Consider the following 55,075-nt stretch of genomic DNA (forward strand, 5'->3'; position numbering starts at 1 on the left):
GCGTCGAGATCTCGACCGGCGCGCAGCGCGAGCACCGCGTCGAGGTGCTCGAGGCGCAGGCCCGCGAGAAGGGGCTCGAGCCCGAGGAGCTCTCGTTCTACCTCGACTTCTTCCGCTACGGCGTGCCGCCGCACGGCGGCTTCGGCATGGGCCTCGCGCGCGTGCTGATGCTGATGCTGGGCGAGTCGTCGATCCGCGAGACCACGTACCTGTTCCGCGGCCCCACCCGCCTGCTCCCCTGAGCGCACCCGCACACTCCTGGCAAGCGGTCAGTATTCGCGGGTCCCGATCGCTGCGCACCCGCAGATACTGACCGCTTGCCGGTCGGGGGTGCCTGGGGCGGGGCGGATGGCCCGCGCCGGCCGTAGGCTCGGAGCATGACCGTCGCGACCACGCCCATGCTCCGGATCGAGGGCGGCACGTTCCGCATGGGTTCGAACGAGTTCTACGCCGACGAGTCGCCCGTGCACGAGCGCACCGTCGCCGGCTTCGAGCTCGACCTGCACCCGGTCACGACCGAGCAGTTCGCCGCCTTCGTCGAGGACACGGGCTACGTGACGGTCGCCGAGCGCCCCCTCGACCCGGCCGACTTCCCGGGCGCCGACCCGGCCGAGCTCGTGCCGGGCGGCCTCGTCTTCACGCCCACGCCCGGCCCGGTCGATCTCCGCGACTGGCGGCAGTGGTGGCGCTGGGGCCCCGGCGCGAGTTGGCGGCATCCCTTCGGCGCGGCCCCCGAGGGCGAGCCGGGCTTCGACGCCCTCGCCGAGCGGCCGACGCACCCGGTCGTGCAGGTGTCCTTCGAGGATGCCTCGGCCTACGCGGCCTGGGCCGGCAAGCGCCTGCCGACCGAGGCGGAGTTCGAGTACGCCGCGCGCGGCGGCCTCGACGGCGCCCGCTTCGCGTGGGGCGACGAGGAGTTCCCGCGCGATGCGGAGCACCCCGACGGCCGGCTGATGGTGAACCGCTGGCAGGGCTCCTTCCCCTACCGCAACACCGGCGCGGCCGGCTGGGTGGGCACGAGCCCGGTGATGACGTTCCCGGCGAACGGCTACGGCCTCTTCGACGTGACCGGCAACGTCTGGGAGTGGACGAGCGACTACTACACCGAGCGGCATGTCGTGCCCGGCGCGGCCGATGCCGCCGTCGACGCGGGCGCCCGGCCGAACCTGCTCGCCGCGGCGTCAGCCGAGCCCGGCTCGCGCATCCCGCGGCGCGTGCTCAAGGGCGGCTCGCACCTCTGCTCGCCGGACTACTGCCTGCGCTACCGCCCCTCGGCCCGCTCGCCGCAGGCCGACGACTCCGCGACGACGCACATCGGCTTCCGCTGCGCGCGCTGAACGCCGGAAGCCGCTGAGCGGCCGGCGCGCGCCCTGCGGCGGCTACCCCGCCGTCGCGGCCTCGAGCGTCGGATAGACCCGGCCCGCGCGTTCCATGCCCGCGAACCACGCACCGCGCCGGGCCATCGCCGCGCCGGACTCGGGCACCGCGGCGAGCCGCAGCTCGACGCCCATGCCGCCGAGTTCGCGGTCGAGGTCGGCCAGCATGTCGAGCACGGTGATCGAGGTCGTCTCGAGCCGCGTGAGCTCGAGCGCCACCGCGCGGATCGGCTGCTCCCCCGACACCGCCTCGCCCGCCCGGGCGAGCACCGCCTGCTCGTACGCGAGCGCGTTGGCGGTGAACATGCCGCCGAGCAGCCGCACCGGCAGCACCCCGCCGCGCGGCTCCCCCGCCTCGATGCGCACCCGGCTGAGCTCCCGCAGGATCACCACGAACGTCGCCACGAGGCCGACGAGCACGGCGTACAGCAGCCCGGTGGTGAGCCCGACGACCGCGGTGAGCGTCGCGATCCAGAAGTCGTTCCGGCTCGTGCGCCAGAGCTCGACGATCGCGCCGATCTCGATGAGCCCGATCACGGCGACGAAGACGAGTGAGGCGAGCGTCGCCTGCGGCAGGAGGCTCAGCACCGGCCCGAGGAACAGGGCCACGAGCACTGCGAGCACGACCGTGGTGAGCGAGGCGAGCTGCGAGCGCGCGCCCGCCCCCTGGTTCACGGCGCTCTGCGAGAAGCCGCCCGCGGCCGGCAGCGTCTGGAAGAACGACCCGAGGGTGTTCGCCGCGCCGGTCGCGAACAGCTCCCGGTTGCTGTCGATCTGCGGCTCGCCGGGCTTGCGGATGCCGCGCGCCACCGCCGCGGACTCGAGGAACGCCATGACGGCGATCGCGAGCGCACCCGGCAGCATGCCGCCGAGGTGCGCGAACGAGGGCAGTTCGAACGGCGGGAAGCCCTGCGGCACCGCCGCGATGAGCTCGACCCCGAGCCCGTCGATGCCGGCCAGCCAGACGAGCAGGATGCCGGCCACCACGACCACGAGCGGCCCGGGCACCCGCTTCGCGAAGCGCTTGAGCAGGAACAGCACGACGATCGAGCCCGCCGACAGCAGCACGGTCGGCAGATTCGCGCCCGGCAGCGCCTCGACGGCGGCGACGATCGAGCGGAGGAAGCCGTGCCCGCTGAACTCGGCGTCCTCGCCGAGCAGCTTCGGCAGCTGGCCGACGGCGACCGTCGCGCCGACGCCGACCTGCACGCCGATGATGGTCGCCTTCGAGATGTACTCGACGGCGGACCCCGCCTTCAGCAGCCGGGCGAGCAGCAGGAGCACGCCGACCAGCAGCGTCAGCGCCATGAGATCGGGCACCGGGTCGTCGGAACCGGCGGCGACGCCCGCGCTCACGAGGGTCGTCGCCGTGAGCGTCGCGATCGTCGACGTCGTCGACACGCTCATCGCCCGGGAGCCGCCGAGCATGGCGTAGACGAACATCGGCACCATGCAGGTGTAGAGCCCGAGCTGCACGGGCAGGTTCACGATGGTCGCGTACGCCATCGCCTGCGGCACGACGACCGCGCCGGCGGTCAGGCCGGCCAGCAGGTCGCGCGGGATCGAGGCGAGCCGGTACCCCTCCAGGGTGGGCAGCAGCAGGCGCCCGCGGCGGGCGACGGCGGCACGGGCCATCCGCTCAGCCCTCCGGGAAGATGCGCGACCAGTCGCGCTTCACGCTCACCACGGTGATCCCGCGATCGGATGCCTCGGCGAGTGCCCGCTCCGCCCCCGCGTCGTACGGGGCGTCGCCCCGGCCGGTGTCGTCGTCGTGATGCACGAGCAGGGCGAGGCCGCCGCCGGCGCGCGCGTAGCCGAGCATCGACAGGTCGCCGTTGGAGTTGCCGCCGGCCAGCAGCGGGCGACGGCCGATGCGGCTCCAGATGCGCACCGGCTTCTCGGGCCCGTCGTCGAAGAAGTCGAGGCCGGCGGTGTAGCGCACCTCCCCCGAGTCGTCGTCGAAGCGCAGGCCGAGCGCCGAGCCGATGACGCGCTCCGGCGGGATGCCGTAGTACTGCTCCGTCATCGGCCGCATGAAGTCGCGCTCGCCGCCCGACACGAGGTACACGGTGAAGCCGTTCGCCTCGAGCTCGCGGAGCAGCTCGATCATCGGCGCGTAGACGGCGTCGGCGTACGGCGTGCCGAGCGTGAGGTGCTTTGCCTCCTCGTAGAAGCGCGACACCGAGGCGGCGTAGTCCTCGACGCTCATGCCGTCGGTGACCCCGACCACGGCGCCGATCAGGAGCTTCAGATCGGCGTCGTCGCCCTGGTAGTGCCGGTCGAGGGCGCCGCCGAGCCAGGCGTAGTCTCCGCTGACGGCCGCCCGGTAGGGCTGCTTCTCGGCGAGCGAGGGGTCGGCGGCGGCCTGCCGCTTCCACTGCTCCACGATGTAGTGCAGCTGCGTCGGCATGGGCTTCTCGGTCCACAGCGTGCCGTCGTTGTCGAAGACCGCGACGCGCTCGGCCTCGGGCACGGCGTCGGGGCCGTGCGCGACGCGGTCGATGAACGAGAGGATGGCCTCCCGGGTCGGGGTGTCGGCCCAGGAGGCCAGCCGCTCCGTCATCCGCTCAGTCCCGCGCGTACGCCGCGGCGAGGTGCGCCTCCAGATCCACGTACGTGTCGTCCGCGATGTCGAAGACGACGCGGGAGATCTCGCCGCCCGTGAAGTCGAAGCCGTAGCCGTACAGCGACGACACCGGGTCGGCGCTGTCGCGCCCGATCGTGAGCCCCTCGCCGCAGAGCGAGAAGTGACCGAGCACGGTGCGGATCTGCTGCTCGCCCACCTGCTGCTCGTCGATGTAGAGCTTCACCGGCCCCTTCGGTTCGCGGTAGTCGCCGACGCCCTCCTTCACGAACTCGACGCCGATGATGTGCTTGCCCGAGCTCGGCACGGGTGCGGAGACGCGGTCCTCCGGCGGGATGCCGAGGAAGTTGTACACGTAGTGCACCTGGCCGTCCTTCACGACGAGGGCGTGACCGCCGAAGCGGGAGCCGTGCGCGAAGATGACGCCCTCCGTCTCGGGGGTGAACTCGATCTCGGCGGCGATCTTGTAGGAGCCGCCGTGCACGTTCGCCGCGCTGCGCTCGGGCACCTCGCTCGTGCCCGGGTAGTAGACGAAGCGCCCGGACGGCGGCGCCGGCTGGTGGAACTCCATCGCGACGAAGGTCTCGAAGTCCTTCGGGTTGCCGATGACCTGCAGGTCGTTCAGCGGCAGCACGTTGTTCTTCTTCGCCTCCTCGAGCCAGAGCGCCTTCAGCTCCTCGAGCTTCTCGGGGTGCTCCGCCGAGAGATCGTTCGACTCCGAGCGGTCGACCTCGGTGTGGTACAGCTCCCACACGTCGTCGTCGAAGTTGCCCTTGCCGCTGACCGGCCCGTGCACGGTCACGGCCTTCCAGCCCTCGTGCCAGATGCCGCGCTGCCCGAACATCTCGTAGTACTGCGTCTGCTTGTTCGAGGGGGTGTCGGGCGCCGCCTCGAAGGAGGGCACCATCGAGACCCCCGACAGCGGCGTCTGCTCGATGCCGTGGTACGTGTCGGGGAAGGCGACGCCGCAGGCCTCCAGGATGGTCGGCACGATGTCGGTCGAGTGGTGGTATTGGTGGCGCACCTCGCCGCGCGCGGCAATGCCCTTCGGCCACGAGATCACCAGCGGGTCGGCGACGCCGCCCTGGTACGTGTAGCGCTTGAACATCTTGTACGGCGTGGAGAATGCCGCCGCCCACCCGGTCGGGTAGTGGTTGTACGTCTCGGGCGAGCCGAGCTTGTCGACCATGCGGAGGTTCTCGGCCTCGTCGTCGGGGTAGCCGCCGAAGATCTTGCCCTCGTTCACCGAACCGTTCGGGCTGCCCTCGCCCGACGCGCCGTTGTCGGCGCAGTAGATGACGATGGTGTTGTCGAGCTGGCCCGACTCCTCGAGGTAGTCGATGATGCGGCCGACCTGCGCGTCGGTGTACTCGCTGAAGCCGGCGTAGACCTCGGCCATGCGCGAGAACATGGCCTTTTCCTCGTCGTTCAGCGACGCCCAGGGGCGCACCTCGTCGGTCTGCGAGAAGGTGCCGTCGGGCATGGGGTTGAGCTCGGTGAGGGCGGTGCCCTCCGGCAGGATGCCGCGCTCGATCATGCGCGGCAGGACCCACTCGCGGTACGCCTCGTAGCCGTCGTCGAACTTGCCCTGGTACTTGGCGATGTACTCCTCGGGCGCGTGGTGCGGGGCGTGGTTCGCGCCGGGGCAGAACCAGAGGTACCAGGGCTTGTCCGGCTCCGTCTGCTTGACGTCGCGGATCATCTTCAGCGCCTGGTCGGCGAGGTCCTTCGAGAGGTGGTAGCCGTCCTCGGGGAGGTAGGGCTGGTCGATGTAGCGGTTGTCCTCGGCGAGCGAGGGGTACCAGTTGTTCGTCTCACCGCCGATGAAGCCGTAGAAGCGGTCGTAGCCCTGGGCGAGCGGCCAGTTCTTCTTCGAGGCGCCCGCGGTCCACTCGTCGATCGGCACGTTGTGGTTCTTGCCGACCCAGAACGTCGACCAGCCGGCATCCCGCAGCACGTTCGCCATCGTCGCGTTCGACGGCGGAATGTGCGAGTTGTAGCCCGGGAACCCGGTCGAGGACTCGGAGATCGTCGCGAAGCCGTTGAGGTGGTGGTTACGGCCGGTGAGGAACGTCGAGCGCGTCGGCGAGCAGAGCGCCGTCGTATGCCACTGCGAGTACGTCAGGCCGTTCTTCGCGAGTCGTTCCATCGTCGGCATCTGGATCCGCCCGCCGTACGGCGACCATGCCGCCATGCCGGTGTCGTCGTACAGGACGACGAGCACGTTCGGCGAGCCCTCCGGTGCGCGGTTCGGCAGGAAGGCGTCCCAATCCGCCTGCGAGTCCCGAACGTCCAGCTCGATGCGTCCACGGAATTCTCGTGCCACGATGCTCCCCCCAGACCACCCTGGGCGGACGCTGTCGGCCGCCCTCTTTGGGTCAACCTAGCCAGCCGGACCGGCGTTTGGCTAGAGGGGGAACGCTCGGTCAGCCGAGCAGAGCGGCCTTCAACCGCACCGGATCGACCCGCCAGTAGGTGTGCACCTCGCCGTCGATCAGCACGACCGGGATCTCCTCGGCGAAGCGCTGCGCGAGCGCCTCGTCGTCGAGGATGGACTGCTCGTCGTAGGCGATCGTCGGCCCCTCGGGGAGGGCGGCGAGTTCCTCGCGCACGGCCCGAACGACCTCGCGCGCGTCGTCGCAGAGGTGGCAGCCGGGCTTGCCGACGAGGGTGAGGCGGAGGTCGCGGGCCATCCCCTCAGCCTACGCGCCTGGTCCCCCGAGCCCGTCGAGGGGCGCCCTGGTTCCCCGAGCTCGTCGAGGGGCGAGGGGCGCTTCGACACGCTCAGCGAACCATCCGGAGACAGCGAAAAGCGCCAGGTCCGCAGACCTGACGCTCAGCCGTAGTCGGGCGACTACTTCTTGTTGCGACGCTGGTGGCGCGTCTTGCGAAGAAGCTTGCGGTGCTTCTTCTTCGCCATGCGCTTGCGACGCTTCTTGATGACGGAACCCATCGAAACCTCACTGAAGATCGTGTCGGCCGCGCGTGCCGCAGCCGAGGGCCCAAAGAGCCTCGGGGTAGTCTACCCGATCCATCCGCATGCCCCGACCGTGGCCCTCGGGTAGCGTCGGAGGATGCCTGGCGCGCCGTTCACCATCCGCTCCACTCGCGAGGACGACTGGCGCGAGGTGCGCGCCCTCCGCCTCGAGATGCTCCGCGACGAGCCGATCGCCTACGCCGAGACGCTCGAGCACGCGCTCGACGTCGACGAGGCGGGCTGGCGGCTCCGCTCGCGCCGCGGTGAGACGGCCGGGCAGACCGCGCTCGTCGCGATCGAGGGGACGCGCTGGATCGGCACGATGGGCGGGTACGTGCCGGATGCCGCGACGGGACCGATGCTCGTCGGCGTCTTCGTCGCCCCGGACCGCCGCGGTGACGGGCACGGGGTCGCCCGTGAGCTCCTCGACGGGGTGGAGCGCTGGGCGCTCGGCCTCGGCGACACCCTGCGGCTCGAGGTGCACGAGACCAACGTGCGGGCGAGGCGGTTCTACGAGAAGCTCGGCTTCACGCTCACCGGACGCAGCCGCGAGTACGAGCTCGCGCCCGGCGGCCTCGAACTCGAGATGATCAAGCCTCTCCGCTGACTGGTTCGCTGAGCCTGTCGAAGCGCCCCTCGACGGGCTCGGGGAACCAGGTGGTTCGCTGAGCCCGTCGAAGCGCCTGGTTCGCTGAGTCCGTCGAAGCGCCCCTCGACATCCCCTCGACGGGCTCGGGGAACCAGGCGCCCCTCGACGGGCTCGGCGCCAGGGCTACTTGCGCTTGACCGCCTGCGTGACGCGCTGGGCGGTCTCGGCGAAGGCGGCGCCGAGGCGCGAAGCGAAGGCGCGCTGGTCGTCGTTCAGGGCGATGGCGGCGCTCGCGAGGGTCGCGGCATCCGCCGCAGCATCGGATGCCGTGAACGGAATGAGCCAGTCCTCGATCGTCTCGAGCGGCTCCCGGTCGAGCCGGTAGTAGCGGTGCTGACCCTCCTCGCGGACGGCGACGAGCCCCGCCTCGCGGAGCACCTTGAGGTGCTTCGACACGGTCGGCTGGCTGACACCGAGGGCGGCGACGATCTCCGAGACGCTGATCTCGCCGCCGGACGACGGCTCGCTCTGCTCGCGCTCGAGGAGCACGGCGAGGATGTCTCGCCGGGTCGAATCCGCCACCACGTCGAAGATGTCCGCCATGGTGCAAGGGTAGCCACTCCCGCCGGGGAGTACCATGACACACGCGTCACGCAAGGCTGGAGGGGGCTCGATGCACGCACGGCCGACGATCGGGAACCCCGGTCGCGGGAGCCGCAGCTGGCTCGGGGTCGTCCGCGACGCCGTCGACAGCCTCGTCAAGCACTCGCCGTCGCGCTTCGCCATCCTCGTCTTCGCGGCCCTCATCCTCGTCTTCACGCTGCTGTTCTCGCTGCCGATCGCACGGGCCGGCGAGGCATCCTCGGCCCCGCTGCACGACGCGCTGTTCACCGCCGTCTCCGTCATCTGCGTGACCGGCCTCTCCACCGTCGACATGGCGACCTACTGGTCGCCGTTCGGGCACGGGCTCGTCTACCTCGGCGTGAACATCGGCGGCATCGGCGTGCTGACCCTCGCGACGACCCTGGGCTTCGTGATCTCGCGCCGCCTGGGCCTCCGGGCCAAGCTCATGGCCGCGAGCGACACCAACCCCTCGCGCCTGCACGTCGGTCCGGTGGCCGAGCGCCAGGCGATCCGCCTCGGCGAGGTCGGCGGTCTGCTCTTCACGGTCGCGGTGAGCGCCCTCGTCATCGAGGCGGCGCTCGCGATCGGCCTCATGCCGAGCATGCTCGCCGCGGGATACGACGTCGGCCACTCGATCTGGTACAGCCTGTACTACTCGGCGATGGCGTTCACGAACACCGGCTTCTCGCCGAACCCGGGCGGGCTCTCGCCCTTCGAGCACGACTACTGGATGCAGTCGCTGCTCATGGCGGGCGTGTTCCTCGGCAGCCTCGGCTTCCCGGTGATCTTCGCGCTCGCGAAGGCGTGGCGCACCCCGCGCAAGTGGAGCGTGCACGTGAAGCTCACGCTCACGACGACGGTGATCCTGTTCATCGCGGGCGCGGCGATGTTCATCCTGCTCGAGCACGCCAACCCGAAGACCTACGGCCACCTCGACGCCGGCCCGACGATCTTCCAGTCGTTCTTCATGTCGGCGATGACGAGATCCGGCGGCTTCTCGACGATCGACATGCACGACCTGTACGGCTCCAGCCAGCTCGTCAGCAGCATGCTGATGTTCATCGGCGGCGGCTCCGCGTCCACCGCGGGCGGCATCAAGGTGACGACGCTCGCGGTGCTGTTCCTCGCGGCCGTCGCCGAGGCGCGCGGCGCCCCCTCGATGGAGGCGTTCGGCCGGCGCATCCCGCGCGACATGCTGCGCCTGTCGGTCTCGGTCGTGCTCTGGGGCGCGACGATCGTCGCGGCCGCGTCGATCGCGATCCTGCAGATCACGAAGGCGCCGTTCGAGAACGTGCTCTTCGACGTCATCTCGGCCTTCGCCACCTGCGGGCTGTCGACCGGGCTCACCGCCGACCTGCCGCCGGAGGGCGTCTACGTCATGGCGGGCACGATGTTCATGGGACGCGTCGGCACCGTCACCCTCGCCGCGGCACTCGCCGCGAGCACCCGCCGGCAGCTGTTCAAACGACCGGAAGAGAGGCCCATCGTTGGTTGATCGCATCAAGCACAACGCCCCCGTCCTCGTGATCGGGCTCGGCCGCTTCGGCGCCGCGACCGCGGGACAGCTCGATCGGCTCGGCCGCGAGGTGCTCGCCGTCGACACCGACGAGTCGCTCGTGCAGAAGTGGGCCGAGCGGGTCACGCACGCCGTCGTCGCCGACGCGAAGAACATCGACGCGCTGAAGCAGATCGGCGCGCAGGACTTCTCGACCGCGGTCTGCGCGGTCGGCTCCTCGATCGAGGCATCCGTGCTCATCACGGCGAACCTCGTCGACCTCGGCGTGCCGCAGATCTGGGCGAAGGCGATCTCCGCCTCGCACGGCAAGATCCTGCAGCGCATCGGCGCGAACCACGTCATCTACCCGGAGCGAGAGGCCGGCGAGCGCACCGCGCACCTCGTCAGCGGGCGGATGCTCGACTTCATCGAGTTCGACGACGACTTCGCGCTCGTGAAGATGTACCCGCCGAAGCCGATCCGCGGCAAGAACCTGACCGAGTCGGGTGTGCGCACGAAGCACAACGTCACCGTGGTCGGCGTGAAGAGCCCTGGCAAGCCCTTCACCTACGCGACGGAGAAGACCGTGGTGTCGAACCACGACTTGATCATCGTGACCGGCACCGAGAGCGACATCGAGAAGTTCGCCGCGCTCGAGTAGGGCGGCCGGGGCCGAAGCCCGGGCGCGGCGGGGGCCCGTAAGGATTCCGTTAGGAAGATTCACGAATTCGTGAAATCGGCGTAGCGTCGCGCGCATGACCACCGTCATCCGCACCAGCGACCTCGTGAAGCGCTACGGTCGCACCCGCGCCCTCGACGGGCTCGACCTCGAGGTCGACGCCGGCCAGGTGCACGGATTCCTCGGCCCGAACGGCGCGGGGAAGTCCACGACCATCCGCATCCTGCTCGGCCTCGCCCGCGCGAGCTCCGGGGTGGCGAGCGTCTTCGACGCGCACCCCTGGCGCGACGCCGTCGCCCTGCACCGGCGGATCGCGTACGTGCCCGGCGACGTCAGCGTCTGGCCGAACCTCTCCGGCGGGGAGGCCGTCGACTTCCTCGCCCGGCTGCGCGGGGCCGCGCACCGCGACGCCGGCTACCGGGCCGAGAAGGCGCGCCTCGTCGAGGCCTTCCAGTTCGACCCGCGCAAGAAGGGCCGCGCGTACTCGAAGGGCAACCGGCAGAAGGTCGCGCTCATCGCGGCGTTCGCCGTGCCGGCCGAGCTCTACATCCTCGACGAGCCGACGAGCGGCCTCGACCCGCTCATGGAACTCGTGTTCCGCCGCGAGGTCGCGCGCGTGCGCGCCGCCGGCGCGACGGTGCTGCTGTCGAGCCACATCCTCTCCGAGGTCGAGCAGCTCTGCGACCGGGTGTCGATCATCCGCGCCGGCCGCGTCGTCGAGAGCGGCACGCTCGCCGAACTTCGCCACCTCACCCGCACCGAGGTGTCCTTCGACGCGGGGAACGGGGCGGATGCCTCGGCCGACGCCGCGTTCGCCGGCCTCCCCGACATCCACGACACCGCCGTCGCCGACGGACGCGCCCGGTTCACCGTCGACAGCGACCGCGTCGCCGGCATCCTGCCCGCGCTCGCGAGCCGCAACGTGCGCGGCCTGCGCGTCGAGCCGCCCTCGCTCGAGGAACTGTTCCTGCGGCACTACGGCGACGAGATCGGTGACAGCGCGGCATCCGCCGACGAGGCATCCGCCGGTGGATCCGCGCGCACCGTGCGGGAGGGGGCGCGGCGATGAGCGCCCTCGGCGCGCTGCTCGGGCAGCGCCTGCGCCGCGACCGCTGGCAGCTCGTGCTCTGGATCGGCGGCACGGCGCTGCTCGCGATCGCCGCCGTCGGCGGGGTGCAGCAGTCCTACGGCACCGAGGCCGACCGGCAGGAGGTGCTCGCCGCGGTCGCCGCGAACCCCGTCATCATGCTCTTCCGCGGGCTGCCGTCGGGTGCGGAGCTCGACGCCTTCACGCTGTTCCTGATCCTGCCGTTCCTCGCGATGATGGCGGCGTTCATGTCGAGCTTCCTCGCCGTGCGGCACACCCGCATGGACGAGGAGCTGGGCCGGGCGGAGCTCGTCGCCGCGACCCCGGCCGGCCGCACCGCACCCCTCGTCGCGACGGTGCTGCACGGCGTCGGCGCGAACATCGCGCTCGCCGTGCTCGTCGCCGCCTGCTTCGCCGGGGCGGGCTACGCCCCGCTCGGCTCGATCGTGTCCGGGATCGCCGCGGCCGCCGTGGGGTTCGTGTTCCTCGGCCTCGGGCTCGTGGCCGCCCAGCTCATGCGTACCTCGCGCGGGGCGAACTCGCTCGGCGTGTGGGTGCTGCTCGCGGCGTTCCTCGCCAGCGGGCTCGGCAACGCCCTCGGCACGCCGTCGAACGATCTGCAACGCATCGAGAGCTCCTGGCTCACCTGGCTCTCACCGTTCGGCTGGGCGGAGAACGCGCGGCCCTTCGCCGACGACGCCTGGTGGCCGCTCGCCCTCTGCGCCGCCGTCGCCGTCGCGCTCGCCGCGCTCGCGTTCGCGCTGCAACGGGTGCGGGACCTCGACGGCAGCTTCATCGCCGAACGGGCCGGCCGGGTGCAGGCGCCCGCGAGCCTCGGCTCGCCGCTCGGGCTCGTGTGGCGGCTGGCGCGCGGCTCCGTCGTCGGCTGGGCCATCGGCGGCCTGCTGACCGGGATGCTCGCCACGAGCCTCGGCGCGGTGATCGACCAGATCGGCGCGAAGATCCCCGCCGTCGAGGAGCTCTTCGCCGCCCTGTCGAAGGACGGCAGCCTCGAGCAGGGCATGGTCGTGATCTTCTTCACGATCGTCGGGGTGCTCGCCGCGTGCGCCGCCGTGCAGACCGTCACGCGCGCACGCCAGGAGGAGACGCACGGCACCGCCGAGCAGGTGCTCGCCGCGCCCGTCGGCCGGGTGCGCTGGCTCTGGGCGTTCCTCCTCGTCGGGCTCGGCGCCGCGCTCGCCGTGTGCGCCGCGGCCGTGCTCGGCGCCTGGCTCGGCGTGCAGGCGAAGGGCGCCGACACCTCGCTCGCCTGGGACGCGCTCGTCGCGGGCGCGGGGCAGCTCGCTGCGGCGGCCGTGTTCCTGGTGCTGACGGCGCTCGTGTTCGTGCTCGCGCCGCGGCTCACGATCGCGCTCGGCTGGGTGCTCGTGCTCGTCGCCCTGCTGCTCGGCATGTTCGGCCCGCTGTTCGGGCTGCCCGACTGGGTGACGAACCTGTCGCCGGTCGCCGTGACGCCCGTCGCCACCGCGGACGGGATCGACGTCAAGGGGCTGTGGTGGCTGCTCGGCGTCGTCGCCGCGGGCGGCGTGCTCGCGCTCGGCCTGATGCGGCGGCGCGAGCTCGCGGCGGGCGATTGAGCGGCGGGTCGAGGGGAGCGAGGGACACGTGAGGGCATCCGAGGATCGCGGCCGGCACCGCGCGATCGCCGCCGCCGAAGAGGGGGCGGCGATGCTCACGGCCGCCGGGATGCCGCGGATGCCGTCGCGCGTGCTGATGGCCCTCGTGGCTTCGCCCGCCGAGGGCTCAACCGCGGCGGAGCTCGCAGAGCGGCTCGGCGTGAGCGCGGCCGCGGTGTCGGGCGCGGTGCGGTACCTGCAGACGGCGCGGATGGCCCAGCGCGTCTCGAGCCCCGACAGCCGCCGCGACCGCTACCGCCTGTTCGACGACACCTGGCACGCCGTGCTCACGAGCGGACTGCCGATCTACTCGCGCCTCGCCGAGCTCATCGACGAGATCGCCGACGCGGCGCACGACGATGCCGCGGCGGCGCGGGGACGGGACATGGCCGGGTTCTTCCGCTTCATAGCGGCGCGGATGCCGGAGCTGCTCGAGGAGTGGGAGCTCGAGCGCGAGGCGCTGCACCGCGGGGAGTAGGCGGCTGGTCCCCCGAGCTCGTCGAGGGGTGCGCTGGTTCCCCGAGCCCGTCGAGGGGAACGCCGCTCGCTTCGACGGGCTCAGCGAACCACTGGCTCCCCGAGCTCGTCGAGGGGGGCGATCGCTTCGACAAGCTCAGCGAACCAATGGTTCCCCGAGCTTGTCGAGGGGGGCGATCGCTTCGACAAGCTCAGCGAACCAGGGCGGGCTCAGCGAACCAGGCGGGCTCAGCGGGCCAGGGCGTGAGGGGCGCGTAGGGATGGCGCGGGCGGGGCGTTAGGGAACCGTGAGGACGGCCGATCGGCGGCCGCCGCGGGTGTTGCATCGCAGGTGCAGCCGAACCGCTGCCCGCCCGCCGCGACCGCGGCAGGCGGCGCCCGAACCTGGAGTCCCCGTGCTCGACGTCGTCGCCATCCTCGGCATCCTCGCCGTGTTCGCGGTCGTCGCCCTCATCGCCAAGGGGGTCGAGAAGCTGTGATCGTCTTCGAGCTCCTCGCCGCCGCGCTGGGCATCGCCGCCATCATCACCCTCGTCATCGCCCTCGTGAAACCCGAGCGATTCTGATGGAGGTGCTCTTCGCCGCTCTGCAGGCGGCCACCCTCGCGCTGATCCTCGCCCTCCTCTACCGCCCCCTCGGCGACTACCTGGCCCGCACCTACACGAGCGACCGCGACTGGCGCGTCGAGCGCGGCTTCTACCGCCTCATCGGCGTCGACCCGCGCGCCGAGCAGTCGTGGCCGGCCTACCTCCGCGGCGTGCTCGCCTTCTCGCTCGTCGGCCTGCTGCTCGTCTACGCCCTGCAGCGCGCGCAGGCGGTGCTGCCGTACTCGCTCGGCCTGCCCGCTGTGCCGGAGGGGCTCGCATTCAACACCGCGGCCTCCTTCGTCGCCAACACGAACTGGCAGTCCTACTCCCCCGAGCTGACGATGGGCTACACCGTGCAGCTCGCCGGCCTCGCCGTGCAGAACTTCGTCTCAGCCGCCGTCGGGATCGCCGTCGCGATCGCGCTCGTGCGAGGCTTCGCCCGGCACGGCTCGCCCACGATCGGCAACTTCTGGGTCGACCTCGTGCGCGGCTGCCTGCGCGTGCTGCTGCCGCTCGCGATCGTCGGCGCGATCGTGCTCCTCGCGGGCGGGGTCGTGCAGAACTTCGCCGGCTTCACCGAGGTGCAGACCCTCTCCGGCGGCAGCCAGCAGCTGCCCGGCGGACCGGTCGCGAGCCAGGAGGTCATCAAGCTCCTCGGCACCAACGGCGGCGGCTTCTTCAACGCGAACTCGGCGCATCCCTTCGAGAACCCCACCGCGTGGACGAACCTGTTCGAGACCGTGCTGATGCTCGCCATCCCGTTCGCCCTGCCGCGCGCCTTCGGCCGCATGGTGGGCTCGAACAAGCAGGGCTACGCGATCCTCGCGGTCATGGCGACGCTGTTCGTGCTCTCGCTCGTCGCGCTCAGCGCCCTCGAGGCCGCCGGCCGCGGCACGGCGCCCGAGCTCGCCGGCGGGGCGATGGAGGGCAAGGAGACGCGCTTCGGCATCTTCGGCTCGACCCTGTTCGGCACGACCTCGACGCTGACCTCGACGGGCGCCGTGAACTCGATGCACGACTCGTACACCGCGCTCGGCGGCATGCTGCCGATGCTGAACATGATGCTCGGCGAGGTCGCCCCCGGCGGCGTCGGCTCCGGCCTCTACGGCATGCTCGTGCTGGCCGTGATCGCGGTGTTCATCGCCGGCCTCCTCGTCGGCCGCACGCCCGAGTACCTCGGCAAGAAGATCGGGCCGCGCGAGATCAAGCTCGCGAGCCTCTACATCCTCGTGACGCCGACGCTCGTGCTCGCGGGCACCGCCCTGAGCTTCGCGCTCCCGGGCGTGCGGGAGGACGTGGAGTCCATCTCGATCTGGAACCCCGGCATCCACGGCATGAGCGAGGTGCTCTACGCCTTCACGAGTGCGTCGAACAACAACGGGTCGGCCTTCGCCGGGCTGACGGCGAACACGCCGTGGTTCAACATCGCGCTCGGCGTGGCGATGCTGCTCGGCCGCTTCGTGCCGATCGTGCTCGTGCTCGCGCTCGCCGGCTCGCTCGCCGCGCAGCGGAAGGTCCCGGCCACCGCCGGCACCCTGCCGACGCACCGGCCGCAGTTCGTCGGCCTGCTGCTCGGCGTCACCGTGATCGTCACGGCGCTCACCTACTTCCCCGTGCTCACCCTCGGACCCCTCGCAGAAGGGCTCAACTGACCCATGTCCCTCATCACCACCGCCCAGCTCGGGCAGGCGCTGCCCGGCGCGCTCCGCAAGCTCGACCCGCGCCGGATGTGGCGGAACCCCGTCATGCTCATCGTCGAGGTCGGTGCCGTGCTCACCACGGCGCTCGCGATCGCCGAGCCCTTCCTCGGCGGCCCGCAGGCCTCCGGCGGCAGCGCCGTGCCCTGGTCGTTCACCTGGGCGATCGCGGCCTGGCTGTGGCTCACCGTGCTCTTCGCGAACCTCGCGGAGGCGGTCGCCGAGGGCCGCGGCAAGGCGCAGGCCGAGTCGCTCCGCCGCACCCGCAGCGACACCGTCGCGCACCGCGTCGAGCGCTACGACGAGGTCGCGGATCCGGGCGCCGAGCGCAGCCGCACGGTCGAGGTCTCCTCGGCCGCCCTGCAGCTCGGCGACCTCGTCGTCGTCACGGCGGGCGAGCTCATCCCCGGCGACGGCGACATCGTGCACGGCATCGCCTCGGTCGACGAGTCGGCGATCACGGGCGAGTCCGCCCCGGTCGTGCGCGAGTCGGGCGGCGACCGCAGCGCGGTCACGGGCGGCACCCGGGTGCTCTCCGACCGGATCGTCGTGCGCATCACCTCGAAGCCCGGCGAGACCTTCGTAGATCGGATGATCGCCCTCGTCGAGGGGGCCGCCCGGCAGAAGACGCCGAACGAGATCGCGCTGAACATCCTGCTCGCGAGCCTGTCGATCGTCTTCGTCGTCGTCGTGCTGACGCTCAACCCGATCGCCTCGTACGCGGCATCCCCCGTCTCGATCCCCGTGCTCGTCGCCCTGCTCGTCTGCCTCATCCCGACGACGATCGGCGCCCTCCTCTCGGCGATCGGCATCGCCGGCATGGACCGGCTCGTGCAGCGCAACGTGCTCGCCATGTCGGGCCGCGCGGTCGAGGCCGCCGGCGACGTCACCACCCTGCTGCTCGACAAGACCGGCACCATCACCTACGGCAACCGCCGCGCGAGCGCCTTCGTGCCGCTGCCCGGCGTCGAGGAGACCGAGCTCGTCCGCGCGGCGGCGCTCGCCTCGCTCGCCGATCCGACGCCCGAGGGCGCCTCGATCGTCGAGCTCGCGGCGGAGCGCGGCGTCGCCTTCCCCGCCTCGGGCGAGGCGCAGCCGGCCGGCGAGGTCGTGCCGTTCACGGCGCAGACGCGGATGTCGGGGCTCGACCTCGCCGACGGACGGATCGTGCGGAAGGGCGCGGGATCCGCGGTGCTCGCGTGGGCCGAGGCATCCGGGCGCCAGCCCTCCTCCCTGCTCGCCGAGCTCGAGGAGCGGGTCGAGGCGATCTCGGCCTCGGGCGGCACCCCGCTCGTCGTCGCGGAGCGCACGCCGGACGGCGCGACCCGCGTGCTCGGCGTCGTGCACCTGAAGGACGTCGTGAAGGACGGCCTCGCCGAGCGCTTCGCCGAGCTGCGCTCCATGGGCATCCGCACGGTGATGATCACGGGCGACAACCCGCTCACCGCCGCCGCGATCGCGAAGGAGGCGGGCGTCGACGACTTCCTCGCCGAGGCGACGCCCGAGGACAAGCTCGCCCTCATCCGCCGCGAGCAGGAGGGCGGCAACCTCGTCGCGATGACCGGCGACGGCACGAACGACGCGCCCGCGCTCGCGCAGGCCGACGTCGGCGTGGCGATGAACACGGGCACCTCCGCCGCGAAGGAGGCCGGCAACATGGTCGACCTCGACTCCGACCCGACGAAGCTCATCGACATCGTGCGGATCGGCAAGCAGCTGCTCATCACCCGCGGGGCGCTCACGACCTTCTCGATCGCGAACGACCTGGCGAAGTACTTCGCGATCATCCCGGCGATGTTCGCGGGCGTGTTCCCCGGGCTCGCCGTGTTGAACGTCATGCAGTTGCACTCGCCGGCCTCGGCCGTGCTCTCGGCGATCATCTTCAACGCGATCGTGATCGTCTTCCTCATCCCGCTCGCGCTCCGCGGCGTGAAGTACCGGGCGGGCGGGGCGAGCGCCGTGCTCAGCCGCAACCTGCTCGTGTACGGCCTCGGCGGCATCGTCGCGCCGTTCATCGGCATCAAGCTGATCGATCTCGTCGTCAGCCTCATCCCCGGGTTCTGACCCGCCCGGAACGAAAGGACCCTCCCATGAGCACCACCCGCTCCACCCTCCGCACCCACTGGGTCGCGCTCCGCGCGATGCTCCTGCTGACCCTCGTGCTCGGCGTCGGCTACACCGCCGTCGTCACGGGCATCGGCCAGTTCGCCCTGCCGGCGCAAGCGAACGGCTCGCTCGAGCGCGACGCCGACGGCGCGGTCGTCGGCTCGGCCCTCGTCGGGCAGTCGTTCGCGGATGCCGAGGGCGCGCCGCTGCCCGAGTGGTTCCAGCCGCGCCCCTCGGCCGCGGGCGACGGCTACGACGGCGGCGCCTCGAGCGGCAGCAACTTCGGCCCCGAGAACGCGGACCTCGTCGCCGCGATCGGCGAGCGGCAGGCGGCGATCGCCGAGGCCGACGGTGCGGCGCCGGGCGAGATCCCGGTCGACGCGGTGACGGCGTCGGGATCCGGCCTCGACCCGCACATCAGCCCCGCGTACGCCAGGCTGCAGGTGGCCCGGGTCGCCGAGGCGCGCGGGCTGCCCGAGACCGAGGTCGCCGCGCTCGTCGAACGGTTCGTGCAGGGCCGCGACGCCGGGTATCTCGGCGACCCGACGGTGAACGTGCTGCAGCTGAACCTCGCGCTCGCCGAGTTGGTGGGAGACTGACCGGTATGCGACGGGGTCGGCTGCGGGTGCTGCTCGGCGCCGCGCCCGGCGTCGGCAAGACGTACACGATGCTCGAGGAGGGCAAGCGCCTCCTCGGCGAGGGCCGCGACGTCGTCGTCGGCTTCGTCGAGACGCACGGGCGGCGCGCGACCGCGGCCATGACCGCGGGCCTCGAGGTGGTGCCCCGCCGGGTGACCACCCACCGCGGGATGCCGCTTGAGGAGCTCGACCTCGACGCCCTCCTCGCCCGCCGGCCCGAGGTCGCCCTCGTCGACGAGCTCGCGCACACGAACGCGCCGGGCTCCCGGCACGAGAAGCGCTGGCAGGACGTGGAGGATCTGCTCGACGCCGGCATCGACGTCATCTCGACGGTGAATACGCAGCACATCGAGTCGCTCGGCGACGTCGTGCTGCAGATCACCGGGGTGCCGCAGCGCGAGACGATCCCGGACCGGGTGCTGCGGGCGGCCGATCAGATCGAGGTCGTGGACCTGGCGCCGCAGGCGCTCCGCGACCGACTCTCGGGCGGGCTCGTCTACCCGGCCGAGCGGATCGACGCCGCCCTGTCGAACTACTTCCGGCTCGGCAACCTCACGGCCCTCCGCGAGCTCGCCCTGCTCTGGCTCGCCGACGAGGTGGACTCGGCGCTCAAGGCGTACCGCGCCGAGCACGGCATCAGCCACAAGTGGGAGGCGCGCGAGCGCGTGGTCGTGGCGCTCACGGGCGGCCCGGAGGGCGAGACCCTGCTCCGCCGCGGGGCGCGGATCGCGTCGCGCTCCTCGGGCGGCGAGCTGATCGCCGTGCACGTGACCCGGCCGGACGGCATGCGGGCGCGGCATCCGGGCGCCCTCGACGCCCAGCGCACGCTCGTCGAACAGCTCGGCGGCACCTTCCACCAGGTCGTCGGCGAGGACGTGCCCCGCGCGCTCGTCGAGTTCGCCCGCTCGGTCGACGCGACGCAGCTCGTCATCGGGGTGAGCCGCCGCTCGCGGCTGGCCGCGGCGTTCTCGGGGCCGGGCATCGGCGCGACCGTGATCCGCGAGTCCGGCGACATCGACGTGCACATCGTGACGCACGCCGCCGCCGGGGCGGCCCTGTCGCTGCCGCGGATCGGCGGGGCGCTCAGCCGCACACGGCTCCTCATCGGCTTCGCGGTCGCGCTCGTGGCGGGCCCGCTGCTCAGCTGGGTGCTGCTGCAGTTCCACACCGAGACCTCGATCACGAGCGACGTGCTCGCCTACCAGCTGCTCGTGATCGTCGTCGCGCTCATCGGCGGCATCTGGCCGGGGCTCTTCGCGGCGGTGCTCTCGGGGATCACGCTGAACTTCCTCTTCGTGGCGCCGGTGCACACGCTGACGATCGCCGATCCACGGCAGTTCCTCGCGCTCGTGTTCTACGTCGCGAACGCCCTGCTCGTGAGCTACGTCGTCGACCAGGCGGCACGCCGCACCCGCGAGGCGAAGCGGGCGGCGGCGGAGTCGCAGCTGCTCGCGACGATGGCCGGCAGCGTGCTGCGCGGCGAGGACGCCCTGCAGGCGATGGTCACCCGCACCCGCGAGGCGTTCGGGCTCGCCGGGGTCCGCCTGCTCCTCGACGGGGAGCCGCGGGTCGCCGACGGCGAGCCGACGCGCGACGACCGGGTCTCGCTCGTGCCGATCGGCGAGCGCGGCACGCTCGAACTGCACGGACCGGACCTGGATGCCTCGGAGCGCCGCCTGCTGCAGGTGATCGCGACCCAGCTCGACGCCGCGATCGAGCACGGCGCCCTCGCGTCGGCGGCGGAGGAGGCCTCGGAGCTCGCCGAGACCGACAAGGTGCGCTCGGCGCTGCTCGCCGCGGTCGGCCACGATCTGCGCCGCCCGCTGACCTCGGCGTCGGCGGCGATCAGCGCGCTGCGCTCCCCCGATCTGCAACTGCCGGCGGGCGAGCGTGCGGAGCTGCTGGACACGGCGGCGGAGAGCCTCGACTCGCTCGCCGGGCTCGTCACGAATCTGCTCGACGTGAGCCGCGTGCAGGCGGGAGCCCTCGCGGTGCGGCTCGCGCCGGTCGAGACGGCCGACGTGGTGTTCCCCGCGCTCGACGAGCTCGGCCTGGGGCCGGGCGAGGTCGAGCTGGACCTCGCCGACGGCGTGCCGCCGCTGCTCGCCGATGCGGGGCTGCTGCAGCGGGTCGTGGTGAACCTGCTCGCGAACGCGGTGCGGCATTCGCCGCCCGGCGAGCGGGTGCGGATCGCGGCGTCGGGGTTCCGCGGGCGGGTGCAGCTGCGCGTCGTCGATCGTGGCCCCGGCATCCCGGCGGAGCGCCGCGACGGCGTGTTCACGCCGTTCCAGCGGCTCGGCGACACCGACAATGAGACGGGCCTCGGCCTCGGCCTCGCCCTGTCGAAGGGCTTCGTCGAGGGGATGGACGGCACGCTCGAGGTGGAGGACACCCCGGGCGGCGGGCTCACGATGGTGGTGACGCTGCCGGCGGCGGAGGCCGCGGGCACGGCGGATGCCTCGCAGACGACGCCTGCGGACGAGGAAGGGCCGGTGCGATGAGGATCCTCCTCGCGGACGACGACGAGCAGCTGCAGCGCGCGCTCCGCATCACGCTCGCGGCACGGGGCTACGAGGTGCTGCACGCCCGCGACGGCGCGGAGGCGATCGAGCAGGCGGCCTCGGGGCATCCGGACCTCATCCTGCTCGACCTCGGCATGCCGCGCGTCGACGGCCTCGACGTGATCCGCGCCGTGCGGGCCTGGTCGAGCGTGCCGATCCTCGTGCTGTCGGGGCGCACGGACTCGGGCGAGAAGGTCGAGGCGCTCGACGCGGGCGCCGACGACTACGTGACGAAGCCGTTCGCGATGGATGAGCTGCTCGCGCGGATCCGCGCCCGTTCCCGCCGCCCGGCGGGCGAGGACGACGCCGGCGCGGTGCACCGCATCGGCGAGCTCGAGGTGGACCTCGCGGCGAAGACGATCCGCCGCGCGGACGGGGCGGGCGGCTCGGCCGGCACGGGCGGCTCGGGCGGCACGGTGCGGTTGACGCCGACGGAGTGGCATCTGCTGGAGCTCTTCCTGAAGCATCCCGGCCGCCTGCTGACGCGCGAGATGCTGCTGTCCGAGGTATGGGGTCCGTACCACGCGAACGACGCCGGCTACTTGCGGCTCTACGTCGCCCAGCTGCGCCGCAAGCTCGAGCCGGTGCCGGCGGAGCCCCGGCACTTCCTCAACGAGCCCGGCATGGGCTACCGCTTCGAGCCGTAGCGCCGTCGACGACCCGCGCGCGGCCTACGCTTGACGGGTGGACTGCGGCTACTTCGACGCCGGGCGCTGCACCTCGTGCGCCCTCATGGGGCAGCCGTACCCGGAGCAGCTCGCCGCGAAGCAGGCGCACGCCGAGCAGCTGCTCGCGCCGTTCGGCGTCGGCGCGTGGCATCCGCCCGTCGCCTCCGGCGAGCGCGACTACCGCAACAAGGCGAAGATGGTCGTCGGCGGCACGGTCGACGCGCCCACGATCGGCATCCTCGACGCCGACGGGCACGGCGTCGACCTGCAGGCCTGCGGTATCTGCTCGCCCGGTCACCGGGCGGCGTTCCCGGTGCTGGCCAGGTTCATCACGCTCGCGCGCATCGCACCCTACGACGTCGCCGCCCGGCGCGGCGAGCTGAAGCACCTCATCGTCACCGAGTCGCCCGACGGGGAGCTCATGGTGCGCTTCGTGCTGCGCTCGACGGAGCCGGTCGCCCGCATCCGCAAGCACCTGCCCGTGCTCCTCGCCGAGCTGCCGCAGGCCCGCGTCGTGACCGTCAACCTGCTGCCCGAGCACAAGGCGGTGCTCGAGGGCGACGCCGAGCTCGTGCTCACCGAGCAGGAGACGCTGCCGATGCGGCTCAACGACGTCACGATGCACCTGCGGCCGCAGAGCTTCTTCCAGACGAACACGGCGATCGCGGCGGCGCTCTACGCGGAGGCGCGGGACTGGATCCGCGAGCTCGCCCCCGACTCGGCCTGGGACCTCTACTCGGGCGTCGGCGGCTTCGCGCTGCACCTCGCCGGTGACGGCGCCGGGAGCGCCGGCCCCGAGATCACCGGCATCGAGACGAGCGTCGAGGCCGTCGCCTCGGCGGAGCTCAGCCGCACGGATGCCGCGCTCCACCGGCTGCGCTTCGCCGCCGGCGACGCCACCGAGTTCGCGCTCGCGGCGTCGTCCGCGCCCGACCTCGTCGTGGTGAACCCGCCGCGGCGCGGCATCGGCGCCGAGCTCGCCGGCTGGCTCGAGCAGAGCGCGGGCATCTCGCACGTGCTCTACTCGAGCTGCAACGCGGCCTCGCTCGCGAAGGACCTGCGGGCGATGCCGTCGTACCGGCCCGTGCGGGCGCGGGTGTTCGACATGTTCCCGCAGACGAGTCACTTCGAGGTGATGGTGCTGCTCGAGCGGCGCTGAGGCCGGCTCAGATCACCTCCCAGCCCTCGTCGCGGACCGCCGCGGGGGTGCCGGCGCGGTAGCGCAGCACGCGCTCGTCGAAGTCGAGCGACAGCGTCGCCTTCGTCTCGCAGCTGAACTCCGGGTGCTCCTCGTCCCGGTAGAAGATGCACACCGGGCCGCCGTCGGGCAGTCCCTCGACGAGCTGCGCGGCCCGCGCCACCGGGTCGATCGCCTCGAACGCGGTCGCCCGCTCGTCGAGCATCGCGAGCCGCGCGTGCGTGTCGCTCATGTCGGGGTTGCGTTCCCCGCGCGCGAGCCCGGCGTCGAGGAAGTGGTTCGTGTGCCGCATCGTCTCGCCGGGCGCCCCCTCGATCACGGCGACGCCGACCGGCGTCGCCTCGAGGAACGCCGCCCGCGGCCGCTCGCCGTCGTAGCTCACCACCGTGAGGGTGGTGGAGGCGCCGAAGCGGGTGCCGCGGACGAGCTCGATCGCCTCGTCGAGCGACGCGGCCTCGTCGTGGATGCGCCGGGCGACGAGGTGGAGCGGGATGCCGGGCACCGAACCATCCGCCCGGTGGTTCAGCATGTTCATGTGGCTGCCGACGCCCGCCTCGTTGATGCCGATCTTGCCGAGGATGCCGAGCTCGGTGAAGCCGTGCACCCGGCGCCCCGCGTCGGTGACGTACGACCAGGCGAGCGACTCCGTCGCGAGGTGCGTGTACCAGTCCCAGATCTGCAGGGTGCGCGGGGCTCCGCCGTCGGCCGGCAGGTGCACCCCGGTCGAGCACTCCCCCTGGCCGCTTGGCTCGGCGAGCGCGATGATCTCGGTGCGGCCGCTCATGAGCGCGGCCTCCCAGGCCTCCAGGCCGGCACCGGCGGCGAGGCCGGCGAGCTCGCTCGCGAGGCTCGGCGACCAGTCGGCGACGTCGTCGAGGATGCGGCGGGCGGCGTCGCGGGCCGGGCCGTCGTCGATCCCCTTCGCCCGGAACAGCCGCCAGTAGCCGTCGAGCGACTCGGCGATCGGGGCGGCGAAGCGCTCGCCGATCTCGGCTCCGCGGATCGCGGGATCGCGGGTCTCGGATTCGTGTCGTCGGATGATCATGCGGCGGCGCTCAGCACGGCGTCCCAGGCGAGCTCCGACGCGACCGCGCCGAGTGCGCTCGGCGCGAGCTGGTGCACGCCCAGCTCGGCGCTCGTCTCGCTGGGGAAGTCGAGCTCGTCGGTGGTGACGGCGAACAGCACGTCGCCGTCCTGGCTGGTGTGGAACGGCTGGATGGCCCGGTGCATCGAGCTGTGCACCTGCTTCGCGAACTGGTCGAGCTGGCGGTCGTCGAGCCGCACGTTCGTGAACACCGCGGTGATGGTCGTGTTGCCGAGTTCGGTCGCCGGCATCGCCGCGCCCGCGAACGCCGCCGCGTAGTCCTCGGCGGGGTGGCGCCGTTCGCCCGTCTCCGGGTCGTAGTTGCCGCGCACCACGCGCTGCTCGCGGTCGACGATCGCCCCGACGGCGTTCACGACGGTGACGACGAGGAGCTTGATCCCCGAGATCTCGCGGTAGGCCGCGCCCTGCCCGGCGAACTCCGCGCGGGACCAGTCGATCTTGCCCACGGTGGCCGCGACGCCCGCCCCCACGCGGCCGACGGGCACGGTGCCGCCGACGGCGTTCGCGAGCGCCGCCTTGCCGAGGGCGGCGTCGGGAATGACGGCGTTGTTGCGCGCCGAGAAGTCGTAAATGATCGCGCCGTTCACGAGCGAGAGCCGCGGGAAGGACACGTCGTTGTCCCGCTCGGCGAGCAGCGCCTCGGCGACGCCCGTCGCCGCGCCGAAGCCGTAGACCGAGCCGCCGGCGAAGCAGATCGCCTCGACGACCTGGTAGCCGCCGCTCATGCCCTTCGAGCCGCCGCGGAAGTCGGTCGCGACGCGGGCATGGTCGGGCAGCCGCATGACGGTCACCCCCGTGGGCCCTTCGGCGTACTCGGCCGTGCCGACCGTGAGCTCGGCGAAGCCGTGGTCCACCAGCTCCCGCGGGGTGCCGGGCACGGGGCTCGGTGCGAGCTGCGGGTTGCCGTCGAGTCCGCGGAAGCGCGGCAGTTCGGCCGGCCGGCGGGGCGGGTACGTCATTGTGTTCCTCTCCAGAAATCCCTACGATGACTCGTGCCGGAACGATCCGGCACGGTCCGACGGTAGTGCCCACGCCGAGCGCAGTCAAGAGCGATGCTCAGATTCTCGACCCCACGCGACTCGGCGCTTCGGAGTGCGCTCGCGGGCGGGCCGGGAGAGGAACCACGACGTCCAGATGACCCCCGAACTCGTCTTCCACGGCGGCCGCGTCTTCACGGGAGCCGGCCTCGGCTCACCCCCGGCGGGCGCACCCCCGGCGACCGCCGTCGCCGTGCGCGACGGCCGCATCGTCGCGGTCGGCGACGACGCGCTGCTCGAAACCGCCGGCCCCGGCACCCGCACCGTCGACCTCGCCGGGCGCCTCCTCGTGCCCGGCTTCCAGGACGCGCACGCGCACCCGGTCTTCGGCGCCCTCGAGCTGTCCAGCTGCCACCTCGGCGGACTCACGACCGTCGACGAGTACCTCGCCGCGGTCGCGGCGTACGCGGCGAGCCATCCCCACGATGCGACGCTGCAGGGCGCCGGCTGGACGCAGTCCGCGTTCCCCGACGGCCCGCCGACCGCCGCGCTGCTCGACCGCGTCGTGCCCGACCGCCCGCTGCTGCTCTGGGGCAACGACGGCCACCGCGCCTGGGTGAACTCGGCCGCGCTCGCGGCCGCCGGCATCGATGCGAGCACCCCCGACCCGGCCGACGGCCGGATCGAGCGGGATGCCTCGGGCCGGCCGACCGGGTTCCTGCTCGAGGGCGCCGTGGCCCCCGTGCTCGCGATCCTCCCCGACGCCACCCCCGAGCAGCTCGACGCCGCCGTGCTGCGCGCGCAGCAGCACCTGCACGCCCTCGGCATCACGGCCTGGCAGGACGCCATCCTGTCCCGCGCCGAGGACGGCGAGGACCCCGCCGAGGCGTACCTCCGCGCCGATCGCGCCGGGCGGCTCACCGCCAGGGTCGCGGGGGCCCTCTGGTGGGACCGCGCCCGCGGCCTCGAGCAGATCCCCGAGCTGGTCGAGCGCCGTGAGCGCTTCCGCGGCCGCCGCTTCGGCACGCCCGCCGTGAAGATCATGCAGGACGGCATCATCGAGTCCGGCACGGCAGCGCTGCTCGCCCCGTACCGGGCCGTGCACGCCGAGTCCGGGCTGTCGTTCGTCGACCCCGAACTGCTCCGCGAGATCGCGGTCCGCCTCGAGGCCGAGGGCTTCCAATTGCACTTCCACGGCATCGGCGACCGCGCCGTGCGCGAGAGCCTCGACGCCGTCGCCGCGGCGCGGGCGGTCCGGCGCGGCCCGGACCCCCGACACCACCTCGCCCACGTGCAGCTCGTCGACCCGGCCGACGTGCCCCGCTTCGCCGAGCTCGGCGTTACCGCGAACATCCAGCCCTACTGGGCCTGCAACGACCCGCTCATGGTCGAGCACACCGTGCCGGTGCTCGGCGAGGAGCGCGCCAGGCAGCAGTACCCCTTCGGCTCGCTGCACGCGGCCGGGGCGCGGCTCGCGGCGGGCAGCGACTGGCCGGTCTCCACGCCGGACCCGATCGCCGGCATCCACGTCGCCGTGAACCGTGCGCTGCCGGCGGGGCATCCCGGCTCCGGTGCGGAGCCGTTCCTGCCGGGCCAGGCCCTCGACGTCGCGACCGCCCTCGAGGCGTACACGGCGGGCTCCGCCTACGTGAACGGCTTCGACGACACCGGCCGCATCGCGCCCGGCTTCGCCGCCGACCTCGCCGTGCTCGACCGGGACCTGCTCGCGATCCCCGCCGAGGAGATCGGCGCGGCGCGCGTCGACCAGACCTTCGTCGACGGCGTGCCGGTGTTCGAACGCTGACGCCTCAGCCCGCCGCGCGTCGCTCGCAGAGCCGCCGCACCGCCTCCGTCGGCACCTCCGCGGCGAGCGCGGCGTAGCGTTCGGCGGCCTCCTCGCGCCGACCGGTGCGCCGGGCGAGGTCGGCGAGCGCGAGGCGGGCGTCGAGCGCGGCGTACGGCGCGGCGCCCGCGGCGAGCACCCGCAGCTCCCGTTCGACGCTGCGCAGCGCCGCGGTGCGCTCCCCCGAGGGCGGGCTGAACAGCGCCAGCTGCTGCTCGGCGACGAGCCGGGCGACCGTCACCGAGGGGGCGCCCCAGACCCGTTCGAGCGCGCGGTAGAACGCGACCACCCGGCTCCAGTCGGTCTCGGCGAAGCTCGGCGCCGCGGTGTGCAGCCCGGCGATGGCGGCCTCGAGCACGAAGCGCCCGTCGCCGCGGTCGGCGGCGGCCGCGGCGTCCGAGAGACCGGCCTCGATGAGCCGGGCGTCCCAGCGCCGCCGGTCGGCCTCGTCGAGCGGCACCGCCGCACCCTCGGCATCCACCCGTCCCGGGCGACGCGCCAGGCCGAGGCGGACGACCGCGCGCAGTCCGCGCACCTCGGCGTCGTCCGGGAACTCGGCGACGAGCGCGTCGGCGATCGAGAGCGCCTGCCGGCCGAGGTCGTCGATCGGCGAGCCGGGGTCGAGCACATCGCGGTGGGCGACGGTGAACATGCCGGCGACGCTCGCGAGCACGACGGGCAGGCGGGCGCGGCGCTCCGGCCCCTCCGGCACGCGGAAGCTCCCCCGCGCCTCGGCGAGGGCCCGCTTCGCGCGGGTCAGCCGGGCCGCGGCGGCCGAGGGCTGCACGCCGAGGTGCGCCGCGATGCGTGGCACGTCGAGCCCGCAGACGACGCGGAGGGCGAGCACGAGCCTCGCCTGCTCGGTGAGCGCCGGGTCGCAAGCGACGAAGAGCAGGGCGAGCCGGTCGTCGAGCGCGTCGCCGGGCAGGGCGCCGGTGGATGCCTCGGGCTCCGCCCACTCCGCCTCGCGCGGGCGGGCCTGGAGCTCGGCGGCCTCGCGCTCGGCGTGCCGCTGCTCGGTGGCGAGCCGCCGGCGGTCGTCGAGGAAGGCCCGCTTGCCGACCGTGGTGCACCAGGCGGCGAGCGAGCCGATGGACCGTCCGCCGCCGGCCTCGGCGACGGCCCGCGCCATCGCCTCGGCGGCGTACTCCTGGGCGTCGTCGAGGCTGCCGGTGTACGCGGCGAGCGCGCGGACGACGCGCGGCCAGGCGTCGGCGAAGTCCTCGCCGAGGCCGGCGGCGGACGCGGTCACGAGGTGGGGAATACCTTGCGCCACTCGACGTGGCCGCCGGTCGGCACGAGCGCGGCGATGCGCCGGGCGAGCGCCTCGTCGTCGGTCTCGACGAGGTAGAAGCCGGAGACGACCTCGCTCGTGTCCGGGTACGGGCCGTCGGAGTAGACCGCGTCGGCCTCGAGGCGGTCGCCGGACCCGGGCGTCACGCGGCCGCCGTACTTCGCGTTCTGCAGGGCGGAGCCCCCGACGAGCCGCGCGCCGAGCCGGGCCACGGCCTCCTGGAACGCCTTGTGCGCGGGGAAGTTCGCCTCCGGGTCGCCGCCCGGCACCCCCGTGCCCGAGAGGTAGGCGTCGGAGTCCCAGTCGGGTTCGTGGATGAGGTAGACGTACGTGTCGGTCATGGTGTCTCCCAGCTGTCAGCCCGCTCGCGGGCCGTGACGACGATCGTCACACCATGGTGACGAACTCGGACCCCGGAAATCGACACCCGGAACGAAACTCGCCCTGTTCAGGCGTTTCCTCAGATCGATCGGCTATACTGGCGGGTCATGCAAAGGAGGTGACATGCGAAGGATCGGAACCATCCCCGCGACCATCATCGTCGCGACCTGGGTGTTCATCATCGGATTCACGTTCGGCTATCTCGGCCGTCTCGACTCGGGCACGGCGCCCGCGACGGACGGTGCCGCGCTCGCCGGGCTCCTCTCCGGCGCTGCCGCCGTCGCCATCGCCGGCGCGATGCTCATCGCGTTCCGGCTCGTGCGCACCGCCGCTCGCGCGGCCCGGTCGCGCGACGCGAAGCACGCGGGCTAGCCCCGAGACCCGGGATCGTCCCGGGAGACCCGGGCGCGGGGTCGGCCATCGATGGCCGGCCCCGCGTTCCACGTCTCAGGCGCGCGCGAGCCCCGCGGTGAGCCGTTCGAGCTCGGCGATGCGCGACGCCCGGTCGCGCGGCACGCCGGGAACGCCGGGCCGCTGCTGCTCGGGCCGAGGGCCGGACGGCGGCCGGTACCCGACGCCGCGCTCGTCGAGCCAGGCGAGGTACGCCGGTAGCCGGGCGGCGAAGTCCGCCGGGTCGAGCGGATGCCCCGTCCAGGCGACCTCGGCGAACGCCCCGAGCCGGGGGAACACCGCGTAGTCGAGCCGCTCGGGCCCGTCGAGATGCTCGGCCCACACGTTCGCCTGCACGCCGGCGACCCGCTCGGCGAACCAGGCGGGTTCGGTGGCCGGCACCGGGTCGAACCCGGCCACGTCCTCCAGGGCGAGCACGGTGCCGACGGGGATCGGTTCGGCCGGGTCGTCCGACTGGCGGTAGTCGAAGTAGGTCCAGAGGTCGGGGCAGAGCACGACGTCGTGGCCGAGGCGCGCCCCCAGCCGGGCGCCGACCGGGCCGCGCCAGGAGGCGACGATCGCATCGGGCGCCGGGTCGCGGCCCTCCAGCATCTCGTCCCAGCCGACGGTGCGGCGGCCTCGGGCGCGGAGCCCGTCGGCCACCTGGCCGAGGAACCAGGCCTGCAGCTCCTCCTCGTCGGCGATGCCCCGCTCGGCCATGAGCTGCTGCGTGCGCGGGTCGGCGCGCCAGCGGTCCTTGCGCACCTCGTCGCCCCCGATGCCCACGATCTCGTCGTCGAACACCTCGCAGAGCTCGTCGAAGACGGTGCCGACGAAGGCGAGGGTCTCCGCTTCGACGTTCAGCACCTCGTCGCTGATGCCGAAGCGCGTCCACGGCTCGCGCACGCGCCGCGCGACCTCCTCGGCGCCGCCGACCCCGAATTCGGGATACGCGGCGAGGATGGCACTCGCGTGCCCTGGGACGTCGAGCTCGGGCACGACGCGGATGCCCCGCTCCGCGGCGTAGGCGACGAGCTCGCGCAGCTCGGACTGCCGGTACCAGCCCTCATGCGGCACCCCGTCGAGGGTGGAGGCGGGACCGTGGCCGAGCTGCGTCTCGGAGCGGCGCCCGCCGAGTTCCGTGAGCCTCGGGTACGCCCGCACCTCGAAACGCCAGCCCTGGTCGTCGGAGAGGTGCAGCTGCAGCACGGTGATCCGGTGCGCGGCGAGGAGGTCGACGAAGCGCATGAGCTCGGGCAGCGGCCGGAAGCGCCGGGCGACGTCGAGCATGACCCCGCGCCAGGCGAAGCGCGGTTCGCCCGCGAAGCGCAGCCCGGCTGCGGGCGGTACGACGGCGCTCATGCGCCGGCGGCGAGCTCGCGCGCCCGGGCGAGCGCGGCGTCGGTCGCGCGGGCGAAGATCTCCTCGAGCCCGGCCGATTCGAGCACGGCGACGGCGCGTTCGGTGGTGCCCTTCGGGCTCGTCACCCGGCGGCGCAGCTCGGCGGGCTCCTCCCCCGAGGCCGCGAGCAGCTCGCTCGCGCCGCGGAAGGTGCCCTGCACCATCGTCGCCGCCTGCTCGGCGGTGAAGCCCTTCGCGACGGCCGCCGCGGTGAGCTGCTCGATGAGGTAGAAGACGTACGCCGGGCCCGATCCCGAGATCGTGGAGAGCGCGTCGAGCTGCGCCTCGGGCACGACGAGCACCTCGCCGACGGTCTCGAAGAGACGCACGACGAGGGCGAGCTCGGCCTCGCTCGAGCGGGTGCCCGCCGAGACGCCGGTCACGGCCCGGCCGACGACGGCGGGGGTGTTCGGCATGGTGCGGACGACCGCGACGTGCTCGGGCAGGATCGACTCGAACGTCGCGACGGTGACCCCGGCGGCGACGGAGACGACGACGGTGCCGGGCTCGAGCGCGTCGGCGATCTCGCGCAGCAGATCGGGCACCATCGCGGGCTTCACGGCGACGACGACGAGGCCGGCCCCGGCGACCGCGCGGCGGTTGGCCTCGGCATCCTGCTCCGTCGCGAAGGCGGTGACGCCGGGCAGCTCGGCGAGCTCGGCGGCCTTCTCGGCGCTGCGGTTGGTGGCGCGGATGCCGTCGACGGCGACGCCCGGCTGCAGGAGGCCGTGCAGCACGGCGCGCGCCATGGAGCCGGCGCCGAGGAACGCGATGACGGGAAGGGATGGCGCGTCGGCAGTCATGCGCCCATCCTAGGAAGAGCCCATCACGCTCGAGGCATCCGCGGCTCCTAGAATCGATCCATGAGCGCATCGGGCGGAACCAAAGCCATCATCGCGGCCTTCCTCGCCAATCTCGGCATCGCGGTCACGAAGCTCATCGCGTGGGCGTTCTCGGGCTCGAGCTCGATGCTCGCAGAGGCGGTGCACTCCTTCGCCGACTCGGGCAACCAGCTGCTGCTGATCTTCGGCGGCCGCAAGGCCCGGCGGGCGGCCGACAAGGAGCACCCCTTCGGCTACGGCCGCGAGCGCTACGTCTACGCCTTCGTCGTCGCGATCATCCTGTTCTCGGTCGGCGGTCTGTTCTCGATCTACGAGGGCATCGAGAAGATCCAGCACCCGCACCCGCTCGAGGTGCCGTGGCTGCCGATCCTCGTGCTCGTCATCGCGATCGCGCTGGAGTCGTTCTCGCTGCGCACGGCGATCAAGGAGTCGAACCCGCTGCGCGGCCGGCAGAGCTGGGTGCAGTTCGTGCGCCGGGCGAAGGCGCCGGAGCTGCCGGTGGTGCTGCTGGAGGATGTCGCGGCGCTGCTCGGCCTCGTCTTCGCCCTGTTCGGCGTGGGGCTCACGATCCTCACGGGCAACCCCCTGTTCGACGCGATCGGCACGCTCATGATCGGCACGCTGCTGATCGTCGTCGCGATCGTGCTCGGCATCGAGACGAAGAGCCTGCTCGTCGGCGAGGGCGCGAACGACGCCGACGTCGAGAAGATCGAGCAGGCGATCACGGCGGGCCCGGAGATCGAGCGGATCATCCACATGAAGACCCTGTACCTCGGCCCGGACGAGCTGCTCGTCGCGGCGAAGCTCGGCTTCGCGGCCGATCAGCGGCTGCTCGAGGTCGCGGCGGCGACGAACGTCATCGAGCAGCGCATCCGCCAGGCGGTGCCGGCGGCCCGGGTGATCTACATCGAGCCGGACGTCTACGTCGATCCGCACCACACGGCGCCGCCGACGGACGCGATCGTCATCAAGGGCCTGGAGTGAGCCGCCGCCGCTGAGCGGCCGCACCCGAACGCCGAGTTGCCCGACTTCCATGGAAGTCGGGCAACTCGCTGTCGGGGCGTGCGGGGGCGCGACTCAGAAGTGCGTGCCGCCGTCGATGCGCACCTCGGTGCCGGTGATGAAGCGGCCGTCGTCGCTCGCGAGCATGGCGACGACGCTCGCCACGGTCTCGGGGCCGGCGAAGCCCTGGCCGAGTGCGGGCTGCAGCTTCATGAACAGCATCATGTCGGCGTCCTCGGGGAGGCCGGGGCCCTGGCTCTGCTTGCTCTGGCCGGAGCCGTCGGTCATGCCGGACGAGATCGAGCCGGGCTGCACCGCGGTGAAGCGGATGCCCTGCTTCGCGTACTCGGCCGCGAGCGCGTGGGTCATCGACTGCACACCGCCCTTGCTGGCCGCGTACGCCGCCATGTAGGGGTGCGCGAACGCGGCCGAGGTCGAGCTGAAGTTGACGACGGCGGCGCCCTCGCCCTGCAGCAGCGCGGGGATCGCCTCGCGGATGACGAGGAAGGTGCCGACGAGGTTCACCCGGATGACCTGCTCGAAGGCGTCGAGGCTCGTCTCGTGCGTGTGCGAGGAGCGCAGGATGCCGGCGGCGTTGACGAGTGCGTCGAGCCCGCCGAGCCACTCGACGGCGGCGGCGACGCCCGCGCGGACGGATGCCTCCTCGGCGATGTTCATCGTGACGGTGTGCAGGCGCTCGGCGGCGTCGCCGGCCTTGGTGACGGTGTCGGCGAGTCCGGCGGCGCTGACGTCGGCGGCGACGACGCGGCCGCCCTCGGCGAGCATGCGCAGCACGGTGGCCTGTCCGATGCCGGATCCGCCGCCCGTGACGAGTGCGCGGCGACCTTCGTAGCGGTTCATGGTGTTCGACCTTTCGAGTCCCAGGAGTTTTGCTACACGTTACGCCTGTCTGGCACAACGTGTCATCTTGTCAAACACCGCCACAGCCCGGACTATTTCCCGTACGCTGCCAGACGTGGAACGCACGCCGACCCTGACCGAGCGCCGCAAGGCGGCGACGCAGCTCGAGATCGCGAAGGCCGCCGCCGTGCGCTTCGCCGAGCACGGGGCCGATCAGGTCACCGCCGAATCGATCGCGGCGGCGGCCGGCGTGTCGCTGCGCACCTTCTACCGCTACTTCCGCACCAAGGAGGACGCCGTCGGCCCGCTGCTCGCGGTCGGCGCCGTCACCTGGCAGGCGGCGCTCGCGGCATCCGAACCCGGCGACCCGACCGCGGTCTTCCCCGAGCTCATCGCCCGCGTGCTGACCCCGGTCGACGACGCCGGGCGCGAGGCGCTGCGCTGGACCCACGGGCTGCTCCGCACCGCGGCCGACGACCCGGCGCTGCAGACCGTCTGGCACCGGGTGAACCACGACTCCGAGACGCGCCTGCGCGCGATCATCGCCGAGCTCGCCGGCGACAGGGCCGACCCCTTCGAGGTGCGGCTGCTCGCCGCGGCCGCGACCGACGCGATCCGCCTCGGCCTCGAGGAGTGGGCCGCGGGCGACGAGGACCCCGACGGCTCCGGGGGCGTGCCCGCCGCGCTCGCGGGGCGGGCCTTCGCTCAGCTGTCGAGCGGCATCTCGCTCGGCGGCTGACCCGGGCGGCCGCCGGACGAGCCGGACCCGGCGGGGCGATGCTCGGCACCGCCGAAGAAGCCGAGCAGCTGCGCCGCCGCAGCCTCGGCCTCCACCCCGCCGTAGACCTCGACCCGGTGATTCAGCCGGCGGTCGCGCAGCACGTCGTAGAGGGACCCCGCGGCCCCCGCCTTCTCGTCCCAGGCGCCGAACACGACGGTTGGCACGCGCGCGGCGAGGATCGCGCCGGCGCACATCACGCAGGGCTCGAGCGTGACGACGAGGGTGCAGCCCTCGAGCCGCCACTCGCCCCGCGCCGCGGCCGCGTCACGGAGCGCGAGCACCTCGGCGTGCGCCGTCGGATCGCCGCTCAGCTCGCGCTCGTTGCGCCGCTCGGCGATGACGCGCCCCTCGGCGTCGAGCACGAGGGCCCCCACCGGCACGTCGCCCGAACTCAGGGCCTCCTCGGCGACGGCGAGGGCGCGACGCATCCACGCCCGGTGCTCCGCCCGCTCCATCCGCGCCTCCGCTCGATCCGCTCTCGGCTGCCACGCTACCGCGCCGTAGAATCGGGGCCATGCGAGTCCACGTGGCGGATCACCCGCTCATCACCCACAAGCTGACGGTGCTCCGCGACCGCGAGACCCCCTCGCCGGTGTTCCGCTCCCTCGTCGAAGAGCTCATGACGCTCCTCGCCTACGAGGGCACCCGTGGCGTCCGCGTCACCGAGGTCGAGATCCAGACGCCCGTCGCCGTGACGACCGGCGTGCGCATCGCCGAACCGAAGCCGCTCATCGTGCCGATCCTGCGCGCGGGACTCGGCATGCTCGAGGGCATGGTCAAGCTGCTGCCCAGCGCCGAGGTGGGCTTCCTCGGCATGGCCCGCGACGAGGAGACGCTGCAGCCGACGACGTACGCCGAGCGTCTGCCCGACGACCTCAGCAACCGGCAGTGCTTCGTGCTCGACCCCATGCTCGCGACGGGCGGTTCGCTCATCGCGGCGATCGACTTCCTGCTCGCGCGCGGCGCGACCGACGTGACCGCGATCTGCATCCTCGCCGCCCCCGAGGGCCTGAAGGCCGTCGAGGAGGCGCTGCACGGCCGCGAGGTCACCGTCGTGCTCGGCGCCGTCGACGAGCGCCTGAACGAGCACGGCTTCATCGTGCCGGGTCTCGGCGACGCCGGCGACCGGCTCTACGGCACCGTCTGAGTCATCCCCTCCCCTGTTCGACGACGGGCGCCTCGATCGAGGCGCCCGTCGTGCTATATGCGAAGGATCTTCGAGCGGGCCCGCGCCAGCTGGCGCACTCACTGCAGAAGATTTTTTTCCGACCGAGTTTGTCGCTGATCCTTCGAGTTGCAGCGATGGTGGGCGAGAGGGTTTCGTGACGGCCGGATGCCGATGCACCGCGTGCGACGTCACACCCCGTCATCCACCGGTCACGAATTGACACATGCTCGCGGCTCCGATTGACTCTCCACCATGACCGACACCGCACGCACCCTGACCACCCGCGAGGTGAACAGGACTGCCGACATGATGATGTCGGCGCGTGCAGGCATGTGTTGTCGAATGTGCCGCTGACCCGCGACCTCTTCGCCGAGTCCCGCCGCCGATCCGCATCCAGATCGCCCGGACTCCTCTGAGCCGCCGCCCAGGCGCTCGCCCGGCCCACTCCGGCCAGTTCGCAGACCCCGCCGACGGGGTCGATCGCTGCACCCGCAACGCAAGGAATCCGTCATGTCGCTCGCACTCGCTTCCGCTCCCACCGCTCGCACCGCCCCCAGCATCTCGGCCGCCCCGGTCCGGGCCATCGCCGACGGCGCCCCCATCGCCCGTCTCGCCGCTCCGGCCGCCGAGCTCGCCCCCGCCCCCCGCGTCCGCGCCGTGCCCGAGGGCACCGAGGCTCGCGGCTTCGTGCTCTACGTCGGCATCGACGAGGGCAAGGCCGCCCAGGACGGCACCACGCTGCACCGCATCGTCGAGGCGCTCCGCCGACTGACCGCCGAGGTCGCCCCCTCCGCCGAGACCTACGCGGCCGTGGCCCTCGCCCCCGAGGGCGCCGGCGGCCGCGACGTCGATGTCGTCCGCCTCGCACTCCAGGACCCGGCCGCCCTCGCCAAGCAGCGCGAGGCCCAGGGCGACGTGCGCGACGACAGCGACCGCCACCCGAACGGCGTCATCATCGACATCTCGCGCAAGCGCGTGCTGCTCGACGGCGAGCCCGCCGGGCTCACCTACAAGGAGTTCGAGCTGCTGCAGTACCTCGTGCTGCGCGAGGGCCGCACGATCGACCGGCACGAGCTCATCGACAGCCTCTGGAACGCCGACGACGAGGCCCCGAGCGAGCGCACCATCGACGTGCACGTGCGCCGGCTGCGTTCGAAGCTCGCGCACTACCAGGACATCGTGCGCACCGTGCGCGGCCTGGGCTACCGCTTCGACCGGCACGCCGACGTCTCGATCCGCCAGGCCTCCACGCCGAGCCCCGACGTCTTCTGATTCCGGATTCCGATCATCCTCCCTCCGGCTCGGAGGGAGGATGATCGCCTTCCCGGATGAAGATTCGGGCCGAGGCATCCTCCCGCCGAGCGGATCTCCTCCGCGCTCCGCCGGTGCGCCACCGCAGAGATTTCCGAGCAGGTCTGGCGCCCGTTACCTATCTGTTATATATTCGATTTCGCACCGCTCGTTTGCTGTGGCGGGCGGTGTGGAATGTGATTGCAGGACACTCTTGGTGCAAGGGCGAGGGCCGGTCGTCAGCCTCTACGACCGGCCCTCAACCGTGTCCGGGCCCCTATTCTGGGAAGCGCGCTTGCGCGCTGACGAAGGGAGCCCCACGTGGTCGATCGGCAGCTCACCGTCGCGGCCTGGGAGTCGCTGTTCCGCGCCCAGGTGACCGTCATGCGGGCCCTGCAGCGGGACTTCCCGTCCTCGGTCGTGTCGATGAACGAGTACGACGTGCTGTTCAACATCTCGCGCGCGCCCGGCCGACGACTCCGCCTGAAGGAGCTCAATCGCTCCGTGCTCATCACGCAGCCGAGCGTCAGCCGCCTCGTCGACCGCCTCGCCGCTCGAGGCCTGCTCGTGAAGAGCGAGGACCCGGACGACGGCCGCGGCACCATCGTCTCCATCACCGCGGAAGGCTTCGACCTGTTCCGCCGCGTCGCGGTGGAGCACATGCAGTCGATCACCGAGCACATGGGCGCCTCGCTCGACGAGGAGGAGCTGCGCACGCTCATCCGGCTCACCACCCGCGTGCGCCAGGGCGCCGCCGAGGCGGGCGCGCCGATCATCACGCCCGAGGACGACGACTGATCCCGGCGCAGTGAATGACGGCCGACCGGCGGCACGCCGGGAACCCCGGCGAGCGGCGGGGTGAATGACGGTGGGGCGGGAACCCTACCTCCCGCCCCACCGCGGCCTCCGGGGAGGCCCTCCCCGCCGAGCGACCCGAACTGAGCTCGACGAGCAACCTCCCGAGCGGGGCGCGCGAGGGCGCACCGCGGCCACCATGGCTGGCGGGCATGTCGGGTTCGGGTTCCCGACTCGGGTTTGGGTGAATCGTATCCCTGCCGCGCGCCACGTGCCGCCCCCGGAACGGGGCACAAGCCGGTGGCGCCGACCGATCGGAACGCCCGCCACGACGCGGATGTGCGCCTCGCGGCGAGGCGCTCAGCGTGCTTCGGGCTCGTCCACCGGGTCGACGGAGCCGGCGTACTCGGGGTGCCGTTCGAGGTAGGCCCGGATGAAGGGGCACTCGGGCACGATGCGCTCACCGCGCGCCACGGTGTCGTCGAGGGCGAAGCGGGCGAGCCGGCTGCCGAGGCCCTGCCCCTCGAATTCGGGTTTCACGATCGTGTGCGTGAAGGTCGTCCGCCCGGCCTCCCGGCGGTACATCGCGAACCCGGCGACGACTCCGCCGGACCGGATCTCGTACCTCGACCGCTCGGCCACCTCGGCGAGCTCGATGTCCTCGCTCATGCGTTCCTCCGCTTCCGCTCGGCCGCGCGAAGCCGCGCGGCACCGTTACGTCGTGCAACGCCGGGCGCCCGCAGGGATTCCCGTCGCGGGCTCGTCGGCTGCCGGACCATCCGGCTCCCAGGATGCCTCAGACGAGGGCCGCGTGGTCCGGAGGGTCGTCGGCCGAGGCGTCCGTGCCGGGCAGGCCGAGGGGGCGGAGCCGGACCGAGCCGGATCGGCTCGGGCCGCGGAGCCGGGCCTCGTCGTCGCGGCCGGCGGGGCGGGCGTGCGCGGCCGATCCGGCCGGGGCGAGGCGACGGCGCGGTACCGCGTGCGCGTGGGCGGCGACGGCGGCCGTGGCGAGCCCGCGCTCGTGCTCGTTCGGTTCGGCCGAGGGGTGGGCGTGCGTCGTGGCGACGAGGGCGATGAGCCAGGCGAAGACGAGGGTGAACGCGACGATCTCGAAGACCGTCAGGTTGAACAGGCCCAGCACCTGGTACGCGAACATCGCCGCCACCTCGATGCCGAGGAAGACGAAGGAGAGCACGACGAGGGTGCGCGGCATCCGCCGGGCGAAGGCCCGCACGCAGCCGGCGAGCCCGGCGAAGCCCGCCGCCGCCGCGCACGCGAAGACGTTGTGCAGCAGCGTGTCGGTGTCGATCGGCACGAGGCCGACGCCGGCGAGACTCGCACCGATCACGGCGATGAGCACCCGGGCGGCGCCGAGCCCGCCCCGGCGGGCGGCGAAGCGCGCCTCGCCGAGGGCGCGGGTGAGCGCCGGGCCCAGCGCGGCCATGCCGAGTCCCGCGATGACGATGCCGACGTTGAAGCTCGCGGCGGCGAGGTCGTCGCTCGTGCCGAGCGTGCTGAAGTTCAGCGTCCACCACTCGCCGGTCGGGGTGATCGACATGGCGCCGAGGCTGCCGGCGGCGAGCAGCATGGAGACGAGGTTGAAGGTGCGGTACGCCTCGTGGCTGATCGCCTGGTGGTGCAGCTTGGCGGTGCCGACGCCGAGCACCGTGCCGAGCAGCACGCCGGCCGCCTCGTGACCGCCCGGCATCCACGCGAACGCCGGCGCCGCGAAGTGCACGGCGAGCAGTGCGATGCCGGCCCAGACCATGCCGTTCGCGATGGCCCTGGCCCGGTCGTCGAAGCCCGGCAGGCCGAAGCGCATCGCGGCGGCGAGGCGTTCCTCGGAGGCGGAGACGACGAGCAGCAGCATCGCGACGGCGATGGCGCCGAGCGCGGCGAGCGGCATGACGGCCGCGTCGGCGGCGCCCCAGCCGCCGAGGGCGTGGGCCTGGGCGTCGAAGCCGAGCCCGCGCCCCTCCACGCTGAGCAGCCGGGCGAAGACGATGCCGAAGGCGAGGGCGATGCCGAGCACGAAGACGCGGCGCAGGGCCCGGGAGGAGCGCAGGGCGATGGCGGCCAGCGGGTCGGAGGCCGCTTCCGCGACCCGCACGGACTCCGTGCGCACCTCGGGAATCGAGGCGTTCGAACGCTCGCCATTCAGCCGGACGTGCTCTTCACGACCGGCGCAATCCGGGGCCGCCATGCGACGCCGCAGGGAGTGTACCCGGAGTGTTGGTGCCGGGGTGGCCCCGACAAACGCACCCCTCATATCCGGACTCTCGTTCACGGGAATCAGACAAAACGAGCCTATCGGCGCCCCCACGCCCGAATCGTCGAGAATCCACCCAAAACGGGGGGCAAAGTCCCAGAATCCGGGGCAGAACGGCCACCGAGCGGCGAGAATCCCGCCCCTTCGCCTCGGCGAACGGGCGGGCACCGGAGCGGCGGGCGGGGCTCGAAACGACGATCCCGGCGGCCGGCGCGCGCACCGGAAGAACTGCCCGCGAAGTCTACCGCATCGTGATGATTCCTCGCGGATGCGGGACGGGACCGGCTCGTGGGGCTCGGGCTGTCAAGGCCCTGTCCGAGTCTGCTGCCGCCCGGTAGACCCGGGACATGCGAGCACTCACCTGGCAGGCCCAGCAGCACGTCGCCGTCGAGACCGTCCCGGATCCCGTGATCGAAGACCCGGGCGACGTCGTCATCCGCGTCACCTCCACCGCGATCTGCGGATCCGATCTGCACCTGTACGGCGTGCTCGGTCCGTTCCTGCACCGCGGCGACGTGCTCGGGCACGAAGCGATGGGCGTCGTCGTCGAGGTCGGCCGCGACGTGCGCCGCGTCGCGCTCGGCGACCGCGTCGTGGTGCCGTTCGCGATCGCCTGCGGCGAGTGCGCGATGTGCCGGCTCGGGCTCACGACGCAGTGCGAGACGACCCAGAACCGCGACTACGGCACGGGCGCGCAGCTCTACGGCTACACCGAGCTGTACGGCTCGGTGCCGGGCGGGCAGGCGGAGTACCTGCGCGTGCGCCGGGCCGATGCGAACGCCGTGGTGGTCGGTCACGAGCTGCCCGACGACCGCTACCTGTTCCTGAGCGATGTGCTGCCGACCGCCTGGCAGGGCGTGGAGTACGCGGCCGTTCCGCCCGGCGGCACCGTGGCGGTGCTCGGCCTCGGCCCGATCGGCCAGCTCTGCGTGCGGATCGCCCGGCACCGCGGACTCCGGGTGCTCGCGATCGATCCGGTGCCCGAACGTCGCCTCCTCGCCGAGCGCTACGGCGCCGAGACCTTCGATCTCGACGACGACTCGCTGCCCGCCCTGCTCGACGCGACGGAGGGGCGCGGCCCCGACTCGGTCATCGACGCGGTCGGCATGGAGGCGAAGGGGAATCCGGTCGTCTCGGGGATGCAGCGGGCGATCGGGATGCTGCCGGACGCCGCCGCCCGGAAGCTCATGCTCTCGGCCGGGCTCGACCGCCAGGCGGCCCTCCTGCTCGGCATCGAGGCTGTGCGGCGCGGCGGCACCCTGTCGCTCGTCGGGGTGTACGCGGGCACGGCGGACCCCATGCCGATGATGCGGCTCTTCGACAAGCAGATCCAGTTGCGCATGGGGCAGTGCAACGTGCACGCGTGGCAGGAGGCGCTGCGGCCGCTCGTGGAGGACCCCGACGACCCGCTCGGCACGGAGGACCTCGCGACGCATCGCGTGCCGCTCGACCGCGCGCCGGAGATGTACGAGCTGTTCCAGAAGAAGGAGCAGGGCTGCGTGAAGGTGGTGCTGAAGCCGTGAGCACCGATCGGACGCCCGACGAGCCGCTGCCCACGACGCACGCGCTCGACGACTCGCTCGCCTTCCTCCGCGAGGGGTACGGCTACGGCGGCCGCCGCTTCGCGCGGCTCCGGGCGGACGGCTTCCGCACCCGACTGCTCGGCCACCCGACCGTCGTCATGCGCGGACGGGACGCGGCCGAGGCCTTCTCCGCGCCCGACCGCATGTCGCGCGGCTCCGCCATCCCGGCGTCGGCGATGCACCTGCTGCAGGACGAGGGCAGCGTCCAATCCCTCGCCGGCGTCGCGCACCGGCATCGCAAGCGCATGTTCCTCGAACTGCTCGACGACGAGTACGCGGCACGCCTCGCCGAGCGATTCGCGGTGGACTGGGCGGCCGCCGTCGCCGCGGAGGCGGGCCGCACGGTCTCCCTCGCCGAGCTGTGCAGCCGGGTGCTGACCAGCTCCGCCGTGGCCTGGTGCGGCATCCCGGTGCACCTCGTCGAGGTCGAGCGCCTCGCCGACCGCCTCGGCGCGATGGTGGAGCACGCGGGACACGTCGGCCCGAGGAACTGGCTCGCCCGGGCCCGTCGCCGCGGGGTCGAGCGATGGGCGGCGGAGGCGGTGACGGCGAGCCGGACGGGGCGGCTGGCTCTGCCGAGCGACGCGCCCCTCGCGATCGTCGCCCGCCAGACGGGCTCGGACGGCGCGCTGCTCGACTCCAGGACCGCGGCCGTCGAGCTGCTGAACCTCCTCCGCCCGATCGTGGCGATCAGCCGGTACCTGGCGTTCGCGGCGCACGCGCTCGAGCGCCACCCCGGCTGGCGGAAGGCGCTGCGCACGGATGCCGAGGCGCGCCTCGACTTCGCGCAGGAGGTGCGCCGCTGGTACCCGTTCTTCCCCGGCGTGCTCGGCACCGCGGCGGCCCCCTTCGAGTGGCACGGCCACCACTTCGAGCCCGGCGACCGCGCCATGCTCGACCTGTACGCCACCGACCACGATCCCGCCGAGTGGACGCAGGCCGACGCCTTCGAGCCCGGCCGCTTCCTCGGCGGCGCGCCAGGCGGCCCGCTCGTGCCGCAGGGGGCCGGGGACGTCGAGGGCGGCCACCGCTGCCCCGGCGAAGGAGCCACACTGGCGGTGATGACCCGGTTCCTCGCGCTGGCGGCCGCCGAGCCGGCGCCGTACGAGGTGCCGCCCCAAGACCTGCGGATCAGTCTGCGCCGGGTTCCCGCGCTGCCTCCCGGCGGCCTGCGGGTGCGCCTGCGCGGCTGACAGGCGTTGCACTGAGGTTTCCTCAGGTCTAGTCTGCGGTCTCGGGGGGATCCATCATGACGCGTGCGCAGCATCCGAACACGAACGGCCTCGGCACCCGAGCCCGAGCCCGCAGACCACGTTGGCTCGCCTCGACCGTCGCGATCGCGGCGCTGCTCGTCGGGGGCGGCGGCGCGCTGACCGCCGCGAACTCGGCGAGCGGCGCGCCGGGCAGCCCCGGCATCCCCCGCGCGGCATCCGTCCCCGTCTTCGCCGAGGACTTCCAGAACCAGCTCGCCACGAACGGCATCCGCCTGCCGCAGTACACCGGCGGCCCGGCGGCGAACGCCTCGACGTACGTCGCGAGCCCCGCCTGGCTGCCCGCGGGCGACCAGTGCAACGGCTGGATCCTGCGCTCCTCGACGCCGCGCAACGCCGTGGTCACGGGCGTCGACTCCGGGTGCGACGCGACCGCCTGGGCCCGGCTCCAGGGCATGGCGACCGCGATCGGGCTGTTCCGGGGCGAGACGCTGCCGGTCGCCCAGCAGAACCAGATCCTCTCGGCCTACACGAACGGCGGGTCGAACCCCGGCCCGGGCGTGCAGTTCCAGACCGCGAAGCCGATCACCACGAGCATCACGGCCGGGCACTTCTACCAGATCAGCGCCATCTACGGCGCGGTGAACTGCGTCTCGGAAGGACCGGGGCTCGGTCGCCAGGACCCGAGCCTCACCTTCAACCTGATCCAGAACCAGACCGGGTCCGGCCCCACCCCCGGCACCGGGACCGGCACCGTCACGACCCTCGCGAGCGGGCTGAACCCGTGCACCGACCCCGCCGCCCGCATCATCACGACCGCCGGGCAGAACTACCACATCGCGAAGCTGAACTCGCAGGGCTTCCGCGCGCCCGCCGGGGTGTCGACGATCGGCATCCAGCTCTACAACGCCGCGGGCGGCTTCCGCGGCAACGACTCCGGCTTCGACGACCCGCAGATCGTCGACGCCACGCCGCAGCTCGACAAGGTGTTCTCGCCCACGACCGCCGTGGCCGGCGGCACGACCACGCTGACCTTCACGATCACGAACACCGACGAGCTCGCCGCGAAGAACGGCTGGTCGTTCACCGACACGCTGCCCGCCGGGCTGGCCTTCGCGGGCACCCCCTCGACGAACTGCCCCGCCGGCGTCGCCACGATCGACGGCAACGCCATCACGGGGTCGGGCAACCTCGACGCCGGCACCGCCTCGTGCACCTTCACGGTGCTCGTGACGAGCGCCGTCGCGGGCACCTACACGAACGGCCCTGGCAACATCGGACCGCTCGACGGGCTGCTCGAGCCCGGCGACAGCACCGTCGTGTTCACCGTCCCCGAGACGCCCGCGATCTCGCTCGTGAAGTCGGCCGACCTCGCCGACCCCTCGGAGTTCGTCGTCGACCGCACGGTCACCTACACCTTCCAGGTCACGAACTCCGGCAACGTGCCGCTGACCGCTGTCGCCGTGGCGGAGACCGCGTTCGACGGCAGCGGCACGCCGTCGGCGATCTCCTGCCCGCAGACCACCCTCGCCGTCGGCGCCGGGATGAGCTGCACCGCCACCTACGTGCTGACGCAGGAGGACATCGATCAGGGCAGCGTCACGAACACCGCGCAGGCGAGCGGCACGCCGCCGAGCGGGCCGCCCGTCACCGCGGACTCGACCGCCGTCGTCTCCGGCGACGAGACGCCCTCGATCGCGATCGTGAAGGCCGCGGACGCCTCCGGGGTGCAGCAGCCGACCGAGGTCGGCGACCCGATCGCGTACACCGTCACCGTCACGAACACGGGCAACGTCACCCTCGTCGACGTCGAGGTGGTCGACACGCTCCTCGGCGACGGGCTGAGCTACACCTGGCCCGGCGACGAGGGGGTGCTCGCGCCCGGGCAGTTCGTGACCGTGACGGGCAGCCACGCGGTGACCCAGGCCGACATCGAGGCCGGCCTCGTCACGAACACGGCGACGACGACCGGGCAGACGCAGGGCGGCACCCCCGTCGAGGCCGGACCCGCGACCACGACGACCCCGCTCACCCAGGCGCCGAGCCTGCTGCTCGGCAAGGAGGCGACGCCCGACTTCGCTTCGCCGCCGGGCGTCGGCGACCTCATCGCCTACGACTTCACGATCGAGAACACGGGCAACCTGCGGCTGGAGAACGTCTCCATCACCGACCGGCTGAGCGGGATCACGGCGATCACGTACACCTGGCCGGGCGACCCCGGCGTGCTCGAGCCCGGCGACATCGCGACGGGCACCGCGAGCTACGCGATCACCCAGGCCGACATCGACGCCGGCGGGGTGATCAACCGGGCCGTCGCGAACGGCACGACCATGAGCGGGGCGAACACGCCGTCGAACGAGGTCGAGACGGAGACGCCGATCGATCGCAGCGACGCGATCGCCCTGACCAAGACGGCGGATGCCTCGGGCCTCGGCTCGCCCGCGGAACCGGGCGACCCGATCGTCTACCACTTCGTGGTCACGAACACGGGCAACACGCCCCTGACCGGCGTGAGCATCGCCGAGCAGCTGCCGGGCGTGAGCGCGCTGCGCTACACCTGGCCGGGCGCCGACGGCGTGCTGCGCCCCGGCCAGTTCGCGGTCGCGAGCGCGAGCTACCCGGTGACGCAGGCCGACCTCGACGCGGGCGAGGTGACGAACCGGGCGACGGCGACGGGCACCGGCCCCGACGAGGACGAGGTCGAGTCGCCGCCCGCCACGACGACGACTCCGCTCGACGAGGCCGCGAGGATCACCCTCGTGAAGTCGGCGAGCCCGAGCGACGCCGCGAGCTTCACCGTCGGCCAGGTCATCACCTACTCCTTCGTCGTGACGAACACCGGCAACGTGACCGTCACCGGGCTCGCGATCACCGAGGACGCGTTCTCGGGCAGCGGCCCGGAGAACCCGATCACCTGCCCGAGCACGCCGCTCCCGCCCGGCCGGCAGGCGACGTGCACGACGACGTACACGCTGACCCAGGCCGACGTCGACGCCGGCCAGCTCGCGAACACGGCGCGCGCGACCGGTGCGGCCGGTGACGAACCCGTCGAGTCGAACCCCTCCTCGACGGTGATCCCGGCGCTGCAGAGCCCGGCGCTCTCACTCGTGAAGTCGGCCGACGTCGAGCGCGTGACCGCGGTGGGCCAGGTCGTCTCGTACACGTTCCGGGTGACCAACATCGGCAACGTCACCCTGCGGACCATCGAGGTCGCCGAGACCGACTTCTCCGGGGCCGGCACGGCGCCGGTCGTCACCTGCCCGAGCGCCGCCGCCGAGCTGCTGCCCGGGGCGTTCGTCGACTGCGAGGCGAGCTACACCGCCGTGGCCGCCGACCTCACCGGAGCCGCGATCGAGAACACCGCCGTCGCGACGGGCACCGCGCCCGACGAGTCGCCGGTCGAGTCGCCGCCCTCGTCGGCGTCGGTCGAGACCGTGACGCCGACGCCGACGCCGACGCCGGTGCCACCGAAGCCGGGCCCGCCCCTCGCGGGCACCGGCTGGGAGCCGCCCGTCGGGGCGATCGTGATCGCGCTGCTGCTGACGGCCGCGGGCGTCGCGGCGCTGCTGCTCGCGCGACGTCAGCCGACCGGTCGGCACCGCTGACGGCTCGGGGGATGGGGCCGGGCGGCGGGGACCCCCGGCCCCGACTCCCCCGTCAGACCGTGGCGGGCTCGGCGTGCAGCGCCTCGACCACGGGGGCGAGCTCGGGCCGTTCGCCGGCCTCGGCGAGCACCCGCTCGAGCGCGGCGTCGTGCACCGGTCGCGCCGTCTCGTAGAGCGCCCGGCCGGCCGCGGTGAGCTCGCTGTAGATGCCGCGGCGGTCGTCGGCGCAGAGCACCCGGGTCAGGAGTCCGCGGTCTTCGAGGCGGGTGACGAGCCGGGTCGTGGCGCTCGGGCTGAGCGCCGCGGCGCGGGCGAGCTGCTGCATACGCATGTGCCAGCCATCCTGACGGTCGAGGGCGTCGAGCACGGTGTACTCCACGACCGAGAGCCCGGCCGCCTCCCCGAGCGCGCGTTCGAGTTCGAGCTCGATCATCGCGTGCAGGGCGACGAGCGTGCGCCAGCCCGTGGCCCGGATCTCGACGGCGTCGTCGGCGATGCCCATGTGCAGCCTCCTCCTCGATCGTTGCTTGCGCAATCTATTTGCGTGTGCAACTATTAACCCCGCTGCCGCAATATACAGCGTGCGCAACTACTTTACTGTATCAGGAGAATCATCCATGCCACTCGGCCTGCTCGCGCTCGCCATCGGTGCCTTCGGCATCGGCCTCACCGAGTTCGTCATCATGGGCCTGCTGCCCGAGGTGGCCGCCGACTTCGGCGTCACCGAAGCGGCGGCCGGTTGGCTCATCTCGGGCTACGCCCTCGGCGTCGTCGTCGGCGCCCTCGCCCTCACCGCCGCGACCGTGCGGCTCCCCCGCAAGGCCGTGCTGCTCGGCCTCGTCGTGCTCTTCATTGCCGGCAACGCGCTCACCGCCCTCGCCCCCGACTACGCGGTCGCGATGATCGGTCGGGTCGTCGCGGCACTCTGCCACGGCGCGTTCTTCGGCATCGGCTCGGTCGTCGCCGCGAGCCTCGTCGCCCCCGAGCGCAAGGCCGCCGCCATCGCGATCATGTTCACCGGCCTCACCGCCTCGAACGTGCTCGGTGTGCCCTTCGGCACCTTCCTCGGCCAGCAGTACGGCTGGCGCGCGACCTTCTGGGTGATCGCCGCGATCGGCGTCGTGGCGCTCGTCGGGCTCGCCCTGCTCGTGCCGCCGCTCGGGCACCTCGAACAGCCGAGGCTGCGCAGCGAGCTCGCCGCGTTCCGCTCCGGGCAGGTCTGGCTCTCGCTCCTCGTCACGATGCTCGCGTTCGGCGGCATGTTCGGCGCCTTCACCTACATCGCGTACACCCTCACCGAGGTCAGCGGCTTCGCCTCCGGCGCGGTGCCCTGGCTCCTGGTGCTGTTCGGCGGCGGTCTCTTCGTGGGCAACTGGGTCGGCGGGAAGGCCGCCGACCGCTCCATCGACGGCACCCTGCTGGTCTTCGTCTCGGCGCTCGTCGTCGTGCTCGTCGGCTTCGCCCTCGTCGCGGCGAACGGACCGGCCACCGTCGTCGCGCTGTTCCTGATGGGCGGGCTCGGCTTCGGCACCGTGCCTGGCCTGCAGTCCCGCATCATGGGCTACGCCTCGAGCGCCCCGACCCTCGCCTCCGGCGCGAACATCGCCGCGTTCAACGCCGGGAACGCGCTCGGCGCCTGGGCGGGCGGCCTCGGCATCGCGGCGGGGCTCGGCTACACCTCGCCGATCTGGATCGGTGCGGCGCTCAGCGCGGCCGCGCTCCTCGTGCTCGTCGCCGCCGCGCTCGCGGCGCGCCGCCGGGCATCCGCCCCGCTGCCCGGCGAGGCTGCGGCCCTGGCGGAGGTGCCCGCCCGCTGAGCCGCGCCGCACTGCCGCTGCCCGCGCGGCTCGACGCCGCGATCGCCGAATTGCGGACGACGGGCCCCGGATCGGGCTCGAACGCGCAAGGATGGAGGGGACGAGCAACGAGAGGCGCGACGCAGAAGCCATGACCCAGCACGCGAGCACTTCCCCCGTCCGATGGTGGCTGGCGGCCGCCGGCGCCAGCGCGCTGCTGGCCGTCGTCGCCGGCCTGATGACCGCGGGCGTGGGCATGCCGCGCCTCCCGGCGAACATCCGAGTCGACGCCCCGGAGGCCCTCCGCGTCACCGACGCCTCCGGGGCCTCCGCGGAGCTCCGCCTGATCAACGACGTCCAGCCCCGCGTCGACCCGCAGATGTTCGAGATCGACGGGATCGACGGGACGCCCGACGTGCCCGCGGAGGTGCCCGTCGACTCCGACGCCGGCATCCTCATGGCGGGCGAGGCGCCGCCCGAGTCGCGGCAGGTGCGCGGCCAGGGCCTCGACGAGACCGGCGAGCTCCGCGACTTCTTCGATCCCATCGGCTCGTACGTGCTGATCGACGACGGCGAGGGCACGGTGCTCCCCGAGGAACCCGGCGCGTTCGGCGACCGCAGTGCGGCCATGGGCACCTCCGGCATCGTGCTCGAGGTCGACGACCCCGCCGTCTCGCGGCTGTTCCCCGGCTACCACTGGACCGTCCGCGACGAATCCGGTGCCGAGGCGGAGGCCCCGGCCTGGGACGTGCAGTTCGACCTCGCCGCCGCGCACGAGCAGGGGCGTACGAACCTGCCCCTGCCGCTCGGCTGGTACGCCTCGCCCGTCGCGAAGGGACTCGACGCCGCCGCCCCGTGGCTGCTCGGCGGATTCACCCTGGTGACCGTCGTCACCCTGGCGATGGCCGGGTGGACACGCGCGCGGAACCGTCGCGCCGCCGAGGCGGCCTGGGTGGACCCCGAGGATGGGAGCAGGTGACCGTGATCGCAGAGCTTCCCGAGGGCCTGGTGGCCCGCCGCCCCGCGCCGGATGACCACCCGCGGGTGCTTGCGGTGCTCGACAGCTGGTAGGGGAACCTCAAGGGCGACGACGGAGCGCGGGAACGCGCACTGCTGCTGCCGAGGCTCTTCTTCCAGCACTTCTCCACGACGAGCTTTGTGGTGGAGGACGAGGACGGGCGGCTCGTCGCGTTCCTCGTGAGGTTCCTCTCGCAGACCGAACCCGACTCGGCGTACATTCACTTCGTCGGCGTCGACCCGCTCAGGCAGGGCCAGGGCCTGGGCCGGGCGCTCTACCGCGCATTCTTCGAGGTCGCTGCCGAGCACGGACGGCGCGTCGTGCGCAGCGTGACCAGCCCCGAGAACACGGCGTCACAGGCCTTCCACGAGCGCCTCGGGTTCTCGGCGAGCGAGGTCATCCCCCACTACGACGGGCCGGGGCTCGCCCGGGTGGCGTTCAGCGTTGAAGCCGGTCCAGGTGCTGTGCACCGACGGGGGTGACCCGCAGCGCGCGGTCCTCGGGTCGGCGTCGCACCCAGCCCGCGTCCAGCATCGCCTGGAGCAGCGCCGCGCCCAGGCGGCCCGCCACATGCGGCCGGCGGGCCGTCCAGTCGGGGCACCCTCGCACGAGCGGACGGGATGACTCCGGCACCACGAGGGACAGGCCGAGTGCCGAGCCGATCTCGTCGACGGTGACGCGTGCCGACCCGAGGTCTTCGTCGCGCAGCCGCCGCTCGACGAGATGGTCGGCGACGGCGATGCCGAGGTCTCCAGCGAGATGGTCGTAGCAGGAACGCGCGCGACGCATCGCCGTGCGCCGATCGCTGGCCGCCCATGACGAGACCGGCGGTTCGCCGGTCAGACGCAGCACGGACTCCACGGCGTCGGCCACCGCCGGTTCGGCGATGCGGACGAGTCGCGTGCGCCCCTGCTGCTCGACCTCGAGCAGCCCGGCTCCGAGCAGTCTGTTCACGTGCGCGGTCGCCGTCGACGGGGCGATGCCGATCCGGACGGCGAGCGCGCCGACCGGCAGGGGCACGCCGCCGAGCAGCTCCTGCAGGATCTGCAGCCGGCGGGGCTCGGCGAGTGCCTGCGCCAGCTGCTCGAGCGACGGCCTGGTCATCCGAGGACCGTCCGCGCGCGCTCGACGTCGTCGACGACGAACACCTTGCGGTTGTCGTGATCGCTGTACTGCGCCTCGACTCGGATGCCTGCGGAGTGCAGCGCCGACATCATGCGGCCCATCTCCCCCGGCACGTCCGCTCGCAGGGACACCACGAGCGCGGGCGCCGCGGTCGCCCGGATGCCGGCGGCATCCAGGGCGGCGACCGCCACGGCGCCGTCGGCGACGAGGTAGCGGGCTTGACCGGCCCACACTCCCCCGCCCTCGAGGCCCACGCCGGCCGCACCGAGGACCGCGCCGATCCGGCTGACGTCGCTTGCGACGGCGCCCACGGCGATGGCGAGGTCGTTCACGACCGCACCTCAACGATCGGCGCGAGGCTCGTCTCCGCCGTGAGCGAGTTGGCGATGTAGCATCCGGCGTGCGCCTCATGGAGGAGCTCGACCACGCGCTCCGCCGCCGCGCCCCGCACCGCGATCCGCGGAGCCAGCACGTCGTGCGCTCGCCGATACGCGCGGTATCCCGCGCGCGTGCTGCCCTCCCACGCGAGCGTCGTGCGGTACTGGTGAAGGGGCATACGGCCAGCGTAGGAGCGCAACACTTCGATGGCGGGCGAAATGTGCAGCCCGATGCGGCAGCGGTGCACGCAGCCCGGTGCCGACCCCAGCGCCTCGCCGGGCTCGAGGTCATCGGATTCCCCCAGCACGGCGTCGACGGCGAAGCATCGAGGAGACAACCTGCAGCCCCGTTGGGCGGCTGGTACCACGCGTCCAAGTTCGCGGCGCTGACGCCGAGGCCCAAGACGCGATACCGAGTCTGGCCCGGCGCAAACGTCGCCGTCGCACTGGCCACGCTTCTGCCCGACCGCGCCTTCGAAGCGCTGACTCGCCGGCAGTTCGGCTACGCCTCCGCGGCACCGTCGCAGGCGGGGTGAATCGTTCCGTCGACGAGGAGGACCATCTTCAGTTGGTCTAGCGCCGCACGGGCCCCGTGGATTCGCGCACAACGAGCTCGGGTTGGAAGAGATACTCCGTTCGAGAAGCTCGGATGCCGTTCATCTCCCCGACGAACGCGTCAGCGATGGCCACGCCCATCGCGGTGACCGGCTGTCGGACCGTCGTAAGTGGCGGCCAAGCGTGTCGTGCGATCACCGAGTCATCGAAACCAACGACGGACAAGTCGTGAGGTATCTCGAGGCCTTGCCTGCGGGCCTCCGCCAGCACTCCGACCGCGATGAGGTCGTTCGCGCAGACCACGGCGGTGCAGCCGGCGGCAATCAAGGCTCGCCCAGCGCTGATTCCGCCATCGTCGGTGTAGAGCGACGGCTCGATGACGGCGCGCGCTTCATCACCGGCATGCTTCTTCATCGCACTCTGAAATCCTTCGGACTTCCGCTGCGCGGCCACGAAGGACTCCTGCCCGACCGCAAGCCCGATTCGCCGGTGCCCCATGGCAGTGAGGTGGCGCACGGCGAGCTCCATCGCGCTGTGCTCATCGATGGAGAAGAACGGAGCGTCAATACCTGCGCGGTACCCGTTCACGAACGCCAACGGCAGGCCGAGCTCCAGCAGCTGGGTGTAGCGGTCCATCGGGAACTGCGAATCCGAGTGCCGGCCCGAGAAGAAGACGATCCCCGCCGCACCCGCCTCGACGAACATGTCGATGTACTCGTCCTCGTCGAGCCCGCCTTCGCTCTGGGAGCCGATCAGCGGAGTAAAGCCTCGACGTGCGAAGTTGGGCCCGAGGGCTTGAGCGAATGCTGGAAAGACCGGGTTGATCAGCTCAGGGAGGAGCAACCCAACCGGGCGGCCGGTGCGTCGTCGCAGACGTGCCGGCCGTTCGTAGCCCAGCAAGTCCAGAGCGGTGAGGACCGCCTGGCGCTTGTGTTGGGCGACTCCCGGCTTGTCATTGAGAACGCGGCTGACCGTGGCTTCGCTGACCCCCGCGTGCGCTGCAATATCCGCGAGAGTCGCACCCATGCGGGTAAGGCTAGCATCGGCGAACTCCACCCCGGCTACTTCACGGATCCAGCGGTCAGACCACTCACGATGTACTTCTGGAGCACGAAGAAGAGGACGACCACGGGCAGTGCCGCGAGCACTGCACCGGCTGCGAAGACGGGCCAGTTCGCAGAGGTTTCCTGGGCGATGAACTGGTAGAGACCGACGGCGAGGGTCTTCTTCTCCGGCGCGGTCAGGAGCACGCTCGCGATGACGAACTCGTTGATCGTCGCGATGAACGAGAGCAGGCCGACCACGGCCAGAACGGGAGCCGAGAGCCGGAGGATGATCGTGAAGAAGATCCGGCTGTGCCCGGCACCGTCGAGCTTCGCCGCTTCGTCGATTGACACCGGGACGGTGTTGAAGAAGCCGTACATGAGATAGGTGTTCACGCCGAGCGCGCCGCCCAGGTAGACCATGATCAGCCCGATGTGAGTATTCAGCCCGAGCGCCGGGAAGATGTCGCCGATGCCCTTCATCAGAAGGAAGATCGCGACCACCGCGAGCAGTTGCGGGAACATCTGCACGAGGAGGATCGTGATCAGCCCGAGCCGACGTCCGGAGAACCGCATGCGTGAGAAGGCGTACGCGGCGAGCCCGCCGAGGAGGACTGTGCCGGCTGCCGTCACCAGCCCGATGAGCAGGGTGTTCATGAACCACGCTGCGAACGGTTGAGCCGGGTTGCTGAAGAGATTGATGTAGTTCTCCAGGCTGAACTTCGTGAAGAGACCGGACGAGCCGGCCAGGCTTCCGTTCGGGTTCAGAGATGCGGAGACGATGTACAGGATCGGGAACACCGCGATGACGGAGGTCAGGATGACCACGATGTACTTCGCGGCGAGCGCCCGGGCGGTCCTGCGGCGCTGGGAGGGCCCCTTCGGAACACGCCCGCTCTTCTCCCCGCGGGGGTTCACTTCAGGCGTATGCGACGTGGCCGGGTACGTGTCGATGGACATCAGTTGAGCTCCTCGAGCGTTTTGGTGCGGCGGAAGCTGATCACCGAGATGACCGCGACCAGAACGAAGATGATGATCGAGAACGCGCTCGCGAGGCCGAAGTCGCGTCCCCCGGTCTCACCGAACGCGACCTTGTAGACCAGCGTGATGAGAATGTCGGTCGCGCCGACGTTCATGTCGGTGGTGATGTCCTGCGGGCCGCCTCTGGTCAGCATGTAGATCAGATTGAAGTTGTTGAAGTTGAACGCGAAGGACGCGATCAGCAGCGGCGCCATCGAGACCATGAGCAAGGGGAGCTTGATCCTCCGGAACACCGCCCATGGTCCCGCCCCGTCGACTTTGGCGGCTTCGACGAGCTCTTCCGGGATGGACTGGAGCGCCCCGGTAGCGACCAGGAACATGTATGGATAGCCGAGCCAGAGGCTCACCATGAGGATGCTGAACTTCGCCAGGATCGGATCGGTCAGCCATGGGATCTGCGCTCCACCGAAGAGTACTTGGTTGATGAAGCCGAACTGCGGGTTGAGCATCCCGCTCCAGATGAGTGCGGAGAGGAACACGGGGAATGCATACGGCAGGATGACGAGGACACGGAACGTCCTGCGGAATCGCAGCCGCCAATCGTTCAGGATGAGCGCGAGGAACACCCCGACGGCGAAGGTCGCTGCGACGGTGAATCCGGCGAAGACGAAGGTCCAGAGAACCACTGCGATCAATGGTCCTCGAATGGACTCTTCGGTGAACGCTCGAACGAAGTTCTCGAAGCCCACATCGATCTTCCAGCCGGGCATGAGCTGAGTTCCGTCGGCCGCGACGAAGGCGCCGTCCCCGGTGTCCTCGTAGATCTTGCCGGTGGCGGTGTCGATGAACGCGTCGGCGGTCTCGTCGTACTGCATCGTCGCCGAGTAGACGAACGCTTGGGATCCGTCAGGAGTCCGCAGCGCCCCGTCGTTCGGGTCGTCGGTGAGTGGCACGCTCATCGCAGCCAATTGCTCTTGTTCAGCGAGGACGCCGGCGAAGTCCAGCGTGGTGTAGCCCTCGACGGCGACGGCACGGCCGTCTTCGAAATCAGCATCCGCTGGTTGAAGCGGCCGGTCCTCTCCACCGATGAGCGCCTCACCGTCGGGGTCGGTCACCAGGAAGGAGAGCTGCCCGAACTGTTCGACGACGACCATCGGATAGGCGGGGGAATCGGGGACCCGAGTGAGCGACTTGTTGATGAGCGCCTCGACGGCGGCTTCTTTCGAGCCGATGTGCCCGTCACCGTAGTTCGTGAAGGCGACGTACCCGCTGTAGATGATGGCGTACATCTGGAAGACCAGCAGGAACACAGTTCCCGGGATCAGGTACTTGGCGGGGAGGCTCCCCCTTCGGATGTAGATCCAGTTGATCAGGGCTGCGGCCGCCAGCGCGACAGCCGCGAGCACCCAGTCCTCGTTCAACGCGAGGATGAACGCCGCGTAGATGACCACCGCGTCGAGCACGCCGAGGCTGAGGATCTTTACCAGCACCACCCAGGTGGACGGCGCACCGGCGACGGCGCGAGTGGTGGGACGTTGACGTTTCCGGCTTCTGTCGGTGCCGGAAGACGCTTGCAGTTCGGTGGTGGTCACACGTGCTCCTGAATGCAGTTGGACGGCTGGAAGGGCCGAGGCGGTTGGGGCTCCGCCTCGGCCCGGTCTGTTATCCGCCGACGACTTCGCGGAGCCGTTCGGTCATCGCCTGCCATGCTTCCGTCGGGTCTCCGGCCGTTCCATTCAGCAGCGCAGACTGAGTGGCGCCGAGGTTGTCCCAGACCGCCCCCATCTCGGGGATCGAGGGCATCGGCACGCCCGTCCGGCCGACCTCGCCGAACGCGCCCACATCGGGGTTCTCGGCGGAGGCGATCTCGAACGCGGAGTTCAGCGCCGGCGGACGGCCGCCGGCTTCGTAGAGCGCGAGCTGCGCCTCTTCGCTGCCAAGGTAGTTCACGACGAACTCGTTGGCCGCGATGGCATTCTTGCTTTGCGAGCTGACGAAGAAGCCCTGCACGCCCACGAAGGGAGTCGGCGCGTCCGGGCCCGCCTGCGGGATGGCCTCGATGGCGTAGTCGATGCCGCCTTCCTGGAACGCGGGGAGGTTCCACGGACCGGAGAGCATGAATGGCGACTTGCCAGCGGCGAACTCGTCACGTGCGATGTCACCGGTGATGCTGGTGTTGATGATTCCGGCCGCGCCCCACTCGACGAGCTTGGCCGCGAACGCGTTCCCGCCCTCGCTACCCACCAACAGCTCGGAGGTGTCGTACCCGTTGTCCGCGTCGAAGGCGAAGAGCGGGGCACCGTAGGAGGTCTGGAGGGGGTACAGGTGGTACGGGTCCGAGTCCACCGGGTCTGAGGGCACGAGCACCGGATACTGGGCGGCGCCGCTCGCGACGACGGCTTG

The 55,075-nt window shown here is 72.1% G+C and carries 53 protein-coding genes (2 of these 53 cut by a window edge); 29 read left to right on the top strand and 24 right to left on the bottom strand.

The features are described from left to right. Window positions 1–242 carry the 3' end of an aspartate--tRNA(Asn) ligase gene (gene aspS, locus ACFWE1_RS16565; RefSeq protein ID WP_376934502.1) on the top strand. It extends 1,129 nt beyond the left edge of the window, so the window shows 242 of its 1,371 coding nt (coding positions 1,130–1,371); its start codon lies beyond the left edge, outside the window; its stop codon occupies window positions 240–242. Window positions 243–377: 135 nt separating this feature from the next. Beyond that, window positions 378–1,337 (top strand): formylglycine-generating enzyme family protein, encoded by a 960-nt coding sequence (locus tag ACFWE1_RS16570; RefSeq protein ID WP_376934503.1) that lies wholly within the window; start codon window positions 378–380, stop codon window positions 1,335–1,337. Window positions 1,338–1,379: 42 nt separating this feature from the next. Here ACFWE1_RS16570 and ACFWE1_RS16575 read toward each other — a convergent pair whose 3' ends face one another. The 5 genes from ACFWE1_RS16575 to ACFWE1_RS16595 form a co-directional block, all read right to left on the bottom strand. After that, window positions 1,380–3,011 carry a SulP family inorganic anion transporter gene (locus tag ACFWE1_RS16575; RefSeq protein WP_376934504.1) on the bottom strand — a complete coding sequence of 544 codons (1,632 nt, stop codon included), beginning with the start codon at window positions 3,009–3,011 and terminating at the stop codon, window positions 1,380–1,382. Window positions 3,012–3,015: 4 nt separating this feature from the next. After that, complete coding sequence (locus ACFWE1_RS16580; RefSeq protein WP_376934505.1) at window positions 3,016–3,939, bottom strand: HAD family hydrolase; 924 nt, start codon at window positions 3,937–3,939, stop codon at window positions 3,016–3,018. Between the two features lie 4 nt (window positions 3,940–3,943). After that, window positions 3,944–6,286 (bottom strand): arylsulfatase, encoded by a 2,343-nt coding sequence (locus ACFWE1_RS16585; RefSeq protein ID WP_376934506.1) that lies wholly within the window; start codon window positions 6,284–6,286, stop codon window positions 3,944–3,946. A 100-nt stretch (window positions 6,287–6,386) separates the two neighbouring features. Then, complete coding sequence (locus ACFWE1_RS16590; protein ID WP_376934507.1) at window positions 6,387–6,653, bottom strand: glutaredoxin family protein; 267 nt, start codon at window positions 6,651–6,653, stop codon at window positions 6,387–6,389. A gap of 161 nt (window positions 6,654–6,814) precedes the next feature. Further along, window positions 6,815–6,913: a 30S ribosomal protein bS22 gene (locus ACFWE1_RS16595; protein WP_003792170.1), complete on the bottom strand. Its 99-nt coding sequence runs from the start codon at window positions 6,911–6,913 to the stop codon at window positions 6,815–6,817. 121 nt (window positions 6,914–7,034) lie between these two features. Here ACFWE1_RS16595 and ACFWE1_RS16600 point away from each other — a divergent pair, with 121 nt between their 5' ends. After that, window positions 7,035–7,544, top strand: coding sequence for a GNAT family N-acetyltransferase (locus ACFWE1_RS16600; RefSeq protein WP_376934508.1), 510 nt, complete (start codon window positions 7,035–7,037; stop codon window positions 7,542–7,544). Between the two features lie 165 nt (window positions 7,545–7,709). On the opposite strand, the gene ACFWE1_RS16605 is transcribed toward ACFWE1_RS16600, so the two are convergent. Next, window positions 7,710–8,129, bottom strand: a complete 420-nt coding sequence (locus ACFWE1_RS16605; protein WP_376934509.1) for an ArsR/SmtB family transcription factor — start codon at window positions 8,127–8,129, stop codon at window positions 7,710–7,712. Between the two features lie 70 nt (window positions 8,130–8,199). Here ACFWE1_RS16605 and ACFWE1_RS16610 point away from each other — a divergent pair, with 70 nt between their 5' ends. The 13 genes from ACFWE1_RS16610 (at window position 8,200) to rlmC (ending at window position 22,940) form a co-directional block, all read left to right on the top strand. Next, window positions 8,200–9,645, top strand: coding sequence for a TrkH family potassium uptake protein (locus tag ACFWE1_RS16610; RefSeq protein ID WP_376934510.1), 1,446 nt, complete (start codon window positions 8,200–8,202; stop codon window positions 9,643–9,645). Continuing rightward, window positions 9,638–10,306 carry a TrkA family potassium uptake protein gene (locus ACFWE1_RS16615; RefSeq protein ID WP_230767802.1) on the top strand — a complete coding sequence of 223 codons (669 nt, stop codon included), beginning with the start codon at window positions 9,638–9,640 and terminating at the stop codon, window positions 10,304–10,306. Before ACFWE1_RS16610 ends, ACFWE1_RS16615 begins: the two co-directional genes overlap by 8 nt. A 94-nt stretch (window positions 10,307–10,400) precedes the next feature. Beyond that, on the top strand, window positions 10,401–11,393 hold the full coding sequence (locus tag ACFWE1_RS16620; RefSeq protein ID WP_376934511.1) for an ATP-binding cassette domain-containing protein: 993 nt from the start codon (window positions 10,401–10,403) through the stop codon (window positions 11,391–11,393). Next, the gene (locus ACFWE1_RS16625) at window positions 11,390–13,009 is read left to right on the top strand and encodes an ABC transporter permease (RefSeq protein ID WP_376934512.1); all 1,620 of its coding nucleotides are present in this window, start codon (window positions 11,390–11,392) and stop codon (window positions 13,007–13,009) included. The genes ACFWE1_RS16620 and ACFWE1_RS16625 overlap by 4 nt, the downstream gene beginning before the upstream one ends. A gap of 28 nt (window positions 13,010–13,037) precedes the next feature. Continuing rightward, the gene (locus ACFWE1_RS16630) at window positions 13,038–13,526 is read left to right on the top strand and encodes a GbsR/MarR family transcriptional regulator (protein ID WP_376934513.1); all 489 of its coding nucleotides are present in this window, start codon (window positions 13,038–13,040) and stop codon (window positions 13,524–13,526) included. Between the two features lie 316 nt (window positions 13,527–13,842). Beyond that, on the top strand, window positions 13,843–14,004 hold the full coding sequence (locus tag ACFWE1_RS16635; RefSeq protein ID WP_243569465.1) for a hypothetical protein: 162 nt from the start codon (window positions 13,843–13,845) through the stop codon (window positions 14,002–14,004). Further along, complete coding sequence (locus ACFWE1_RS16640; protein WP_243569466.1) at window positions 14,001–14,090, top strand: potassium-transporting ATPase subunit F; 90 nt, start codon at window positions 14,001–14,003, stop codon at window positions 14,088–14,090. The genes ACFWE1_RS16635 and ACFWE1_RS16640 overlap by 4 nt, the downstream gene beginning before the upstream one ends. Continuing rightward, entirely contained in the window at window positions 14,090–15,763 is a 1,674-nt protein-coding gene (gene kdpA, locus ACFWE1_RS16645; RefSeq protein WP_376934514.1) for a potassium-transporting ATPase subunit KdpA, read from the top strand. Before ACFWE1_RS16640 ends, kdpA begins: the two co-directional genes overlap by 1 nt. A gap of 3 nt (window positions 15,764–15,766) precedes the next feature. Continuing rightward, window positions 15,767–17,872: a potassium-transporting ATPase subunit KdpB gene (kdpB, locus tag ACFWE1_RS16650; RefSeq protein ID WP_376934515.1), complete on the top strand. Its 2,106-nt coding sequence runs from the start codon at window positions 15,767–15,769 to the stop codon at window positions 17,870–17,872. 26 nt (window positions 17,873–17,898) lie between these two features. Next, window positions 17,899–18,513, top strand: coding sequence for a potassium-transporting ATPase subunit KdpC (gene kdpC / locus ACFWE1_RS16655; RefSeq protein WP_376934516.1), 615 nt, complete (start codon window positions 17,899–17,901; stop codon window positions 18,511–18,513). A 5-nt stretch (window positions 18,514–18,518) separates the two neighbouring features. Next, window positions 18,519–21,053 (top strand): ATP-binding protein, encoded by a 2,535-nt coding sequence (locus ACFWE1_RS16660; protein WP_376934518.1) that lies wholly within the window; start codon window positions 18,519–18,521, stop codon window positions 21,051–21,053. Further along, the gene (locus tag ACFWE1_RS16665; RefSeq protein ID WP_376934520.1) at window positions 21,050–21,760 is read left to right on the top strand and encodes a response regulator; all 711 of its coding nucleotides are present in this window, start codon (window positions 21,050–21,052) and stop codon (window positions 21,758–21,760) included. Before ACFWE1_RS16660 ends, ACFWE1_RS16665 begins: the two co-directional genes overlap by 4 nt. Window positions 21,761–21,797: 37 nt before the next feature. Beyond that, window positions 21,798–22,940, top strand: a complete 1,143-nt coding sequence (rlmC, locus tag ACFWE1_RS16670) for a 23S rRNA (uracil(747)-C(5))-methyltransferase RlmC (RefSeq protein WP_376934522.1) — start codon at window positions 21,798–21,800, stop codon at window positions 22,938–22,940. 7 nt (window positions 22,941–22,947) lie between these two features. On the opposite strand, the gene ACFWE1_RS16675 is transcribed toward rlmC, so the two are convergent. Both ACFWE1_RS16675 and ACFWE1_RS16680 read right to left on the bottom strand, forming a co-directional pair. Beyond that, window positions 22,948–24,024 carry a C45 family autoproteolytic acyltransferase/hydolase gene (locus tag ACFWE1_RS16675; RefSeq protein ID WP_376934524.1) on the bottom strand — a complete coding sequence of 359 codons (1,077 nt, stop codon included), beginning with the start codon at window positions 24,022–24,024 and terminating at the stop codon, window positions 22,948–22,950. Then, on the bottom strand, window positions 24,021–25,043 hold the full coding sequence (locus ACFWE1_RS16680; RefSeq protein ID WP_376934526.1) for a P1 family peptidase: 1,023 nt from the start codon (window positions 25,041–25,043) through the stop codon (window positions 24,021–24,023). Before ACFWE1_RS16680 ends, ACFWE1_RS16675 begins: the two co-directional genes overlap by 4 nt. Window positions 25,044–25,218: 175 nt before the next feature. Here ACFWE1_RS16680 and ACFWE1_RS16685 point away from each other — a divergent pair, with 175 nt between their 5' ends. After that, a complete protein-coding gene (locus ACFWE1_RS16685; RefSeq protein ID WP_376934528.1) occupies window positions 25,219–26,865 on the top strand; it encodes an amidohydrolase in 1,647 nt (548 codons plus the stop codon). 4 nt (window positions 26,866–26,869) lie between these two features. On the opposite strand, the gene ACFWE1_RS16690 is transcribed toward ACFWE1_RS16685, so the two are convergent. Both ACFWE1_RS16690 and ACFWE1_RS16695 read right to left on the bottom strand, forming a co-directional pair. After that, window positions 26,870–28,156: a DUF6596 domain-containing protein gene (locus ACFWE1_RS16690; RefSeq protein ID WP_376934530.1), complete on the bottom strand. Its 1,287-nt coding sequence runs from the start codon at window positions 28,154–28,156 to the stop codon at window positions 26,870–26,872. Next, entirely contained in the window at window positions 28,153–28,539 is a 387-nt protein-coding gene (locus ACFWE1_RS16695; protein WP_189085474.1) for a YciI family protein, read from the bottom strand. Before ACFWE1_RS16695 ends, ACFWE1_RS16690 begins: the two co-directional genes overlap by 4 nt. A gap of 163 nt (window positions 28,540–28,702) precedes the next feature. Here ACFWE1_RS16695 and ACFWE1_RS16700 point away from each other — a divergent pair, with 163 nt between their 5' ends. Next, window positions 28,703–28,951, top strand: coding sequence for a hypothetical protein (locus ACFWE1_RS16700; RefSeq protein WP_189085473.1), 249 nt, complete (start codon window positions 28,703–28,705; stop codon window positions 28,949–28,951). Between the two features lie 75 nt (window positions 28,952–29,026). Here the strand turns inward: ACFWE1_RS16700 and ACFWE1_RS16705 are convergent, their stop codons facing one another. Both ACFWE1_RS16705 and proC read right to left on the bottom strand, forming a co-directional pair. Beyond that, the gene (locus ACFWE1_RS16705) at window positions 29,027–30,331 is read right to left on the bottom strand and encodes a beta-N-acetylhexosaminidase (protein ID WP_376934532.1); all 1,305 of its coding nucleotides are present in this window, start codon (window positions 30,329–30,331) and stop codon (window positions 29,027–29,029) included. Continuing rightward, complete coding sequence (gene proC / locus ACFWE1_RS16710; protein ID WP_376934534.1) at window positions 30,328–31,173, bottom strand: pyrroline-5-carboxylate reductase; 846 nt, start codon at window positions 31,171–31,173, stop codon at window positions 30,328–30,330. Before proC ends, ACFWE1_RS16705 begins: the two co-directional genes overlap by 4 nt. 60 nt (window positions 31,174–31,233) lie before the next feature. Between proC and ACFWE1_RS16715 the strand changes: the two genes are divergently transcribed. Next, the gene (locus ACFWE1_RS16715; RefSeq protein WP_376934535.1) at window positions 31,234–32,196 is read left to right on the top strand and encodes a cation diffusion facilitator family transporter; all 963 of its coding nucleotides are present in this window, start codon (window positions 31,234–31,236) and stop codon (window positions 32,194–32,196) included. Between the two features lie 93 nt (window positions 32,197–32,289). On the opposite strand, the gene ACFWE1_RS16720 is transcribed toward ACFWE1_RS16715, so the two are convergent. Continuing rightward, complete coding sequence (locus ACFWE1_RS16720) at window positions 32,290–33,075, bottom strand: SDR family NAD(P)-dependent oxidoreductase (protein WP_376934536.1); 786 nt, start codon at window positions 33,073–33,075, stop codon at window positions 32,290–32,292. A gap of 115 nt (window positions 33,076–33,190) precedes the next feature. Between ACFWE1_RS16720 and ACFWE1_RS16725 the strand changes: the two genes are divergently transcribed. Beyond that, entirely contained in the window at window positions 33,191–33,814 is a 624-nt protein-coding gene (locus ACFWE1_RS16725) for a TetR family transcriptional regulator (protein ID WP_376934537.1), read from the top strand. Here the strand turns inward: ACFWE1_RS16725 and tadA are convergent. Beyond that, on the bottom strand, window positions 33,781–34,311 hold the full coding sequence (gene tadA, locus ACFWE1_RS16730; RefSeq protein WP_376934539.1) for a tRNA adenosine(34) deaminase TadA: 531 nt from the start codon (window positions 34,309–34,311) through the stop codon (window positions 33,781–33,783). The genes ACFWE1_RS16725 and tadA overlap by 34 nt on opposite strands. Before the next feature lie 59 nt (window positions 34,312–34,370). Here tadA and upp point away from each other — a divergent pair, with 59 nt between their 5' ends. The 3 genes from upp (at window position 34,371) to ACFWE1_RS16745 (ending at window position 37,112) form a co-directional block, all read left to right on the top strand. Further along, window positions 34,371–35,003: a uracil phosphoribosyltransferase gene (gene upp, locus ACFWE1_RS16735; RefSeq protein ID WP_376934541.1), complete on the top strand. Its 633-nt coding sequence runs from the start codon at window positions 34,371–34,373 to the stop codon at window positions 35,001–35,003. Between the two features lie 531 nt (window positions 35,004–35,534). Next, on the top strand, window positions 35,535–36,296 hold the full coding sequence (locus ACFWE1_RS16740; protein WP_376934543.1) for a winged helix-turn-helix domain-containing protein: 762 nt from the start codon (window positions 35,535–35,537) through the stop codon (window positions 36,294–36,296). A 339-nt stretch (window positions 36,297–36,635) separates the two neighbouring features. Further along, a complete protein-coding gene (locus ACFWE1_RS16745; protein WP_376934545.1) occupies window positions 36,636–37,112 on the top strand; it encodes a MarR family winged helix-turn-helix transcriptional regulator in 477 nt (158 codons plus the stop codon). Between the two features lie 357 nt (window positions 37,113–37,469). Here ACFWE1_RS16745 and ACFWE1_RS16750 read toward each other — a convergent pair whose 3' ends face one another. Together ACFWE1_RS16750 and ACFWE1_RS16755 are read right to left on the bottom strand one after the other, a co-directional pair. Continuing rightward, window positions 37,470–37,778 carry a GNAT family N-acetyltransferase gene (locus tag ACFWE1_RS16750; RefSeq protein WP_376934547.1) on the bottom strand — a complete coding sequence of 103 codons (309 nt, stop codon included), beginning with the start codon at window positions 37,776–37,778 and terminating at the stop codon, window positions 37,470–37,472. Between the two features lie 127 nt (window positions 37,779–37,905). After that, on the bottom strand, window positions 37,906–39,234 hold the full coding sequence (locus ACFWE1_RS16755; RefSeq protein WP_376934549.1) for a hypothetical protein: 1,329 nt from the start codon (window positions 39,232–39,234) through the stop codon (window positions 37,906–37,908). Between the two features lie 491 nt (window positions 39,235–39,725). On the opposite strand from ACFWE1_RS16755, the gene ACFWE1_RS16760 reads away from it, so the two are divergent. The 3 genes from ACFWE1_RS16760 to ACFWE1_RS16770 are packed head-to-tail and all read left to right on the top strand — an operon-like array spanning window position 39,726 to window position 45,777. Next, window positions 39,726–40,901, top strand: coding sequence for an alcohol dehydrogenase catalytic domain-containing protein (locus ACFWE1_RS16760; RefSeq protein WP_376934550.1), 1,176 nt, complete (start codon window positions 39,726–39,728; stop codon window positions 40,899–40,901). Beyond that, window positions 40,898–42,154: a cytochrome P450 gene (locus ACFWE1_RS16765; RefSeq protein ID WP_376934552.1), complete on the top strand. Its 1,257-nt coding sequence runs from the start codon at window positions 40,898–40,900 to the stop codon at window positions 42,152–42,154. The genes ACFWE1_RS16760 and ACFWE1_RS16765 overlap by 4 nt, the downstream gene beginning before the upstream one ends. A 56-nt stretch (window positions 42,155–42,210) precedes the next feature. After that, complete coding sequence (locus ACFWE1_RS16770; RefSeq protein ID WP_376934554.1) at window positions 42,211–45,777, top strand: hypothetical protein; 3,567 nt, start codon at window positions 42,211–42,213, stop codon at window positions 45,775–45,777. 52 nt (window positions 45,778–45,829) lie between these two features. On the opposite strand, the gene ACFWE1_RS16775 is transcribed toward ACFWE1_RS16770, so the two are convergent. Next, window positions 45,830–46,279: a MarR family winged helix-turn-helix transcriptional regulator gene (locus tag ACFWE1_RS16775; protein ID WP_376934556.1), complete on the bottom strand. Its 450-nt coding sequence runs from the start codon at window positions 46,277–46,279 to the stop codon at window positions 45,830–45,832. On the opposite strand from ACFWE1_RS16775, the gene ACFWE1_RS16780 reads away from it, so the two are divergent. The 3 genes from ACFWE1_RS16780 (at window position 46,278) to ACFWE1_RS16790 (ending at window position 49,073) form a co-directional block, all read left to right on the top strand. Then, window positions 46,278–47,594, top strand: coding sequence for an MFS transporter (locus ACFWE1_RS16780; protein ID WP_376934557.1), 1,317 nt, complete (start codon window positions 46,278–46,280; stop codon window positions 47,592–47,594). The two genes, ACFWE1_RS16775 and ACFWE1_RS16780, sit on opposite strands and share 2 nt — an antisense overlap. Window positions 47,595–47,724: 130 nt before the next feature. Next, window positions 47,725–48,552, top strand: a complete 828-nt coding sequence (locus ACFWE1_RS16785) for a hypothetical protein (protein WP_376934559.1) — start codon at window positions 47,725–47,727, stop codon at window positions 48,550–48,552. Between the two features lie 137 nt (window positions 48,553–48,689). Continuing rightward, complete coding sequence (locus tag ACFWE1_RS16790) at window positions 48,690–49,073, top strand: GNAT family N-acetyltransferase (RefSeq protein WP_376934584.1); 384 nt, start codon at window positions 48,690–48,692, stop codon at window positions 49,071–49,073. Here the strand turns inward: ACFWE1_RS16790 and ACFWE1_RS16795 are convergent. From ACFWE1_RS16795 to ACFWE1_RS16825, 7 genes are all read right to left on the bottom strand, one after another. Next, on the bottom strand, window positions 49,030–49,695 hold the full coding sequence (locus ACFWE1_RS16795; RefSeq protein WP_376934561.1) for an ArsR/SmtB family transcription factor: 666 nt from the start codon (window positions 49,693–49,695) through the stop codon (window positions 49,030–49,032). The genes ACFWE1_RS16790 and ACFWE1_RS16795 overlap by 44 nt on opposite strands. Beyond that, the gene (locus tag ACFWE1_RS16800) at window positions 49,692–50,048 is read right to left on the bottom strand and encodes a hypothetical protein (RefSeq protein ID WP_376934563.1); all 357 of its coding nucleotides are present in this window, start codon (window positions 50,046–50,048) and stop codon (window positions 49,692–49,694) included. Before ACFWE1_RS16800 ends, ACFWE1_RS16795 begins: the two co-directional genes overlap by 4 nt. After that, complete coding sequence (locus ACFWE1_RS16805) at window positions 50,045–50,272, bottom strand: hypothetical protein (RefSeq protein ID WP_376934565.1); 228 nt, start codon at window positions 50,270–50,272, stop codon at window positions 50,045–50,047. The genes ACFWE1_RS16800 and ACFWE1_RS16805 overlap by 4 nt, the downstream gene beginning before the upstream one ends. Before the next feature lie 394 nt (window positions 50,273–50,666). Continuing rightward, complete coding sequence (locus ACFWE1_RS16810; RefSeq protein WP_376934567.1) at window positions 50,667–51,674, bottom strand: LacI family DNA-binding transcriptional regulator; 1,008 nt, start codon at window positions 51,672–51,674, stop codon at window positions 50,667–50,669. A gap of 35 nt (window positions 51,675–51,709) precedes the next feature. Next, entirely contained in the window at window positions 51,710–52,651 is a 942-nt protein-coding gene (locus ACFWE1_RS16815) for a sugar ABC transporter permease (RefSeq protein WP_376934569.1), read from the bottom strand. Further along, a complete protein-coding gene (locus tag ACFWE1_RS16820) occupies window positions 52,651–54,264 on the bottom strand; it encodes an ABC transporter permease subunit (protein ID WP_376934571.1) in 1,614 nt (537 codons plus the stop codon). Before ACFWE1_RS16820 ends, ACFWE1_RS16815 begins: the two co-directional genes overlap by 1 nt. Window positions 54,265–54,334: 70 nt before the next feature. Beyond that, window positions 54,335–55,075, bottom strand: the 3' portion of a protein-coding gene (locus tag ACFWE1_RS16825) for a maltose ABC transporter substrate-binding protein (RefSeq protein WP_285465136.1). 510 nt of this gene lie beyond the right edge of the window; the window shows 741 of its 1,251 coding nt (coding positions 511–1,251); its start codon lies beyond the right edge, outside the window; the stop codon is at window positions 54,335–54,337.

It is taken from the genome of Agromyces sp. NPDC060279, from assembly GCF_042726785.1.
GTDB lineage: Bacteria > Actinomycetota > Actinomycetes > Actinomycetales > Microbacteriaceae > Agromyces.

What these genes read in the sequence shown, in the direction of transcription:
- ACFWE1_RS16705 (WP_376934532.1), bottom strand. Translation starts at nt 30,331, where the DNA reads ATGAGCGCCGTCGTACCGCCCGCAGCCGGGCTGCGCTTCGCGGGCGAA.
- ACFWE1_RS16805 (WP_376934565.1), bottom strand. Translation starts at nt 50,272, where the DNA reads ATGCCCCTTCACCAGTACCGCACGACGCTCGCGTGGGAGGGCAGCACG.
- ACFWE1_RS16815 (WP_376934569.1), bottom strand. Translation starts at nt 52,651, where the DNA reads ATGTCCATCGACACGTACCCGGCCACGTCGCATACGCCTGAAGTGAAC.
- ACFWE1_RS16775 (WP_376934556.1), bottom strand. Translation starts at nt 46,279, where the DNA reads ATGGGCATCGCCGACGACGCCGTCGAGATCCGGGCCACGGGCTGGCGC.
- ACFWE1_RS16570 (WP_376934503.1), top strand. Translation starts at nt 378, where the DNA reads ATGACCGTCGCGACCACGCCCATGCTCCGGATCGAGGGCGGCACGTTC.
- upp (WP_376934541.1), top strand. Translation starts at nt 34,371, where the DNA reads ATGCGAGTCCACGTGGCGGATCACCCGCTCATCACCCACAAGCTGACG.
- kdpC (WP_376934516.1), top strand. Translation starts at nt 17,899, where the DNA reads ATGAGCACCACCCGCTCCACCCTCCGCACCCACTGGGTCGCGCTCCGC.
- ACFWE1_RS16760 (WP_376934550.1), top strand. Translation starts at nt 39,726, where the DNA reads ATGCGAGCACTCACCTGGCAGGCCCAGCAGCACGTCGCCGTCGAGACC.
- ACFWE1_RS16770 (WP_376934554.1), top strand. Translation starts at nt 42,211, where the DNA reads ATGACGCGTGCGCAGCATCCGAACACGAACGGCCTCGGCACCCGAGCC.
- ACFWE1_RS16575 (WP_376934504.1), bottom strand. Translation starts at nt 3,011, where the DNA reads ATGGCCCGTGCCGCCGTCGCCCGCCGCGGGCGCCTGCTGCTGCCCACC.
- ACFWE1_RS16620 (WP_376934511.1), top strand. Translation starts at nt 10,401, where the DNA reads ATGACCACCGTCATCCGCACCAGCGACCTCGTGAAGCGCTACGGTCGC.
- ACFWE1_RS16720 (WP_376934536.1), bottom strand. Translation starts at nt 33,075, where the DNA reads ATGAACCGCTACGAAGGTCGCCGCGCACTCGTCACGGGCGGCGGATCC.
- ACFWE1_RS16610 (WP_376934510.1), top strand. Translation starts at nt 8,200, where the DNA reads ATGCACGCACGGCCGACGATCGGGAACCCCGGTCGCGGGAGCCGCAGC.
- ACFWE1_RS16580 (WP_376934505.1), bottom strand. Translation starts at nt 3,939, where the DNA reads ATGACGGAGCGGCTGGCCTCCTGGGCCGACACCCCGACCCGGGAGGCC.
- ACFWE1_RS16795 (WP_376934561.1), bottom strand. Translation starts at nt 49,695, where the DNA reads ATGACCAGGCCGTCGCTCGAGCAGCTGGCGCAGGCACTCGCCGAGCCC.
- ACFWE1_RS16785 (WP_376934559.1), top strand. Translation starts at nt 47,725, where the DNA reads ATGACCCAGCACGCGAGCACTTCCCCCGTCCGATGGTGGCTGGCGGCC.
- ACFWE1_RS16715 (WP_376934535.1), top strand. Translation starts at nt 31,234, where the DNA reads ATGAGCGCATCGGGCGGAACCAAAGCCATCATCGCGGCCTTCCTCGCC.
- ACFWE1_RS16695 (WP_189085474.1), bottom strand. Translation starts at nt 28,539, where the DNA reads ATGACCGACACGTACGTCTACCTCATCCACGAACCCGACTGGGACTCC.
- kdpA (WP_376934514.1), top strand. Translation starts at nt 14,090, where the DNA reads ATGGAGGTGCTCTTCGCCGCTCTGCAGGCGGCCACCCTCGCGCTGATC.
- ACFWE1_RS16605 (WP_376934509.1), bottom strand. Translation starts at nt 8,129, where the DNA reads ATGGCGGACATCTTCGACGTGGTGGCGGATTCGACCCGGCGAGACATC.
- kdpB (WP_376934515.1), top strand. Translation starts at nt 15,767, where the DNA reads ATGTCCCTCATCACCACCGCCCAGCTCGGGCAGGCGCTGCCCGGCGCG.
- proC (WP_376934534.1), bottom strand. Translation starts at nt 31,173, where the DNA reads ATGACTGCCGACGCGCCATCCCTTCCCGTCATCGCGTTCCTCGGCGCC.
- ACFWE1_RS16680 (WP_376934526.1), bottom strand. Translation starts at nt 25,043, where the DNA reads ATGACGTACCCGCCCCGCCGGCCGGCCGAACTGCCGCGCTTCCGCGGA.
- ACFWE1_RS16700 (WP_189085473.1), top strand. Translation starts at nt 28,703, where the DNA reads ATGCGAAGGATCGGAACCATCCCCGCGACCATCATCGTCGCGACCTGG.
- ACFWE1_RS16595 (WP_003792170.1), bottom strand. Translation starts at nt 6,913, where the DNA reads ATGGGTTCCGTCATCAAGAAGCGTCGCAAGCGCATGGCGAAGAAGAAG.
- ACFWE1_RS16665 (WP_376934520.1), top strand. Translation starts at nt 21,050, where the DNA reads ATGAGGATCCTCCTCGCGGACGACGACGAGCAGCTGCAGCGCGCGCTC.
- ACFWE1_RS16660 (WP_376934518.1), top strand. Translation starts at nt 18,519, where the DNA reads ATGCGACGGGGTCGGCTGCGGGTGCTGCTCGGCGCCGCGCCCGGCGTC.
- ACFWE1_RS16750 (WP_376934547.1), bottom strand. Translation starts at nt 37,778, where the DNA reads ATGAGCGAGGACATCGAGCTCGCCGAGGTGGCCGAGCGGTCGAGGTAC.
- ACFWE1_RS16675 (WP_376934524.1), bottom strand. Translation starts at nt 24,024, where the DNA reads ATGATCATCCGACGACACGAATCCGAGACCCGCGATCCCGCGATCCGC.
- ACFWE1_RS16600 (WP_376934508.1), top strand. Translation starts at nt 7,035, where the DNA reads ATGCCTGGCGCGCCGTTCACCATCCGCTCCACTCGCGAGGACGACTGG.
- ACFWE1_RS16625 (WP_376934512.1), top strand. Translation starts at nt 11,390, where the DNA reads ATGAGCGCCCTCGGCGCGCTGCTCGGGCAGCGCCTGCGCCGCGACCGC.
- ACFWE1_RS16810 (WP_376934567.1), bottom strand. Translation starts at nt 51,674, where the DNA reads ATGGGTGCGACTCTCGCGGATATTGCAGCGCACGCGGGGGTCAGCGAA.
- ACFWE1_RS16740 (WP_376934543.1), top strand. Translation starts at nt 35,535, where the DNA reads ATGTCGCTCGCACTCGCTTCCGCTCCCACCGCTCGCACCGCCCCCAGC.
- tadA (WP_376934539.1), bottom strand. Translation starts at nt 34,311, where the DNA reads ATGGAGCGGGCGGAGCACCGGGCGTGGATGCGTCGCGCCCTCGCCGTC.
- ACFWE1_RS16685 (WP_376934528.1), top strand. Translation starts at nt 25,219, where the DNA reads ATGACCCCCGAACTCGTCTTCCACGGCGGCCGCGTCTTCACGGGAGCC.
- ACFWE1_RS16780 (WP_376934557.1), top strand. Translation starts at nt 46,278, where the DNA reads ATGTGCAGCCTCCTCCTCGATCGTTGCTTGCGCAATCTATTTGCGTGT.
- ACFWE1_RS16590 (WP_376934507.1), bottom strand. Translation starts at nt 6,653, where the DNA reads ATGGCCCGCGACCTCCGCCTCACCCTCGTCGGCAAGCCCGGCTGCCAC.